55 protein-coding genes and 2 pseudogenes (1 of these 57 running past the window's edge) are annotated in these 55,484 nt (G+C 61.8%); 45 read left to right on the forward strand and 12 right to left on the reverse strand.

Translation table 11 applies throughout. The features are described 5' to 3' along the window. Positions 1-212: 212 nt before the first annotated feature. The 3 genes and pseudogenes from GJV18_RS18980 to brnQ all read left to right on the forward strand — a co-directional run. Positions 213-1,319: pseudogene (locus tag GJV18_RS18980) on the forward strand (HAMP domain-containing protein); the annotation flags it as partial. Between the two features lie 264 nt (positions 1,320-1,583). Next, a pseudogene (locus GJV18_RS18985) lies at positions 1,584-2,174 on the forward strand (methyl-accepting chemotaxis protein); the annotation flags it as partial. A gap of 249 nt (positions 2,175-2,423) precedes the next feature. Next, positions 2,424-3,737, forward strand: a complete 1,314-nt coding sequence (gene brnQ, locus GJV18_RS17045) for a branched-chain amino acid transport system II carrier protein (RefSeq protein ID WP_160347822.1) — start codon at positions 2,424-2,426, stop codon at positions 3,735-3,737. 57 nt (positions 3,738-3,794) lie between these two features. Here the strand turns inward: brnQ and GJV18_RS17050 are convergent, their stop codons facing one another. The 3 genes from GJV18_RS17050 to GJV18_RS17060 are packed head-to-tail and all read right to left on the reverse strand — an operon-like array spanning position 3,795 to position 5,402. Then, a complete protein-coding gene (locus GJV18_RS17050) occupies positions 3,795-4,511 on the reverse strand; it encodes a glycerophosphodiester phosphodiesterase (RefSeq protein ID WP_160347691.1) in 717 nt (238 codons plus the stop codon). Further along, entirely contained in the window at positions 4,508-4,816 is a 309-nt protein-coding gene (locus GJV18_RS17055) for a phosphodiesterase (RefSeq protein ID WP_160347692.1), read from the reverse strand. The genes GJV18_RS17050 and GJV18_RS17055 overlap by 4 nt, the downstream gene beginning before the upstream one ends. A gap of 16 nt (positions 4,817-4,832) precedes the next feature. Next, entirely contained in the window at positions 4,833-5,402 is a 570-nt protein-coding gene (locus tag GJV18_RS17060) for a PilZ domain-containing protein (protein WP_160347693.1), read from the reverse strand. A gap of 95 nt (positions 5,403-5,497) precedes the next feature. Here GJV18_RS17060 and GJV18_RS17065 point away from each other — a divergent pair, with 95 nt between their 5' ends. From GJV18_RS17065 to GJV18_RS17075, 3 genes are read left to right on the forward strand one after another with little or no spacing between them, the layout of a single operon-like run. Next, positions 5,498-6,748 carry a lipoprotein-releasing ABC transporter permease subunit gene (locus GJV18_RS17065; protein ID WP_160347694.1) on the forward strand — a complete coding sequence of 417 codons (1,251 nt, stop codon included), beginning with the start codon at positions 5,498-5,500 and terminating at the stop codon, positions 6,746-6,748. 7 nt (positions 6,749-6,755) lie between these two features. After that, a complete protein-coding gene (gene lolD, locus GJV18_RS17070; protein ID WP_160347695.1) occupies positions 6,756-7,439 on the forward strand; it encodes a lipoprotein-releasing ABC transporter ATP-binding protein LolD in 684 nt (227 codons plus the stop codon). Next, positions 7,439-8,683 carry a lipoprotein-releasing ABC transporter permease subunit gene (locus GJV18_RS17075; protein WP_160347696.1) on the forward strand — a complete coding sequence of 415 codons (1,245 nt, stop codon included), beginning with the start codon at positions 7,439-7,441 and terminating at the stop codon, positions 8,681-8,683. Before lolD ends, GJV18_RS17075 begins: the two co-directional genes overlap by 1 nt. A 64-nt stretch (positions 8,684-8,747) precedes the next feature. Here the strand turns inward: GJV18_RS17075 and GJV18_RS17080 are convergent, their stop codons facing one another. Next, the gene (locus GJV18_RS17080) at positions 8,748-9,281 is read right to left on the reverse strand and encodes a DUF2062 domain-containing protein (RefSeq protein ID WP_160347697.1); all 534 of its coding nucleotides are present in this window, start codon (positions 9,279-9,281) and stop codon (positions 8,748-8,750) included. A 129-nt stretch (positions 9,282-9,410) separates the two neighbouring features. Here GJV18_RS17080 and GJV18_RS17085 point away from each other — a divergent pair, with 129 nt between their 5' ends. The 8 genes from GJV18_RS17085 (at position 9,411) to murB (ending at position 16,254) form a co-directional block, all read left to right on the forward strand. After that, positions 9,411-11,633 (forward strand): DNA internalization-related competence protein ComEC/Rec2, encoded by a 2,223-nt coding sequence (locus tag GJV18_RS17085; protein ID WP_233280215.1) that lies wholly within the window; start codon positions 9,411-9,413, stop codon positions 11,631-11,633. A 72-nt stretch (positions 11,634-11,705) separates the two neighbouring features. Further along, positions 11,706-12,338 carry a MotA/TolQ/ExbB proton channel family protein gene (locus GJV18_RS17090; RefSeq protein ID WP_160347698.1) on the forward strand — a complete coding sequence of 211 codons (633 nt, stop codon included), beginning with the start codon at positions 11,706-11,708 and terminating at the stop codon, positions 12,336-12,338. Continuing rightward, complete coding sequence (locus GJV18_RS17095) at positions 12,335-12,763, forward strand: ExbD/TolR family protein (RefSeq protein ID WP_160347699.1); 429 nt, start codon at positions 12,335-12,337, stop codon at positions 12,761-12,763. The genes GJV18_RS17090 and GJV18_RS17095 overlap by 4 nt, the downstream gene beginning before the upstream one ends. A gap of 13 nt (positions 12,764-12,776) precedes the next feature. Continuing rightward, positions 12,777-13,778: a tetraacyldisaccharide 4'-kinase gene (gene lpxK / locus GJV18_RS17100; RefSeq protein WP_160347700.1), complete on the forward strand. Its 1,002-nt coding sequence runs from the start codon at positions 12,777-12,779 to the stop codon at positions 13,776-13,778. Positions 13,779-13,823: 45 nt separating this feature from the next. Further along, complete coding sequence (locus GJV18_RS17105) at positions 13,824-14,009, forward strand: Trm112 family protein (RefSeq protein WP_160347701.1); 186 nt, start codon at positions 13,824-13,826, stop codon at positions 14,007-14,009. Next, positions 14,010-14,774 carry a 3-deoxy-manno-octulosonate cytidylyltransferase gene (gene kdsB, locus GJV18_RS17110; RefSeq protein ID WP_160347702.1) on the forward strand — a complete coding sequence of 255 codons (765 nt, stop codon included), beginning with the start codon at positions 14,010-14,012 and terminating at the stop codon, positions 14,772-14,774. After that, on the forward strand, positions 14,774-15,238 hold the full coding sequence (locus GJV18_RS17115; protein WP_160347703.1) for a low molecular weight protein-tyrosine-phosphatase: 465 nt from the start codon (positions 14,774-14,776) through the stop codon (positions 15,236-15,238). Before kdsB ends, GJV18_RS17115 begins: the two co-directional genes overlap by 1 nt. Further along, complete coding sequence (gene murB, locus GJV18_RS17120) at positions 15,238-16,254, forward strand: UDP-N-acetylmuramate dehydrogenase (RefSeq protein WP_218572169.1); 1,017 nt, start codon at positions 15,238-15,240, stop codon at positions 16,252-16,254. The genes GJV18_RS17115 and murB overlap by 1 nt, the downstream gene beginning before the upstream one ends. Before the next feature lie 105 nt (positions 16,255-16,359). Here the strand turns inward: murB and rne are convergent, their stop codons facing one another. Next, positions 16,360-19,407, reverse strand: a complete 3,048-nt coding sequence (gene rne, locus GJV18_RS17125) for a ribonuclease E (protein ID WP_160347705.1) — start codon at positions 19,405-19,407, stop codon at positions 16,360-16,362. A gap of 579 nt (positions 19,408-19,986) precedes the next feature. Here rne and rluC point away from each other — a divergent pair. Genes rluC through GJV18_RS17140 form a run of 3 tightly spaced genes read left to right on the forward strand, consistent with a single transcriptional unit; the run spans position 19,987 to position 22,598 of the window. Then, the gene (rluC, locus tag GJV18_RS17130; protein ID WP_160347706.1) at positions 19,987-20,940 is read left to right on the forward strand and encodes a 23S rRNA pseudouridine(955/2504/2580) synthase RluC; all 954 of its coding nucleotides are present in this window, start codon (positions 19,987-19,989) and stop codon (positions 20,938-20,940) included. Further along, positions 20,933-21,628: an HAD-IA family hydrolase gene (locus tag GJV18_RS17135; RefSeq protein WP_178113469.1), complete on the forward strand. Its 696-nt coding sequence runs from the start codon at positions 20,933-20,935 to the stop codon at positions 21,626-21,628. The genes rluC and GJV18_RS17135 overlap by 8 nt, the downstream gene beginning before the upstream one ends. Then, entirely contained in the window at positions 21,618-22,598 is a 981-nt protein-coding gene (locus tag GJV18_RS17140; RefSeq protein WP_160347707.1) for a S49 family peptidase, read from the forward strand. Before GJV18_RS17135 ends, GJV18_RS17140 begins: the two co-directional genes overlap by 11 nt. A 51-nt stretch (positions 22,599-22,649) precedes the next feature. Here GJV18_RS17140 and GJV18_RS17145 read toward each other — a convergent pair whose 3' ends face one another. Further along, positions 22,650-23,228 (reverse strand): Maf family protein, encoded by a 579-nt coding sequence (locus GJV18_RS17145; RefSeq protein WP_160347708.1) that lies wholly within the window; start codon positions 23,226-23,228, stop codon positions 22,650-22,652. A gap of 115 nt (positions 23,229-23,343) precedes the next feature. Between GJV18_RS17145 and GJV18_RS17150 the strand changes: the two genes are divergently transcribed. From GJV18_RS17150 to GJV18_RS17210, 13 genes are all read left to right on the forward strand, one after another. Then, positions 23,344-23,871, forward strand: a complete 528-nt coding sequence (locus tag GJV18_RS17150) for a YceD family protein (RefSeq protein WP_160347709.1) — start codon at positions 23,344-23,346, stop codon at positions 23,869-23,871. A 13-nt stretch (positions 23,872-23,884) separates the two neighbouring features. Then, positions 23,885-24,067 (forward strand): 50S ribosomal protein L32, encoded by a 183-nt coding sequence (gene rpmF / locus GJV18_RS17155; RefSeq protein ID WP_037048542.1) that lies wholly within the window; start codon positions 23,885-23,887, stop codon positions 24,065-24,067. Positions 24,068-24,070: 3 nt separating this feature from the next. Continuing rightward, positions 24,071-25,081 carry a phosphate acyltransferase PlsX gene (gene plsX, locus GJV18_RS17160; RefSeq protein ID WP_160347710.1) on the forward strand — a complete coding sequence of 337 codons (1,011 nt, stop codon included), beginning with the start codon at positions 24,071-24,073 and terminating at the stop codon, positions 25,079-25,081. Positions 25,082-25,186: 105 nt separating this feature from the next. Continuing rightward, a complete protein-coding gene (gene fabD / locus GJV18_RS17165) occupies positions 25,187-26,125 on the forward strand; it encodes an ACP S-malonyltransferase (RefSeq protein ID WP_160347711.1) in 939 nt (312 codons plus the stop codon). Between the two features lie 15 nt (positions 26,126-26,140). Next, positions 26,141-26,884, forward strand: a complete 744-nt coding sequence (gene fabG, locus GJV18_RS17170; RefSeq protein ID WP_160347712.1) for a 3-oxoacyl-ACP reductase FabG — start codon at positions 26,141-26,143, stop codon at positions 26,882-26,884. 192 nt (positions 26,885-27,076) lie between these two features. Further along, the gene (acpP, locus tag GJV18_RS17175) at positions 27,077-27,310 is read left to right on the forward strand and encodes an acyl carrier protein (RefSeq protein ID WP_058066290.1); all 234 of its coding nucleotides are present in this window, start codon (positions 27,077-27,079) and stop codon (positions 27,308-27,310) included. 106 nt (positions 27,311-27,416) lie between these two features. Further along, positions 27,417-28,661 (forward strand): beta-ketoacyl-ACP synthase II, encoded by a 1,245-nt coding sequence (fabF, locus tag GJV18_RS17180; RefSeq protein ID WP_160347713.1) that lies wholly within the window; start codon positions 27,417-27,419, stop codon positions 28,659-28,661. Next, entirely contained in the window at positions 28,661-29,476 is an 816-nt protein-coding gene (gene pabC / locus GJV18_RS17185) for an aminodeoxychorismate lyase (RefSeq protein ID WP_160347714.1), read from the forward strand. Before fabF ends, pabC begins: the two co-directional genes overlap by 1 nt. Positions 29,477-29,479: 3 nt before the next feature. Then, a complete protein-coding gene (gene mltG, locus GJV18_RS17190) occupies positions 29,480-30,526 on the forward strand; it encodes an endolytic transglycosylase MltG (RefSeq protein WP_160347715.1) in 1,047 nt (348 codons plus the stop codon). A gap of 16 nt (positions 30,527-30,542) precedes the next feature. After that, complete coding sequence (tmk, locus tag GJV18_RS17195; RefSeq protein WP_160347716.1) at positions 30,543-31,175, forward strand: dTMP kinase; 633 nt, start codon at positions 30,543-30,545, stop codon at positions 31,173-31,175. Then, positions 31,168-32,154 (forward strand): DNA polymerase III subunit delta', encoded by a 987-nt coding sequence (locus GJV18_RS17200; RefSeq protein ID WP_160347717.1) that lies wholly within the window; start codon positions 31,168-31,170, stop codon positions 32,152-32,154. The genes tmk and GJV18_RS17200 overlap by 8 nt, the downstream gene beginning before the upstream one ends. Before the next feature lie 34 nt (positions 32,155-32,188). Beyond that, on the forward strand, positions 32,189-32,545 hold the full coding sequence (locus GJV18_RS17205) for a PilZ domain-containing protein (protein ID WP_090238100.1): 357 nt from the start codon (positions 32,189-32,191) through the stop codon (positions 32,543-32,545). 86 nt (positions 32,546-32,631) lie between these two features. Next, complete coding sequence (locus GJV18_RS17210; protein WP_160347718.1) at positions 32,632-33,417, forward strand: TatD family hydrolase; 786 nt, start codon at positions 32,632-32,634, stop codon at positions 33,415-33,417. A 291-nt stretch (positions 33,418-33,708) separates the two neighbouring features. Here the strand turns inward: GJV18_RS17210 and GJV18_RS17215 are convergent, their stop codons facing one another. Further along, positions 33,709-34,842: an aminotransferase class V-fold PLP-dependent enzyme gene (locus GJV18_RS17215; RefSeq protein WP_160347719.1), complete on the reverse strand. Its 1,134-nt coding sequence runs from the start codon at positions 34,840-34,842 to the stop codon at positions 33,709-33,711. Between the two features lie 75 nt (positions 34,843-34,917). On the opposite strand from GJV18_RS17215, the gene GJV18_RS17220 reads away from it, so the two are divergent. The 4 genes from GJV18_RS17220 (at position 34,918) to GJV18_RS17235 (ending at position 37,807) form a co-directional block, all read left to right on the forward strand. Further along, positions 34,918-35,556 carry a TetR/AcrR family transcriptional regulator gene (locus GJV18_RS17220; protein ID WP_160347720.1) on the forward strand — a complete coding sequence of 213 codons (639 nt, stop codon included), beginning with the start codon at positions 34,918-34,920 and terminating at the stop codon, positions 35,554-35,556. A gap of 17 nt (positions 35,557-35,573) precedes the next feature. Continuing rightward, positions 35,574-36,470: a radical SAM protein gene (locus GJV18_RS17225; RefSeq protein ID WP_160347721.1), complete on the forward strand. Its 897-nt coding sequence runs from the start codon at positions 35,574-35,576 to the stop codon at positions 36,468-36,470. A 99-nt stretch (positions 36,471-36,569) separates the two neighbouring features. Continuing rightward, on the forward strand, positions 36,570-37,172 hold the full coding sequence (locus GJV18_RS17230) for a DUF4823 domain-containing protein (RefSeq protein WP_160347722.1): 603 nt from the start codon (positions 36,570-36,572) through the stop codon (positions 37,170-37,172). A 68-nt stretch (positions 37,173-37,240) separates the two neighbouring features. Beyond that, the gene (locus GJV18_RS17235; RefSeq protein WP_160347723.1) at positions 37,241-37,807 is read left to right on the forward strand and encodes a DUF1285 domain-containing protein; all 567 of its coding nucleotides are present in this window, start codon (positions 37,241-37,243) and stop codon (positions 37,805-37,807) included. Positions 37,808-38,029: 222 nt separating this feature from the next. Here GJV18_RS17235 and GJV18_RS17240 read toward each other — a convergent pair whose 3' ends face one another. Continuing rightward, positions 38,030-39,694: an electron transfer flavoprotein-ubiquinone oxidoreductase gene (locus GJV18_RS17240; protein WP_160347724.1), complete on the reverse strand. Its 1,665-nt coding sequence runs from the start codon at positions 39,692-39,694 to the stop codon at positions 38,030-38,032. Positions 39,695-40,014: 320 nt separating this feature from the next. Between GJV18_RS17240 and GJV18_RS17245 the strand changes: the two genes are divergently transcribed. Then, on the forward strand, positions 40,015-40,764 hold the full coding sequence (locus tag GJV18_RS17245) for an electron transfer flavoprotein subunit beta/FixA family protein (protein ID WP_160347725.1): 750 nt from the start codon (positions 40,015-40,017) through the stop codon (positions 40,762-40,764). Then, positions 40,765-41,694: an electron transfer flavoprotein subunit alpha/FixB family protein gene (locus tag GJV18_RS17250; RefSeq protein ID WP_160347726.1), complete on the forward strand. Its 930-nt coding sequence runs from the start codon at positions 40,765-40,767 to the stop codon at positions 41,692-41,694. It begins immediately after the preceding gene. Between the two features lie 57 nt (positions 41,695-41,751). Here GJV18_RS17250 and GJV18_RS17255 read toward each other — a convergent pair whose 3' ends face one another. Next, positions 41,752-42,681 (reverse strand): alpha/beta fold hydrolase, encoded by a 930-nt coding sequence (locus tag GJV18_RS17255; protein WP_160347727.1) that lies wholly within the window; start codon positions 42,679-42,681, stop codon positions 41,752-41,754. 111 nt (positions 42,682-42,792) lie between these two features. Between GJV18_RS17255 and GJV18_RS17260 the strand changes: the two genes are divergently transcribed. The 8 genes from GJV18_RS17260 (at position 42,793) to GJV18_RS17295 (ending at position 49,987) form a co-directional block, all read left to right on the forward strand. After that, on the forward strand, positions 42,793-43,620 hold the full coding sequence (locus tag GJV18_RS17260; protein WP_160347728.1) for a substrate-binding periplasmic protein: 828 nt from the start codon (positions 42,793-42,795) through the stop codon (positions 43,618-43,620). A gap of 9 nt (positions 43,621-43,629) precedes the next feature. After that, a complete protein-coding gene (locus GJV18_RS17265) occupies positions 43,630-43,983 on the forward strand; it encodes a DUF4398 domain-containing protein (protein WP_160347729.1) in 354 nt (117 codons plus the stop codon). Beyond that, positions 43,980-44,783 carry an OmpA family protein gene (locus GJV18_RS17270; protein ID WP_160347730.1) on the forward strand — a complete coding sequence of 268 codons (804 nt, stop codon included), beginning with the start codon at positions 43,980-43,982 and terminating at the stop codon, positions 44,781-44,783. Before GJV18_RS17265 ends, GJV18_RS17270 begins: the two co-directional genes overlap by 4 nt. 95 nt (positions 44,784-44,878) lie before the next feature. Then, a complete protein-coding gene (locus tag GJV18_RS17275; protein WP_160347731.1) occupies positions 44,879-46,318 on the forward strand; it encodes an aminotransferase-like domain-containing protein in 1,440 nt (479 codons plus the stop codon). Between the two features lie 78 nt (positions 46,319-46,396). Continuing rightward, a complete protein-coding gene (locus GJV18_RS17280; protein ID WP_160347732.1) occupies positions 46,397-48,130 on the forward strand; it encodes a vWA domain-containing protein in 1,734 nt (577 codons plus the stop codon). Continuing rightward, complete coding sequence (locus tag GJV18_RS17285; protein WP_160347733.1) at positions 48,127-48,708, forward strand: RNA polymerase sigma factor; 582 nt, start codon at positions 48,127-48,129, stop codon at positions 48,706-48,708. The genes GJV18_RS17280 and GJV18_RS17285 overlap by 4 nt, the downstream gene beginning before the upstream one ends. Continuing rightward, positions 48,705-49,370: a hypothetical protein gene (locus GJV18_RS17290; protein ID WP_160347734.1), complete on the forward strand. Its 666-nt coding sequence runs from the start codon at positions 48,705-48,707 to the stop codon at positions 49,368-49,370. The genes GJV18_RS17285 and GJV18_RS17290 overlap by 4 nt, the downstream gene beginning before the upstream one ends. Before the next feature lie 101 nt (positions 49,371-49,471). Continuing rightward, positions 49,472-49,987, forward strand: coding sequence for a hypothetical protein (locus GJV18_RS17295; protein ID WP_160347735.1), 516 nt, complete (start codon positions 49,472-49,474; stop codon positions 49,985-49,987). A gap of 31 nt (positions 49,988-50,018) precedes the next feature. Here the strand turns inward: GJV18_RS17295 and GJV18_RS17300 are convergent, their stop codons facing one another. Next, on the reverse strand, positions 50,019-51,842 hold the full coding sequence (locus tag GJV18_RS17300) for a long-chain-acyl-CoA synthetase (RefSeq protein WP_160347736.1): 1,824 nt from the start codon (positions 51,840-51,842) through the stop codon (positions 50,019-50,021). Between the two features lie 223 nt (positions 51,843-52,065). Here GJV18_RS17300 and GJV18_RS17305 point away from each other — a divergent pair, with 223 nt between their 5' ends. Continuing rightward, on the forward strand, positions 52,066-52,833 hold the full coding sequence (locus GJV18_RS17305) for a substrate-binding periplasmic protein (RefSeq protein ID WP_160347737.1): 768 nt from the start codon (positions 52,066-52,068) through the stop codon (positions 52,831-52,833). On the opposite strand, the gene GJV18_RS17310 is transcribed toward GJV18_RS17305, so the two are convergent. Beyond that, positions 52,830-53,654 (reverse strand): SDR family oxidoreductase, encoded by an 825-nt coding sequence (locus GJV18_RS17310; protein WP_160347738.1) that lies wholly within the window; start codon positions 53,652-53,654, stop codon positions 52,830-52,832. The two genes, GJV18_RS17305 and GJV18_RS17310, sit on opposite strands and share 4 nt — an antisense overlap. A gap of 93 nt (positions 53,655-53,747) precedes the next feature. After that, positions 53,748-55,484, reverse strand: partial view of an acetyl/propionyl/methylcrotonyl-CoA carboxylase subunit alpha gene (locus tag GJV18_RS17315; protein ID WP_160347739.1) — the 3' portion only. It continues 255 nt past the right edge of the window; the window shows 1,737 of its 1,992 coding nt (coding positions 256-1,992); its start codon lies off the right edge, out of view; its stop codon occupies positions 53,748-53,750.

Consider the following 55,484-nt stretch of genomic DNA (forward strand, 5'->3'; position numbering starts at 1 on the left):
CATCGTCAAGCACCTACACCAAAACCCCCGATCGTGAAAACGGTCGGGGGTTTTATTTTGCGTGTGAAAAAACGGCAGGCTTAATTCGATCTACTAGGTCGCTTTCTGTTAAGCAGCTCAGCTGAAAGGGTTATAGGCTCAAGACATGCTCCTGGCAGTCGATATGGCATGGGAGCGTTGTGTCCTTGCGTTCGTTACCGAGGAGTTGCTCTATGGGCTGGTTTGCTAACCTGCGTATTGCATACAAGATAGCCATTGTTCCGTTCGTACTGTGCATGCTGTTGATTGTGCTGGGGGTGGTGTCGTCACTGTCGCTGCGCAATATCGCTGACAGGGTTGAGGTTGTAACGCGGGATCTGGGGCCTAGCATCGACTGGGTGGCCCAGGTAAGCGACAACATGGCGCGCCTGCAACTGTCGGTCAGTCAATACGCGCGTACTGGTGACTCGGCTTCCGAAACCCTTTTTGCCGAGCTGGATGGACGTCTGCGAGAGGCCTTGCAGGAGACTTCGGAGCGCCTGCACGAACCAGAACAACAGGCCTTGCTTGAGTCGATGCAGCAATTGCAGGCTCAGTACAGTGACTTGTTTCGTGAACAATTGGTGCCTCTCAGTCAGCGACGCCAGGCGTTGATCAGTGGTGAGTTGAGCGAGCATGGCCCGGCGATTGAGCAGGTATTGTCCGCGGTACTCACAAATGCGCAGCAGAGCTTCAATCTGGATGCGGTTTTTTACGCCAGTGCCGCGATGCGCCATTTATTGTTAGGCAGCCAGTACCTCTATCAATTCTTGCAGGAAAATCAGGAAGCTCAGGTCAAGGCTTTTTCGCGTGAGTTGGATAGCGCCAGGAGCATGATCAGTGTGTTGCGTGATCGCAGTAGCAGCGAGCGTTTAACTGCCCAGCTGACACAGGCGCTGGATAGTCTGGAGCGTTACAAGACCGCTTCGGCTCGGGTGGTTGAACTGGTTAATCAGCGCAATGCCACTTTAGAGCAGATGAACGACATTGATCCGCAGATCGCTGACCTCGCCCGTCGTTTGCAACAGTACTTGATGACGGGCATGCAAGCGGCTGCTCAGGCGGCCGATGCGACGGTTCTGCAGGTCAATCAGTTGTTGTGGAGTTTGTTGCTGGCCGCGTTGCTGTTTGGCGTTTTACTGGCCTATGGGGTGGGGCGCGCCTTGGTTCAGGGGCTGAGTCAAATCAATCTGATGCTGCAGGATATGGCTGAAGGCGAGGGCGATCTGACCAAGCGGTTACCGGTGCGTGGGCGCGATGACCTAGGGCTGTTGGCCAGTAGTTTCAATACCTTCGTGGAGAAAATCCGGGCAACGGTATCCGAGGTGGCACTGGCTTCGCGTACCCTGGAAAAGGCTGGCGAGGACTTACAGCAATCTGCTCAGCGTGCCCATCAGGATGTGGAGCAGCAGCGTGATGAGAGTGCACAGATTGCTTCGGCGATGATCCAAATGGCTGCCAGTGCTCAGGAAATGGCGCAAGGCGCCGAGCACGGACAGCAGCTTTCTCGTGATACCCGCATAGCCGCGGATGAAGGTTTGCGCTGCGTCGAGGGCAATCGCCAGGCCATGCAGAGCCTGACGGATAAAGTCGCGCGCCTGGCTGAGGTCATCGAGTCCCTTAGTGCCGATAGCGAGCGTATCGGCTCCGTCTTGGCGGTCATTGGTTCGATTGCCGAGCAGACCAATCTGCTGGCACTCAATGCAGCCATCGAGGCGGCGCGTGCTGGTGATCAGGGGCGCGGTTTTGCCGTGGTGGCCGATGAGGTGCGTAGCCTGGCGCAACGTACCCAGGCTTCCACGGAGGAAATCCAGGACATCATTCAAACCTTGCAGCGGCGCAGTCAGTCTTCCATAGAGATGATGAGTGAGAGTCGTGAGGCGGTGACCTTGGCGCATGGTAGTGCCGAGAAGACCAGCCAGTCATTGCAGTGCATCACTCAGGCTGTGGATGCCATCGATCAGAATATCCAGCAATTGGTTGCGGCCGCAGGGGAGCAGGCCAAAGTCGCAGAAGACGTGGGCGCTGGAGTCGTGCGGGCCAACAGTATCAGTGAGGACACCTATGCAACGGTGGAGCGGACCCGGGCTGCGGCGCAGAGCATTCGTGAGCTGGAAAGCCAGTTGAGTCGTCTGATCGAACAGTTTCAAACCTGAGAGCTGCTGTCACCGATGTTTGCGCCAAGTTACAGGAATGCGACATCTACAGGCCTTGAATCGACGCTGCGACCAGCATGGCTCGCCGGGTTGTGCGCCTTGCATTATGGTGCGCGGCTTATTCAGCGCGGGCCCCACAAGGGCGAGTGGCGCTGGCGTGAGTAGCCTGTGACCCCGCAGGCTTCTTGCCCGGTCATGAGCCGGGCAGCACGGCTCCCTCAAGACTTTCTACTTTGGTACTGCTTTTCCATGAATGCGTTGAAACGACCGGATATCCTGGCCCTCGGCTTTATGACTTTTGCCCTGTTTCTCGGGGCCGGCAACATCATCTTTCCCCCTAGTGCAGGTATGGCCGCCGGTGAAAATATTGGCCTGGCCGCGCTGGGCTTTCTGCTGACAGGCGTTGGCCTTCCGCTGTTGACCATTGTCGCGCTGGCCAGGGTCGGGGGAGGCATGGCGCAGCTGACGGCCCCCCTGGGCAAGGGGGCTGGAATTCTCTTTGCGGTAGCGGTGTATCTGGCCATTGGGCCGTTGTTTGCCACACCCCGTACGGCGGTGGTGTCCTTTGAAATGGGGGTGGCGCCTTTTGTTGGTAACAGCGCGACCTCGCTGCTGATCTATAGCCTGGCGTTCTTTGCCGCGGTGCTGTTTCTGGCTCTCAATCCTGGGCAGCTGGTGGATCGCGTCGGCAAGTTCATTACCCCGGTTTTGCTGGCGGCCTTGCTGGTACTGGGTGGTGCGGCGCTGCTGCTGCCAGCGGGCGAGATTGGCCAGGTAGCAGGGGATTATCAGGCGGCGCCCTTTGTGCAGGGCTTTCTGCAGGGCTACTTGACCATGGATACCCTGGGGGCGTTGGTATTTGGCATTGTGATCGCCACAGCCATTCGTGATCGTGGTGTAAGCGACACGGCTTTGGTCACCCGTTATTCGATGATTGCCGGTCTGATTGCAGCTGTGGGGCTGTCGCTGGTTTATCTGGCACTGTTCTATCTCGGTGCCACCAGTCAGGGGATTGCCGGTGAGGCGCAGAACGGCGTACAGATTCTGACCGCCTATGTGCAGCACACCTTCGGCACGGCGGGGAGTCTGCTGCTGGCGGTGGTGATTACTCTGGCCTGCCTGACTACCGCTGTGGGGCTGCTTACAGCCTGTGGCGAGTTCTTCAGCAAGCTATTGCCGTTTTCCTATCGCACCGTAGTAGTGACCTTCGGTCTGTTCAGTCTGCTGGTGGCCAATCAGGGATTGACCCAATTGATCAGCTTTTCCATTCCGGTATTGGTTGGTCTCTACCCCTTGGCGATTGTCTTGGTGGGCCTGAGTCTGCTGGATGGCTTTTGGCTTTCGTCTGCGCGGATATTCCGGCCGGTGCTGGCGGTTACGCTGATCTTTGGCCTGGTTGATGGTATCGCGGCTGCCGGTTGGGGTGACTGGGTACCGGCCGTGTTCAGTCAATTGCCATTGGCTGATCAAAGTCTGGGCTGGCTGTTGCCCGTACTGGTGACATTGCTGCTGGCAGTGATTGCCGATCGTGTTCTGGGGGATGGCAAGACGGCAGTAGCTTGACTCTCTGAGCACCCAAAGCCCGTATCCATTGATACGGGCTTTTTCGTTTCTGCCTCGTCAACTCAGGGTTCTGACTGCCAGGCCAGGAAAGTCGGTGATGATGCTGTCTGCGCCGAAGTCGGCCAGACGGCGCATCAGGGCAGGCTCGTTGACTGTCCAGACGGAGACATGCAAGCCCTGCTTCTGCGCTTTGAGCAGGCGTTCCGGGGTGCAGAGGGTCCAGTTCAGAGCCAGTAACTGGCAGTCGTAATGCTTGGCGACCTTGAGCGGGTCGAGCCAGGCATATTCGGCGACCAGGCCGCGCTGCAAGTGCGGTGCCAGTTGTTGGGCTGCGCGTAGCACTTCACGGGAGCTGGAGGTGATGCACACCTTCTGTTCCAGTCCGTGCCGTTTGACCAGCGCATCGATGGCCTTAACCAGCTGCACCGAGCGGGTTTTCGAGGCGCTTTTGACTTCCAGCTGCCAGTGCTCGAAGGGGCATCGCTCGAACAGCTCACTCAAACGTGGAATGGGGCAGGGCTGACGCCAGCCGGGACCTCCCAGGCGAGCGTCGTGGCGCACCAGATCGGCCGCATCCTGTTCGATGACCTTGCCCCGCAGGCCTGTGGTGCGCTTGAGGGTCGGGTCGTGGATGACCATCAGTTCGCCATCGCGGGACAGGTGCAGATCCAGCTCACAGCGGTTCACGCCGTGCTCCAGGCAGCGCTGAAAACTGATCAGGGTGTTTTCCGGGGCTTCGCCCTTGGCGCCGCGATGGCCATAGATAAGCGTCACGGTTGCTCCTTGAGGGATTCCAGGTAGCGCGGCTGGTGATGGCGCACGCTGTTGATCACATGATCATGCTCGAAATAGACACTGAACTCGCGGTAATCCCAGCGGCTGATCGGTGGCCTGCCTACCGGGGGATGTTCCTCGTCAGCGAGGCCGAAACGCTCCAGAACGGCACGCTTGGACTCACCCAATTGCGGCAGAGGAGGCAGTGCGGCTGCATTGCCTTGCTCGCCTATGGGAATGATCAGGGTATCGGCTTGTAACGACAGGGGTAGCAGCACAAGTAGCAGTAGCAGCAGTGCAGGCATGGTTGAGTTCTCGGCATCAAGGTTGTTCGCGGGCCTGGCGACGTTCCAGGGCCTGACGCTGGAGAATATGCCGGGCCAGCAGTTGGCGCTGGGCGTCGGTCAAGGATTCGAACTCGGTGCCGATCTCGAACTGCTCACCGCGTGGTCGGCAATGCACAACCTTGGCCCGCAGCAGCAGGCCCAGGGCCTGGGGCATCAGCACCATTTTCAGCGCCAGATGACTACCGCTGGGGACAGGGTGGGCATTGTTGAAGCTGACACCGCCCTCGGACAGACTGACCCGGCGGGGGGCGCCGATATCGCGGAGCAGGCTCTGAGCCAGTGCCTGGCCAAGCAGGTCGATGCGTTTGTTGATGACTTTGAGGTAATTGGCCAGGGTGCGATCCCGCTCGCTGATATGCCGCAGCAGGTGCTGCGACTCGAAGTCCATCAGGTGCAGGTCGCTGAGCAGGTTGAACAGCGGCGAGCTGTCGTGAAGCTCGTCACTGGCCAGTGCCTCTGCCCCGGACAGCAGGCTGAATTCCAGTGCGATCGTATCCTCGATACGATAGTATTCGCGGCGGTCATCTTCATCTTGAGTCGGCATGGCGAACCCATGGCAGCAGTGATTGTCAGAGTGTAAGGCTGCACGCCACGACCCGCCACAAGGACGTTTCTTTTTCCCTCGAACCAGCCCCCGACATGTTCAGACCCCTGTTTGCGTTTATCGGCATGCGCTACACCCGTGCCAAACGTCGTAACCACTTCGTTTCCTTTATTTCCCTGACGTCGATGATCGGGCTGGCACTGGGTGTGCTGGTGATGATCCTGGTGTTGTCGGTGATGAATGGCTTCGACCATGAAATGCGCACCCGGGTGCTGGGCATGGTGCCCCACGCCACCCTGGAAAGTGTTACGCCGATCCATGACTGGCGAGCTCTTGCCGCAGAGGTTCAGAACGACCCTCAGGTACTGGCGGTGGCGCCTTTCAGCCAGATGCAGGGCCTGCTGACCCATGCAGGCAAGGTGCAGAAGGTGTTGATCAATGCCGTGGCACCCGAGGAGGAGGTCAAGGTCTCGATCATTGCCGATTTCTTTCGTCAGGGCCGACTGAGCGAACTGCGGCCCGGCGAGTTCGGCATTGTGCTGGGTGATCGCGCAGCCGAAAAACTGGGAGTTGGGCTGGGTGAAAAAATCACCTTTGTCGCCCCGGAAGTGACGGTGACGCCTGCGGGTGTGTTCCCCCGACTCAAGCGCTTTACCGTGGTGGGCATCTTCCATGTCGGCGCCGGTGAGGTGGATGGACATCTGGCCCTGACCCATGTCCAGGATCTGGCCCGTCTGCAGCGCTGGCAGGCCGATCAGGTACAGGGCCTGCGCCTGAAGTTCGCCGATCTGTTCCAGGCTCCGCGCATTTCCTGGGAACTGGCCCAGCGCCTGGATCAGGGCGATTACTATGCCCGCGACTGGACCCGCAGCCATGGCAACCTGTATCAGGCGATCCGCATGGAAAAGGCCATGATCGGCCTGCTCTTGCTGCTGATCGTGGCGGTGGCTGCATTCAATATCATCTCCACCCTGGTCATGGTGGTCACCGACAAGAAGGCCGATATCGCCATTCTGCGCACCCTGGGCGCGACGCCGCGGCAGATCATGGCCATCTTTATGGTGCAGGGTACGGTGATCGGTGTATTCGGCACTGCCATAGGCGCGGCCCTGGGCATCTGGGCTGCGCTGAATGTCAGCAGCGCGATTGCCGCTCTGGAACGGCTGCTGGGCATCCAGTTCCTGAATGCCGATGTGTATTTCATCGACTACATCCCCTCGCAGCTGATGCTGCAGGACGTGCTGCTGGTCTGCGGCGCGGCCCTGCTCCTGAGTTTTCTCGCCACCCTTTATCCAGCCTGGCGCGCGGCCCGTACCCAGCCCGCGGAGGCTCTGCGTTATGAGTGATTCGCTTATGTCAAACCAAGCTGTGTTGAGTTGTCGCAACCTCGGCAAAAGCTATGAGGAAGGTCCGCAGTCGGTGGTGGTGCTGGACGATCTGCAGCTCGAACTGCAGCCCGGGGAACGGGTTGCCATCGTCGGCAGTTCCGGTTCGGGCAAGAGTACTCTGCTCAATATGCTCGGCGGTCTGGATACCCCCAGCAGCGGTAGCGTCTGGCTGGCCGGGGAAGAGTTGTCTGCGCTCAATGAGCGCGAGCGTGGCCTGCTGCGCAACCGCGCCCTGGGTTTCGTCTACCAGTTCCATCATCTGCTGCCGGAGTTCACCGCGCTGGAGAACGTATGCATGCCGCTGCTGATTGGCAAAACCGCCATCAGTGAGGCTCGCCAGCGCGCTACGGCTTTGCTGGAGCGGGTTGGTCTGGGGCATCGCCTGGCGCACAAGCCGGCCGAGTTGTCCGGCGGCGAGCGCCAGCGGGTGGCGATTGCCCGCGCCCTGGTCAATCGTCCGGGTCTGGTGCTGCTCGATGAGCCCACCGGTAACCTGGATCATCACACCGCCCAGGGTATTCAGGAATTGATGAAGGAGCTCAGCAGCTCCTCGCAAACGGCCTTTCTGGTGGTCACCCACGACATGGCCCTGGCCCGGCAGATGGATCGCGTGCTGCATCTGCAGGACGGCAAGCTGGTGAGCATCTGATGTTTCGTCCGCTCAGCCTGTTTATCGGTATTCGCTATACCGGCGCCAAGCGGCGCAATCACTTTATTTCCTTTATCTCCATGACTTCCATGATCGGTCTGGCCCTGGGCGTGTTGGCCATGATTGTGGTGCTGTCGGTGATGAATGGCTTCCAGAAGGAAATGAGTACGCGCATCCTCGGCATGGTGCCGCACGCCAGTATTGCCGGCGCGCAGGCGCTGGATAACTGGCAAGCAGTGGCCGATACCGCGCGCAAACATCCGCAGGTGGTCGCTGCAGTACCATTTGCCGAGCTGGAGGGCATGCTGTCCTACCGCGGGGCGATGCAGCCGGTGCAGCTGCAGGGCGTCGAACCTGCCCTGGAGGGTCAGGTATCGATCATTGGCGAGCATCTGCAACAGGGACGCCTGAGCGATTTGCGTGAGGGCGAGTTCGGTGTACTGATCGGTGAGATTACCGCGCGGCGTTTCCAGCTGCGGGTCGGCGACAAGCTGGCCTTGATCGTGCCGGAGCTGAGCAGTGTGCCGGGTGGTATCAGCCCGCGTATGCAGCGTCTGAATGTGGTGGGCATCTTCAAGGTCGGCGCCGAACTGGACAGTTCCCTGGCCCTGATCCATGTGGCCGATGCGGCCCATATCCAGCGACTGCAGCCGGGGCAGGTGCAGAGTGTACGGCTCAAGCTGCGTGACCTGTATCAGGCCCCACAGGTAGCAGCCAGCATCGCCAGTGGGCTGGGGGAAGGCTACAAGTCCAGCGACTGGACCCTGACTCAGGGCAGCCTGTTCAGCGCGATGAAGATGGAAAAGACCATGATCGGTTTATTGTTGCTGCTGATCGTGGCGGTAGCGGCCTTCAATATCATCGCCACCCTGATCATGGTGGTGGCCGACAAGGGCGGGGATATCGCCATCCTGCGTACCCTGGGGGCGACACCGCGGCAGATCATGGGCATCTTTATGGTGCAGGGCACCATCATTGGCGTGATCGGAACGCTGATAGGCGCACTGCTGGGCATCCTTGCGGCGCTCAACGTCAGTGAACTGGTGGGCTGGATCGAGCAGGTCAGTGGCCAGCAGGTGATGAGCTCGGATGTCTATTTCATCAGCAATCTGCCATCGCAGTTGCTGGCCTCGGATGTCCTGTTGATCTGCTCGGCTGCCTTTGGCCTGAGTTTTCTGGCTACCCTCTATCCGGCTTGGCGTGCTGCTCAGGTGCAGCCGGCCGAGGCTTTGCGCTACGAATAAGCTGCTAGGCTGGTGACATGGTCTGTAAGCGTAAAAAAGCCATCATTCGATGGCTTTTTTCGTTCTAGCGCTGCTGATCGCGCTTGCGCCGTTTTTCCTGACGCTTGCGCCAGTTGTGCCTGACCCACCAGTGCCAGTAAGCGTTGGTGGCGAAGTAGCCGATGATCGCCAGCACGATCGCCAGCACCAGCGAACCCAGATACAGGGGTTGCCAATGGGTCTGCAGCATCTGGCCGATCCAGCTGAGATTGATGCTTTCCGGCATATGCATGGCCGGAGTGCTCATCAGCCAGGCGCCAAGTTTGTAGTTGCAGTAGAACACCGCTGGCATGGTCACCGGGTTGGTCAACCACACCAGGCCTACGGAAATCGGCAGGTTGGCCCGGGCTGGGATGGCGATGATGGCGGCCACAAGCATCTGCATGGGCATGGGGATCATGGCCCAGAACAGGCCAATGGCCATGGCGCGGGAGACGGAGTGGCGGTTCAGGTGCCAGAGGTTGGGATCGTGGATCAAGGCCCCGAGAAAGCGCAGGGACTGGTTGTCCTTGATGCGCTGCGGGTTGGGCATGTAGCGCTTGAATAAACGACGCGGCATGAAGAGTCTCGGGCGGATAAAAGCGCCAATATTATGCACAGTTTATAGCCGGCCTGCTTTTACACTTTGTGTCAGCAAATAAGTCGGTGGCGGGGCAAGGGATTTGCACAAGACGCAGGGAGCGTGTCGATGCCCATAGCGATGGCGGCTTTACTGGCTGGGTTACTGGTTCTGCGTTGGCTGCCACAGTTGCCGCCGATCTGGGCGTTGTGTGCCATGGCATTGCTTGGGCTGCTGCTGTTGCCCTGGCGTCTGTACTGGTTGGGGCTCTTTCTGCTGGGGTTGTGCTGGGCCAGTGTGTCGGCCCAGTGGGCTCTGGATGAGCGACTGAACCCGGCATTGGATGGTCGTACCCTGTGGCTGCAGGGGCAGGTGGTGGGGTTGCCCGAAGCAGGTCAGGGCGTGGTGCGTTTTCAGTTGCAGGATGCCCAGTCCCGCCGTGCCGAACTGCCTGGGCGCCTGCGCCTGTCTTGGTACAACGGCCCGCCTGTGCGCGCAGGGGAAACCTGGCGTCTGGCGGTTCGTCTTAAACGCCCCCATGGCCTGGTTAATCCTCAAGCCTTCGATTACGAAGCCTGGCTGCTGGCCCAACGCATTGGTGCTACCGGCACGGTCAAGGCGGGTGAGCGACTCAGTCAGCCCGCTGGTTTGGGCGCATGGCGTGACAGACTGCGTCAGCGTCTGCTGGCCACGCCGGCGCATGGGCGCGAAGGCGCGATTGCTGCGCTGGTGGTGGGCGATGGTTCGGGGCTGTCCAATGCTGACTGGCAGGTCTTGCAGAACACCGGCACGGTGCACCTGATGGTGATTTCCGGCCAGCATATCGGTCTGCTGGCCGGCTTGCTCTATGGCGTGGTGGCGGGGCTGGCGCGTCTGGGCTACTGGCCACGGCGTTGGCCCTGGTTGCCCTGGGCCTGCACGCTGGCTCTCGGAGGGGCGCTTGGCTACGGCTGGCTGGCGGGTTTTCAGGTGCCGGTGCAGCGGGCCTGTGTGATGGTCGCACTGGTGCTGGTGTGGCGCCTGCGCTTTCGTCATCTTGGCGTCTGGCTGCCGTTGTCAGTGGCCATGTTGCTGGTGCTGCTGTTGGAGCCTTTGGCCAGCCTGCAGCCAGGCTTCTGGCTGTCCTTTGCTGCAGTAGCCTGGCTGATTCTGATTTTTGCCGGTCGTCTGGGCCGCTGGTCCTGGTGGCGCAGTCTGGGACGGGCGCAATGGGCCATGGCGGTTGGGTTGCTGCCCGTGCTGCTGGTGCTCGGTCTGCCCCTCAGCGCCAGCGGGCCTGTGGCCAATCTAGTGGCTGTACCGCTGGTGGGGCTGCTGGTGGTGCCGTTGGCGTTGCTGGGGACGTTACTGCTGCCGGTTCCCGGGCTGGGCAGCGGGCTGTTGTGGTTGGCCGGTGCCTTGCTAGAGCTGCTGTTTGCCGGGTTGGGGCTACTGTCCGCCTGGCTGCCGGCCTGGCTACCGAGCAATCTGCCGCTGTGGTGGTGGGGGCTGGTGGTGCTCGGCGCTTTCCTGCTTCTGCTGCCGCCGGGCATTCCGCTGCGCAGCCTGGGGCTGATTCTGTTGTTGCCCTTGTTCTTCTCTGCGCAGACACGGCCCCCCCAGGGGCAGGCGGAACTGTGGATGCTGGATGTGGGGCAGGGGGCGGCGTTGCTGCTGCGCACCCAGGGCCATGACCTGCTGTATGACGCAGGCCCGCGCTTCGGTGATTTCGACACCGGTGAGCGTATCGTGCTGCCTTCCTTGCGCGCGCTGGGCGTCAGCAAGCTGGATCTGATGCTGATCAGTCATGCCGATAACGATCATGCCGGTGGTGCGCCGGCACTTCACCAACATTTGCCGGTGGCACGGGTGATGAGCGGTGAGCCTGCGCGGTTGCCTACGAGCTTGCAGGCCGAGCCCTGCCAGCCGCGGCAGTGGCAGTGGGATGGCGTCAAGTTCGCCACCTGGCAGTGGGATCAGGCCCGGGATGGCAATCAGGCCTCCTGCGTGTTGCGGGTGGACGCGGGTGGAGAAGTCTTGCTGCTCACGGGCGATATCGATACGGCAGCCGAGCGCGCGCTGCTGGCCAGTGGTCTGCCGTTGCAGACCCGCTGGTTGTTGGCGCCGCACCATGGCAGCGGCACGTCCTCGTCCACTGCTCTGCTACAGCGGGTGGCGCCTGAGGCGGTATTGATCAGTCGTGGGCGGCACAATGCCTTTGGCCATCCTGCCGCCGAGGTCGTGGCGCGTTATCGGGCCCAGGGTGTGCGCATCCATGACAGTGCCGTGCAGGGGGCGGTGCGCATCCGCCTGGGGGCTTTCGAGCAAGCGCAGGCTTTGCGTGATCACGCACGTTTTTGGCGGGAAAAATGAGCCGCCGGGCGGTCGGCGTGGCGGCGACCCTATGCTAGAGTGACGCCACTTTTGTGAGGGGGATTTGCCACCGTGTGGGAACTGGTCAAAGCTGGCGGCTGGATGATGCTGCCGATAATTCTCTGTTCAATCGCCGCTGCCGGCATCGTCGCCGAGCGTTTGTGGACCCTGCGCCCCAGCCGCATTACCCCGCCCAATTTGCTGGGCCAGGTGTGGCGCTGGATCAAGGACAAGAAGCTGAACAACCAGAAGCTCAAGGAGCTGCGCGGCAACTCGCCCCTGGGCGAGATCCTCGCCGCAGGCCTGGCCAACTCCAAGCACGGCCGCGAGATCATGAAAGAGTGCATCGAGGAGGCGGCGGCCCGGGTTATCCATGATCTGGAGCGCTACCTCAACGCCCTCGGCACCATCGCCGGCATCGCGCCGCTGCTGGGCCTGCTCGGCACCGTGCTGGGCATGATCGAGATCTTCAGCTCCTTTATGGGCTCGGGCATGGCCAATGCGCCGATGCTCGCCGGCGGCATTTCCAAGGCGCTGATCACCACTGCCGCTGGCCTGATCGTGGCGATTCCGGCCCTGTTCTTCCATCGCTACCTGCAGCGCCGCATCGATGAGCTGGTGGTGGGCATGGAGCAGGAGGCGATCAAGCTGGTGGAAGTGGTGCAGGGCGACCGCGAGGTGGATCTGGGCGAGGGCAAGGCGTGAAGTTCCGGCGCAAACCGCGGGAGAACGTTGAGATCAACCTGGCTTCGTTGATCGACGTGGTATTCATCCTGCTGCTGTTCTTCGTGGTGACCACCACCTTTACCCGCGAGACCCAGCTCAAGGTCGATCTGCCGGAGGCCGCCAGCGGTACGCCGCCCGAACAGACCGAACTCAAGCAGCTGGAGGTGCTGATCGGCGCCGACGGTGGCTATGCTCTCAATGGTCAGCAACTGCTGAAGAGCGATCTGAACAGCCTGATGGCGGCCCTGCAGAAAGAGTCCGACGGCGACAACAGTCTGCCCTTGATCATCAGTGCCGATGCCAAGACCCCGCATCAAGCGGTGATCACCGCAATGGATGCGGCTGGCAAGCTGGGCTTTGCCCATCTGCGCATCACCACGGTCGAGGCGCAGGCCGCGCCTTGATCCGGAAGCCTGTATGAGCCTGGCCGATGGTCTGACCCGCGCCTGGTATCAGGGCCACCCGGCCCTGCTTCTGCTGCGTCCGCTGGAGTGGCTGTACCGTGCGGTGGTGCAGCGTCGCCGCCGGCGTTTTCTCGCCGGGGAAGGCGCCATCTACCGCGCGCCAGTACCGGTGCTGGTGGTGGGCAATATCACCGTCGGTGGCACCGGCAAGACCCCGCTGATTCTCTGGCTGATCGAGCACTGTCGCGCCCGCGGGCTGCGCGTCGGTGTGGTCAGCCGTGGCTATGGCGCCGAGCCGCCGCAACTGCCCTGGCGGGTGCGGGCGGATCAGAGCGCCCGTGTTGCCGGCGATGAGCCGCTGCTGATCGTACAGCGCAGCGGTGTGCCGCTGATGATCGACCCGGATCGCGGCCGCGCCGTGGCGGCCCTGCTGGCGACCGAGCCGTTGGACCTGATTCTCAGTGACGATGGCCTGCAGCACTACCGCCTGGCCCGGGATCTGGAGCTGGTGCTGATCGATGCCGCCCGTGGCCTGGGCAATTGTCGCTGTCTGCCGGCCGGCCCGCTACGTGAGCCGGTCGAGCGCCTGCAGAGCGTGGATGCGCTGCTGTATAACGGTGCGCTCAGCGATCCCCAGGATGGCTATGGCTTCACCCTGCAGCCACGGACATTGGTCAATCTGCGCAGTGGCGAGCGCCGCGAACTGGATCATTTTGCCCCGGGGCAGGCCGTGCATGCGGTGGCCGGTATCGGCAACCCCCAGCGTTTCTTCAAGACCCTCGAAGGGCTACACTGGCGGCCTGTTGCCCATGCCTTTGCCGACCATGCCGCCTACAGCGCCGAACTGCTGGATTTCAGCCCGGCCCTGCCGGTGCTGATGACGGAAAAGGATGCGGTCAAATGCGGAGCCTTCGCCGCGGATGACTGGTGGTACCTGGCGGTGGATGCCGTGCCGTCGGCAGCCTTTGTGGCTTGGCTCGACCAGCGCCTGCAGGCTCTGTTGCCCGGCACCTGAGAGCCTGGTGGGCAAGCGCTGTTGTATTTAATTCAAGGACTACCCATGGACCCGAAACTGCTCGATATCCTCGCCTGTCCCCTGTGCAAGGGCCCCTTGCACCTGAATGCGGACAAGAGCGAGCTGATCTGCAAGGCTGACGCCTTGGCCTTCCCGGTGCGCGATGGCATCCCGGTGATGCTGGAAAGCGAAGCCCGAACCCTGACCGTTGACGAACGTCTGGACAAGTAAATGAGCACTGCCTTTACCGTTGTGATTCCGGCGCGTTATGCCTCCAGCCGTCTGCCGGGTAAGCCGCTGCAGGATATTGCCGGCAAACCCATGATTCAGCATGTCTGGGAGCAGGCGTGCAAAAGCAGCGCCCAGCAGGTGGTGGTGGCCACCGACGATGCACGCATCGTTGAGGTGTGCCAGGGCTTTGGCGCCCAGGTGGTGATGACCCGTGCCGAGCATAACTCCGGTACCGATCGTCTGGCTGAGGTGGCCACGGCCCTCGGCCTGGCGCCTGATGCCATCGTGGTCAATGTGCAGGGTGATGAGCCGCTGATTCCGCCGGCGATCATTGATCAGGTGGCGGATAACCTGGCGGCCAACCCGCAGGCGGCCATCGCCACCCTGGCCGAGCCGATTGAGGATGTGCAGGCGCTGTTCAATCCCAATGTGGTCAAGGTGGTCAGCGACAAGACCGGCCTGGCCCTGACCTTTAGTCGGGCGCCGCTGCCCTGGGCGCGGGATGCCTTCGCCCAGAATCGTGATCAGCTGCCAGCAGGCGTGCCGTACCGTCGTCATATCGGTATCTATGCCTACCGCGCCCAGTTCCTTCAAGACTTCGTTGCTTGGGGCCCTTGCTGGCTGGAAGACACCGAGTGCCTGGAGCAGTTGCGCGCCCTTTGGCATGGTGTGCGTATTCATGTGGCCGATGCCCTACAAGCGCCGCCCGCCGGCGTTGATACCCAGGAAGATCTGGGCCGCGTACGCCGCCTGTTGGGGGCCTGATGCGCGTTCTGTTCGTCTGTTTGGGCAATATCTGCCGCTCGCCCACGGCCGAAGGTGTATTGCGCCACAAGCTGCGTGAAGCCGGGCTGGCTGGATATGTCGAGGTGGACTCGGCCGGCACGGGCGACTGGCATGTGGGCAAGGCGCCGGATGAGCGTACTTGTCAGGCGGCCCAGCGCCGCGGCTATGACCTCAGCGCCCTGCGTGCACGCCAGGTGGTGGCGGCGGACTTCCAGCGCTTTGATCTGGTGCTGGCCATGGACCAGAACAATCTGCGCGATTTGCAGCAATTGCAGCCGGGCAGTGCCGTCGCAGAACTGGATCTGTTTCTGCGTCGCTACCAGTTGTCGCTGGATGAGGTGCCGGATCCTTACTATGGCGGTGAAGAAGGCTTCGAGCAGGTGCTCGATCTATTGGAGCAGGCCTGCGATGCCCTGCTGATTGAGCTCAGGGGGCGTCTGTGATGCTGCAGGTACGCCAGAACGTCTCGCTCAAGCCCTATAACAGCTTTGCTGTTGAGGCCCGAGCCAGTCATTGGGTCGAAGTCGAAAACGACCAGCAGGTCGTCGAGGCGCTTGACTATGCTCGCCTTCACCAGCTGCCGGTGCTGCTGCTCGGTGGTGGCAGCAATCTGCTGCTGACTGCCGATGTACAGGCGCTGGTGCTGCGCATGGCCAGTCGCGGTATTCGTATTTTGGCCGATGATGGCGAGCAGGTGCTGCTCGAGGCGCAGGCGGGTGAGTCCTGGCATCCCTTTGTGCTGTGGACCCTGGCGCAGGGCTTTGCCGGGCTGGAGAACCTTAGCCTGATCCCAGGCACCGTGGGTGCGGCGCCGGTGCAGAACATCGGTGCCTATGGTGTCGAGCTTAAGGATTGCTTCGCCGGTCTAAGCGCGCTGGATCGACAGAGTGGCGAGTTGCGCGAATTCAACCTGCAGGACTGTGCCTTTGCCTATCGCGACAGTTTGTTCAAGCGCGAAAGTGGGCGTTGGATCATTCTGCGTGTGCGTTTCCAGTTGAGCCGTACCGCCGCGCTGCATCTGGACTATGGCCCGGTGCGCCAGCGCCTGGCGGAGCAGGGGATCGCGGCGCCCACGGCGGCGGATGTGAGCCGCGCCATCTGTGCCATTCGCAGCGAGAAACTGCCGGACCCGGCGCAGCTGGGCAATGCCGGAAGCTTCTTCAAGAATCCACTGGTCGGTGCAGCGCAGGCACAACTCCTGCGCCTGCAACATGCCGATCTGGTGGCCTATCCCCAGGCTGATGGCCAGGTCAAGCTGGCTGCTGGCTGGTTGATCGAGCGGGCTGGCTGGAAGGGCTACCGCGAGGGTGATGCCGGCGTGCACCGCCTGCAGGCCCTGGTGCTGGTCAACTACGGTCAGGCGACAGGTCGAGAGCTTCTGGCGCTGGCGCGGCGTATTCAGGAGGATATTGCCGAACGCTTCGGGGTGGCGCTGGAGATCGAGCCTAACGTGCTGTAACCAGCATCTTCATTACTGTTCTGCGGCGCCAATGCAGTGAGTTAAAGTGACACACCAACGAAAAGGGGATGCCTAAGCATCCCCTTTTCGTTTACCTGCGAGCCGTCAGACTTGCGGTTTCACCGCTTCCTGATCCTGCTCGGCAGCTGCTTCGGCTTGCGCCTCGGCAGGCTCGCTGGCCTCGGCTGCTGCCTCTGGTTCTGCAGTAGCCTGACTCTTGGTCTGAGCGGCATCGGCAGTAGGGGCAGCCTGGGTTTCGCTGGCTGCTGCTGAACTGGTCGGTGCCTCAACCGCTGCGCTGTCGGCAGCAGCGGCTGCCTCACGGGCCAGGCGCTCGGCTTCGCGCTGACGGCGACGCACTTCGCGTGGATCGTTTGGTGCGCGGCCAGGGGTTACCGGAATCACTGCGGCGGGCTCAGCGGCTGTCACTGCAGCCTGCACCGACTCGGCCTCTACGACAGGTGCGCTGTCGACGACCTCGGCGGTAGGCTCTACGCTGGCGATGCTTGGGCTTACCACCTCAACGGCTGGTTCGGCGGCGGCAGGGGCTTCGCTCTGGGCAACAGCTTCAGGTGCTGCTGTGATTTCCACAGCAGCTTGCGCTACCGCAACTTCCGCTGTCTCGCTGCTGGCTTCAGCTGGAGCGGCCGGAGTTTCAGTGGCCTCGGCCGGTGCAACCTGTTCGGCGGCGCTGGCAGTGACTGTGGCTGCGACGGCAGCAGTCACGGCTGGGACGGCATCCTGACTTTCTTCGCTGGCGGCCTGAGGCTGCTCACTGCCTTCCTCGCTGCCTTCGATCAGATTGCCGTTGGCATCACGTTGACGCTCGCGACGGTTGCTGCGGCGACGCTGGCCACGGGAACGACGACGCGGACGCTCGCTATTTTCGTTGCTGTCCTGCTCGTCATCCTGCACCTGCTCATCGCTGTTCAGTGCTTCCTCATCGGCAGCGCTGGCTTCGTTGCGTGGCTGACGCTCTTCGCGAGGCGGGCGGGGTTGGCGAGCTTCGCGCTGCGGGCGCTCGGCGCGTACTTCGCTGCCCGCTTCTTCGCTCTGTGCTACCTCAGTCGGAGCATCCAGCGGGGCGCGCAGTTCGCGTGGCTGGCGCTCTTCACGAGGCTTGCGCTCGCGCGGCTGGCGTTCCTCACGCGGTGGGCGCGACTGGCGGACTTCCTGCGGTTCGCGTACTTCCACACCGTCGCGCAGGGTGCGTTCTTCGCGCGGTGCACGCTCTTCGCGTGGTGCGCGTTCCTCGCGGGCGGCGCGGGGCTGGCGTTCTTCACGAGGTGCGCGCTCTTCGCGCGGTGCGCGATCCTCACGGGGCTTGCGCTCTTCGTCACGACGACCACCGCGATTGCGGTTCTGCTGGCGACCATTGCGGCGTTCGTCATTGCGTGGCTTGCGCTCGCCACTGGGTTTCTCGATAACAACCGGCTTGGCTTCTTCCTTGCTGGCAAACAGGCTGACCAGGGATTTGACCAGCCCTTTGAACAGGCTCGGTTCGGCAGCAGCAGGGGCCACTGGCTCGGCAGCAGCGGCTGCAGGGTTCGGGGCAGGGCGCTGTGGTGCGGCCTTGATCGCCGCTTCCTGGCGTACCAGGGTGCGGGTAGCGGCGGACTGCTTTTCTTCTTCCACTTCGACGGCGGCCATTTCATAGCTGGACTGGCCACTCTGGGCTTCCGGGCTGTCGTCACGGATGCGCTGCACTTCGAAGTGCGGGGTTTCCAGGTGGTCGTTGGGGATGATGACGATGCGCGCACGGGTACGCAGTTCGATCTTGGTGATCGAGTTGCGCTTCTCGTTGAGCAGGAAGGCGGCGACCGGGATCGGCACCTGGGCGCGGACTTCGGCGGTGCGGTCCTTCAGGGCCTCTTCTTCGATCAGGCGCAGGATGGCCAGGGACAGCGATTCGACGTCGCGGATAATGCCTTGACCGTTGCAGCGCGGGCAGACGATGCCGCTGGTTTCACCCAGGGACGGGCGCAGGCGCTGACGGGACATTTCCAGCAGGCCGAAGCGCGAGATGCGGCCCACTTGTACGCGGGCACGGTCGGCTTCCAGGGCTTCGCGCACACGCTCTTCCACGGCGCGCTGGTTCTTGGCCGGAGTCATGTCGATAAAGTCGATGACGATCAGGCCGCCGATATCACGCAGGCGCAGCTGGCGGGCGATTTCTTCGGCCGCTTCCAGGTTGGTCTGCAGGGCGGTTTCTTCGATGTCGCTGCCTTTGGTGGCGCGCGCCGAGTTGATGTCGATGGACACCAGGGCTTCGGTCGGGTCGATGACGATGGAGCCGCCGGAGGGCAGCTTCACTTCGCGCTGGAAGGCGGTTTCGATCTGGCTTTCGATCTGGAAACGGTTGAACAGCGGCACGCTGTCTTCATACAGCTTGATCTTGCTGGCGTACTGCGGCATCACCTGGTTGATAAAGCTCAGGGCTTCCTGCTGCGCTTCGACACTGTCGACCAGCACTTCGCCGATGTCCTGGCGCAGGTAGTCGCGGATGGCGCGGATGATCACATTGCTTTCCTGGTAGATCAGGAAAGGGGCGGCGCGATCCTGGGAGGCTTCCTTGATGGCGGTCCAGAGTTGCAGCAGGTAATCGAGGTCCCACTGCATTTCTTCACTGGAGCGGCCCAGGCCTGCGGTGCGCACGATCAGGCCCATGTCGCTCGGGGCGACCAGGCCATTGAGCGCTTCACGCAGTTCGTTGCGTTCTTCGCCTTCGATACGGCGCGAGATACCACCAGCGCGCGGGTTGTTCGGCATCAGCACCAGGTAGCGGCCGGCCAGGCTGATAAAGGTGGTCAGGGCTGCGCCCTTGTTGCCGCGCTCTTCTTTCTCGACCTGGACGATGACTTCCTGGCCTTCCTTGAGCACGTCCTTGATATTCACGCGGCCGCCTTCGGGGGCCTTGCTGAAATATTCGCGGGAGATTTCTTTGAGGGGGAGGAAACCGTGGCGTTCCGAGCCGAAATCGACGAAGGCGGCTTCCAGGCTAGGCTCTACGCGGGTGATTTTACCCTTGTAGATATTGGATTTTTTCTGCTCGCGGGCGCCGGACTCGATGTCCAGATCGTAGAGTTTTTGCCCATCTACCAGGGCGACACGCAACTCTTCGGGTTGAGTTGCGTTAATCAGCATTCTTTTCATGTAGTACCGTCGGTTTCCGGTGCTGGCGGAAGCGGCGTTCGGCACACACGACAATCAGGGTCGGTGTCAGGCGCGTCAGAAACGGTCGTAAATCGTTCCAGTGTCTAGCGGCGGCAGCCAGTAATGCTGGGCCGCGACGGACGTCTCCTGCTCGCTGTTGTGACAGAAAGCACTAAGTCAGGAGGAGGAATCAGCTGTCGGTAGCGGACGAGATGAGGCGTCTTGTGTAAAGCAAATTGCTACGCAGACCGACAGTTGTGCATCTCCACCCTACACGTATCGCTGAAAATCGGGTGCCGCTCGCGTAAATCCGCAGCGGGTTATCTATTACCGCGGCCGTCCAGTGGGGATGGTCGCGCATCATGGCTAAGGCTTTATTTCCGAACTGCTTCACGGCCTTGGCGGCCTGTCTATCTCTGAAGAGCCCGTCGGACGGCCTCACGTCCAGAAAGGGTTGCGTTGGTTGGGGATGGCAGTTTTGGAGATCATCCGCAGACCAGGCCGCTTTTGGCGGCGTTCCCGACTATAGCAGCAATGATTAAGTGCTTCAAATCCATGAAAAATTGCTATGATCGCGCAATGACTACTCCTGCCTCTCCAACCTCCGGCGTTCAGCTGATCGAGGTTGCACCGGAACTTGCCGGCCAGCGCATCGACAATTTTCTCCGCACTCAGCTCAAGGGCGTGCCCAAGACATTGATTTACCGCATTTTGCGCAAGGGCGAGGTGCGGGTGAATAAAGGTCGGATCAAGCCTGAATACAAGCTGCAGGCGGGCGATGTGGTGCGCGTGCCGCCTCTGCGCCTGGCCGAGCGCGATGAGCCTGAGCCGCTGGCTCAGGGCCTGTTGCAGCGCCTGGAGGCGGCAATTGTCTATGAAGACAAGGCCCTGATCGTGCTCAATAAGCCCGCCGGCATTGCCGTGCACGGCGGCAGTGGCCTGAATTACGGGGTGATCGAGGCCTTTCGTCAGTTGCGTCCCGATGCCAGGGATCTGGAGCTGGTGCACCGCCTGGATCGTGACACCTCGGGTCTGCTGATGATTGCCAAAAAGCGCAGCATGTTGCGCCATCTGCACGAGGCGCTGCGCGGCGATGGCGTCGACAAACGCTATATGGCGCTGGTGCGTGGCCACTGGGCGACGGCCAAGAAGCAGATCAACGCGCCACTGCTGAAAAGCAATCTGCGCTCGGGTGAGCGCATGGTCGAGGTCAATCCCGAAGGCAAGGAGGCGCTCACGGTATTTCGCGTGCTGCGCCGCTTTGGTGAGTTCGCCACCCTGGTCGAGGCCAAGCCGGTGACCGGGCGCACCCATCAGATTCGCGTGCATGCCCAGTATGCCGGGCATTCGATTGCCGGTGACAGCAAGTACGGCGACGATGACTTCACCAAGGAAATTCGCGCTCTGGGTGGCAAGCGCCTGTTTTTGCATGCCTATGAGCTGGTGGTGCCGATGCCCGATGGCAGTCGTCTGGAATTGGCGGCACCGGTGGATGAAATGTGGAGCGCGACCCTGGAGCGACTCGGTGCCTGATTATCAGCTGCTGATTTTTGATTGGGATGGCACTCTGGTCGACTCAATCGGTCGAATTGTCACGGCCATGCATGGGGCAGCCGATAGCTGTGGTGTAGCGCGCTGCACGGATGAGCAGGTCAAGGCGATTATCGGCCTTGGTTTGCCCGAGGCCATTGCGACCCTCTATCCGCAGCTGGATGATCTGCAGCTGATAGAGCGTTTTCGTCAGTGCTACAGCGATTGCTATCTGCAGTTGGAGGCGCAGCCGTCGCCTCTGTTTGCCGGGGTGGCCGAGGCGCTGGATGGCTTTCGCGCCGATGGCTACCGCCTGGCTGTGGCAACCGGCAAGACCCGGCATGGGTTGCAGCGGGTGTTGGCTGGGCGTGGCTGGCTGGATTATTTCGATGTCACGCGCTGTGCCGATGAAACAGCGAGCAAGCCTGATCCGCTGATGCTGCATGAGATTCTGGCTCATTGTCGGGTGCCGGTGCATCAGGCTCTGATGGTGGGGGATTCGTCCTTCGATCTGCTGATGGCTCGGCATGCGGGTATGGATTCGGTGGCGGTGGGTTATGGGGCTCAGCCTCTGGTGGCTCTGCGTGAGCATGGACCGCGCTTGGCGATCAATGAATTTTCCCAGTTGCGTGCCTGGCTTGCAGGGCGCGTGGAAGAGCAGCGTGTAGAGGTGGGTGCATATGGCGGATGAATGGAAGGCATCGGCTGCGGCTGATTCGGATGAGAAAAGCTGGAAGCTGTTGGAGAAAACCCTGCTTGCTGGTGTGCAGGAGCAGCGTCGGGCGCGGCGCTGGGGGATTTTCTTCAAGCTGCTGACCTTTATATACCTGTTTGGCGCTCTGGCATTGTTTGCGCCGATGCTGGATTTGCAGGAGACGGCTGGCAAGGGTGGTGGGCATACCGCGCTGATCGAGGTGCGCGGCATGATTGCCGACAAGGAGTCGGCCAGCGCCGACAATGTCGTGGGCAGTCTGCGTGCGGCTTTTGCCGACAGCAATACCAAGGGTGTGATCCTGCGCATCAACAGTCCGGGCGGCAGTCCGGTGCAGTCTGGCTATATATATGACGAGATCCGCCGTCTGCGTGCGGAGTATCCCGCGATCAAGCTGTATGCGGTGATCAGCGATCTGGGGGCGTCAGGGGCCTATTACATAGCCAGTGCGGCGGATGAGATCTATGCAGACAAGGCCAGCCTGGTCGGCTCCATTGGTGTTACGGCGGCAGGCTTTGGCTTTGTCGGGGTGATGGAGAAGCTGGGGGTTGATCGCCGCGTTTATACCGCAGGTGAGCACAAGGCCTTTCTCGATCCGTTCCAGCCGCCCAAGGAGGAGGAGACTCTTTTCTGGAAGCAGGTGCTGGAAACCACCCACAAACAGTTTATCGCGAGCGTCAAGCAGGGGCGCGGTGAGCGGCTCAAGTCCGATCAGTACCCCGAGCTGTTCTCTGGTCTGGTCTGGTCGGGTGAACAAGCGCTGAAGCTGGGGTTGATCGATGCCCTCGGCAACAGCAGCTATGTGGCGCGCGAGGTGATCGGGGTTAAGGAGGTGGTGGACTTCACTGTTCAGGAGACTCCGCTGGATCGTTTTGCCAAGGCCTTCGGCTCCAGCGTGGCGGAGCGTCTGGCTCTGTGGATGGGATTTCAGGGGCCGGTCTTGCGTTGATCTGTTCTGTTTTAGAGCAAAAGGCTCGGTCAGTGACCGGGCCTTTTGCTTTCAGGGGATCTCGACTCCGGCGGCCTGCAGCATATCCACCAGGCGGATCAGAGGTAGGCCGATCAGGCTATTGGCGTCGCTGCCTTCAGTGCTGCGAAACAGGCTTACGCCCAAGCCTTCGGATTTGAAGCTGCCTGCGCAGTCATAGGGTTGTTCGGCGTGCAGATAGCGCTCGATCTGCGCCTCGCTGAGGGGGCGGAAGTGTACGGTAAAGGGGATGCAATCGGTCTGTAGCTGGCCGCTCTGGCTGTTGAGCAGGCTCAGGCCGGTGAGAAAGGTCAGGCTCTTACCGCTGGCGGCCAGTAACTGTTCGCGGGCGCGCTCAAAGTTGTGGGGTTTGCCGATGATCTGATTGTCGAGCACGGCCACCTGATCGGAGCCGATAATCAGGTGGTTGTCAAAGCTGTGGCTCAGGGTCAGGGCTTTCTGTGCGGACAGGCGTCGTACCAGGGTGTCGGCCTGCTCTGCGGGCAGGGGAGATTCGTCAATATCCGGTGCGCTGCAGCTGAAGGGTAGGCGCAGGCGGCTGAGCAGCTCGCGCCGATAAGGGGAACTGGAGGCGAGTACCAACGGCAGCATGGCTTTTCCTTTACCGGGTTTTCAATCGGGCGTCGATTTTAGCGGGGCGGCCAGCCGGCGGACAGGCCGAATTTCCTTTGACAGCGGCGGGTTGCATCCCTAGAATGCGCCGCCTATGTCAAATGGACCGATTCCACCTCACGTAGATCCGCGCAAGTTGGCTGATCGTGGCGCCACCCTTGAAGGTGAGCTGCAGCTGATCGATTTGCAGCGTCTCTGCGGTGCACTTGCTGATGATGGCGGTGCAGTACGCACGAAGTTTGTCTTCGAGCGTGATGAGCGCAATGCTGTGGTTTTCCATAGCGAGCTTGAGGCGGAAGTCAAAATGGTTTGCCAGCGTTGTCTGGAGCTGGTCACTTTGCCGATCCACAGTGCCTGTGATTACGCTGTGGTGAAGGAAGGTGCGAATACCCAGTCAGTGCCGAAAGGCTATGACGTGCTTGAATTGGGTGAAGACCCATTGGATCTGCTGGCGTTGGTTGAGGAGGAGCTTCTGCTCGCCTTGCCGATTGTCCCGGCTCATGACCCTAAAGATTGCCAGCAACCGGCCGGCCTCGAAGAGCCCGAGTCGAGTGAGGACGAGGTAACGCGGTCCAACCCGTTCAGTGTATTGGCACAGTTAAAGCGTGACCCAAACGTTTAGGAGTTAATCAGTTATGGCTGTTCAGCAGAACAAAAAATCCCGTTCCGCCCGTGACATGCGTCGTTCCCATGACGCCCTCGAGGCTAGCGCTCTGTCCGTTGAGAAGAGCACCGGTGAAGTTCACCTGCGCCACCACGTTTCGCCGGAAGGTGTTTACCGTGGTCGCAAAGTGATCGACAAGGGCGCTGACGAGTAATCCTTGTCCGCCTCGATCATCGCGATTGATGCAATGGGTGGGGACTTCGGTCCCCACTGCATTGTTCCAGCCAGTATTGCCTGCCTGGCTGAATACCCCTCGCTGCACCTGGTCCTTGTCGGCCAACCCTCCCTTATCGAACCCTTGATTGCCCGTTATCCGCACGTAGATCGCGCACGCCTGCGTGTTGAGCCGGCTGCGGAAATCATCGCCATGGACGAGCGCCCGGCCCAGGCTCTGCGTGGCAAGCCCGATTCGTCGATGCGAGTGGCCTTGGGGCTGGTGCGCGATGGGCGGGCTCAGGCCTGCGTCAGTGCCGGCAATACCGGGGCGCTGATGGCCTTATCGCGCTATGTGCTGAAAACCTTGCCGGGCATCGACCGGCCGGCCATGGTCAGTGCCATTCCGACCGAGGCAGGCAGCTGTCAGTTGCTCGATCTGGGCGCCAATGTCGACTGCAGTGCCGAGCACCTGTACCAGTTTGCCGTGATGGGGGCGGTGGCGGCCGAGGTGCTGGGGGTGGCCAGGCCGCGGGTGGCCTTGCTGAATGTGGGTACGGAAGAGATCAAGGGCAATCAGCAGGTCAAGCTGGCGGCCAATCTGTTGCAGCAGGCTCAAGGACTCAACTACATAGGCTTTGTCGAGGGCGATGGGCTCTATCGTGGCGAGGCGGATGTGGTGGTGTGCGACGGTTTTGTCGGCAATATCCTGCTCAAGTCCAGTGAGGGGTTGGCCGGCATGATTGGGCAGCGCATCGAAGCGCAGTTCCGCTCCGGTCTAGGGGCGCGCCTGATTGGTCTGTTGGCGCGGCCGCTGTTGCGGCGTCTACGCCAGGAATTGGCGCCGGCTCAGCATAATGGCGCCAGTTTTCTGGGGCTGCAGGGTATCGTGATCAAGAGCCATGGTGCGGCCGGCCCTGAAGGTTTCAAAAGCGCCATTCGCCGAGCATTGGCGGAGATTGAAGAAAATCTGCCGCAACGTTTGCACGGTAGACTGGGCGAGCATCTGCTATAGGATGTGACCGCGGCCAGTGCTCCGTCATCCAACTGTCAGTTTTTTGCGCTTGGCAAAGCCGAGTGACACCTTCTTCCGACGACAAGACTTTTAGGGACTCCCTCCATGTCTGCATCCCTCGCATTTGTCTTTCCCGGTCAGGGCTCCCAGTCCCTGGCCATGCTGGCCGAGCACGGCGCTCAGCAGTCGCTGATCCTCGATACCTTTGCCGAAGCCTCCGAAGCCCTGGGCTACGATCTGTGGGCCTTGACCCAGCAAGGTCCGGAAGAACAGCTCAATCAGACCGACAAGACCCAGCCGGCCATCCTCACCGCTTCCATTGCCCTGTGGCGTCTGTGGCTGGCAGAGGGCGGCGCTCAGCCGGCTTTTGTGGCAGGCCATAGTCTCGGTGAGTACTCCGCCCTGGTGGCGGCTGGCAGCCTGTCCCTGGCTGCCGCGGTAAAACTGGTTGAGCACCGTGGACAGCTGATGCAGCAGGCCGTTCCGGCCGGGCAGGGCGGTATGGCGGCGATTCTCGGCCTGGAAGACGCCGATGTGCTGGCCGCCTGCGCCGAAGCTGCCCAGGGTGAGGTGGTCAGTGCGGTGAATTTCAATGCCCCGGGCCAGGTGGTGATCGCCGGTGGCGCCGCCGCCGTGGCGCGCGCCGTCGAGGCGTGCAAGGCGCGCGGTGCCAAGCGTGCCATGCCGCTGCCGGTCAGTGTGCCGTCTCACTGCGCACTGATGAAGCCTGCCGCCGAGCGCTTTGCCGAAGCGGTTCAGGCGATTGCCTGGCAGGCGCCGCAGATCGCTCTGGTACAGAACGTCAGTGCGGCGGTGGTGAGTGATCTGGCCGTGCTGCAGCGCGACCTGCTGGCGCAGTTGTACAGCCCGGTGCGCTGGGTCGAGTCCATGGTCTGCCTGGCCGAGCAGGGTGTCACCGATCTGGTCGAGTGTGGCCCGGGCAAGGTGCTCTCTGGTTTGAACAAGCGCTGCGTCAAAGGCATCAATACCCATAACCTGGATACCCCGGACGCTTTCGCCGCTGTGCGTGCGGCCCTGGTCTGATTAAGGAGAAACGCTATGAGTCTGCAAGGTAAGGTGGCCCTGGTAACTGGTGCCAGCCGTGGCATTGGCCAGGCAATTGCGCTGGAACTGGGGCGTCAGGGCGCAATCGTGATCGGTACGGCGACTTCCGCTTCCGGTGCCGAGCGTATTGCCGAGACCCTCAAGGAGCACGGTATCGAAGGTGCAGGTCTGGTATTGGATGTGGGCAATGACGAATCGGTGGCCAGCACCCTGGAACATATCCAGCAACACCTTGGTCAGCCGTTGATTCTGGTCAACAACGCCGGCATCACGCGCGATAACCTGATGCTGCGGATGAAGGATGACGAGTGGTTCGATGTCATCAATACCAACCTGAGCAGCCTCTATCGCTTGACCAAGGCGGTGTTGCGCGGCATGACCAAGGCCCGTTTCGGCCGCATCATCAACATCGGTTCGGTGGTGGGCGCCATGGGCAACGCCGGTCAGGTCAACTATGCTGCGGCCAAGGCCGGGCTGGAAGGCTTTGGTCGCGCCCTGGCGCGCGAAGTCGGCTCCCGCGGTATTACCGTAAATGCCGTGGCACCGGGCTTTATCGACACCGATATGACCCGCGAACTGCCGGATGCGCAGCGTGATGCGCTGCTGACCCAGATTCCGCTGGGCCGTTTGGGGCAGGCCGAGGAGATCGCAAAAGTGGTCGCTTTCCTCGCTTCCGATGGCGCGGCTTACGTCACAGGGGCTACTATCCCTGTGAATGGCGGGATGTATATGAGCTAAATGTGACGAGGGCTCGGGAAAAACTGTCATAGAGGCTGTCTAAAATCCGTTATAAAGCTGCAACAGGCTTATAGGCAGATCGTGTGAGGTTCCGGGGCTCCCGGCATTGCGCTTGAAATGCTAAAAACCCTTTCTATACACTTGGCCGCAGACCAGCAGCCTGGTTTTGTCCAATAGGAGTGAAAACAAGTTATGAGCACCATCGAAGAACGCGTCAAGAAAATCGTTGCCGAGCAACTTGGCGTCAAAGAAGAGGAAGTTACCAACAGCGCTTCCTTCGTCGAAGACCTGGGTGCCGACTCTCTTGACACCGTTGAACTGGTGATGGCTCTGGAAGAGGAATTCGAGACCGAGATCCCGGACGAGCAAGCTGAGAAGATCACCACTGTTCAGGAAGCCATCGACTACGTTACCGCTCACGCCTAAGACGTATTCGTCGGTTCCCGACTCGGAAAAGCCGCACTCCCTTATCAGGTGTGCGGCTTTTCTTTAAGCGCAGTATGAGCGTTGATAATTAGAAAAGGAGATTGCTGTGTCGCGTAGACGCGTCGTGGTTACCGGTATGGGCATGCTGTCGCCGCTGGGTAACGATGTGCCGAGCAGCTGGCAGGGTATTTTGGCCGGCCGCAGTGGCATCGGCCTGCTTGAGCATATGGACCTTTCCGCGTTCTCCACCCGATTCGGTGGTGCGGTCAAAGGCTTCAATGTCGAGGAGTACCTGTCCGCCAAAGAGGCACGCAAGCTCGATCTGTTTATTCAATATGGCCTGGCGGCCAGCTTTCAGGCCATGCGTGATGCCGGGCTGGAAGTCACCGATGCCAATCGTGAGCGTATTGGCGTGGCCATGGGCTCGGGTATCGGCGGGCTGACCAATATCGAGAACAACTGCAAATCCTTGCATGAGCAGGGGCCGCGGCGCATGTCGCCGTTCTTCGTGCCCGGCTCGATCATCAATATGATTTCCGGCTTCCTGTCGATCCATCTTGGGCTGCAGGGGCCCAACTACGCCATCGCCACGGCGTGCACCACGGGCACCCACTGCATTGGCATGGCGGCACGCAATATCGTCTACGGTGAAGCCGATGTGATGGTCGCCGGTGGCGCCGAGATGGCTGCCTGTGGCCTGGGCATGGGCGGCTTCGGTGCGGCCCGGGCATTGTCCACCCGCAATGATGAGCCGACCAAGGCCAGTCGCCCATGGGACAAGGGGCGCGATGGTTTCGTCCTGTCCGATGGCGCCGGCGCTCTGGTACTGGAAGAGCTTGAGCATGCCAAGGCCCGTGGCGCCCATATCTACGCCGAGTTGATCGGTTTTGGCATGAGTGGTGACGCCTACCATATGACGTCGCCGCCCGAGGATGGCGCCGGTGCGGCGCGCTGCATGAGCAACGCCCTGCGTGATGCCGGTATCAGTGCCGATCAGGTGCAGTACATCAATGCCCACGGGACCTCTACCTCGGCCGGTGACAAGGCCGAGGTGGCCGCGATCAAGTCGGTATTCGGCGAACATGCCTACAAGCTGTCGGTGAGTTCGACCAAATCCATGACCGGCCACTTGCTGGGCGCGGCCGGGGCGGTGGAGGCAATCTTCAGTGTGCTGGCCATCCGTGATCAGGTGGCGCCGCCAACCATCAATCTGGATGAGCCGGATGAGGGTTGCGATCTGGACTTCGTCGCCCATCAGGCCAAGGCCATGCCGATCAAAGTGGCGCTGTCCAACTCCTTCGGTTTCGGTGGCACCAATGGCTCGCTGGTATTTCGTCGGTTCGCCGGCTGATGCTGAGCTGGGTTGACGGCGCGCCGGCCACGCAGCTGTCCGTGCAGGACCGCGGCCTGGCCTATGGCGATGGGCTGTTCGAAACCATCGCCGTGCGCGCCGCGCAGCCGGTGTTGTCGGAGCGTCATCTGGCCCGGCTGGCCGAGGGCTGCGCGCGCCTGGCCATACCCCTGGACCTGGCGTTGCTGACGGCCGAGTTGCGGGCCTTCTGTGGCCAGCTGAACGAAGGGGTGGCCAAGCTGATTCTGAGTCGGGGTGATGGCTTGCGCGGCTATGGCCCGCCGCCAGCGCCTCAGCCGCGGCGTATTCTCCTGGGCAGCCCGCCGCCCAGCTATCCGGCCGCCTATGCCGAGCAGGGCGTGCGTCTGTTCCCCTGCGCCACGCGCCTGGGCGAACAGCCGTTGCTGGCCGGTCTCAAGCATCTTAATCGTCTGGAGCAGGTGCTGGCGCGGGCCGAGTGGCAGGACGCCGAGCATGCCGAGGGCCTGATGCGTGACAGCAGCGGGCGGGTGATCGAGGGCGTCTACAGCAACCTGTTTCTGGTCAAGGATAGCGTGCTGATCACCGCCGATCTGTCGCGCTGTGGCGTGGCCGGGGTGATGCGTGCCGAGTTGCTGGAGCAGGCCCGAGCCCTGGGGGTCGAGTGTCAGGTGCGGGATATCGACTATGCCGAGCTGCTGGATGCTGATGAGGTCCTGCTCTGTAACAGCGTTTATGGCGTGTGGCCGGTGCGCGCCCTGGGCTTGCACGACTGGCCGGTCGGCTCGCTGACCCGTAAACTGCAGGCCATTGCCCGCACGTTACTGGATAGCTGATTTGTGATTCGGAAAATTCTGTTGTTGCTCGAAGGGGCTGTGCTCATCGCCGGCCTGCTGGTGGCTCTGGTCGCCTGGCAACAGCATGCGGCCCTGCATCAGGCGCTTAATCTGGATGCGGAGTACTTTATTGAAGTGCCTGCAGGGGCGACACCTGGCGGGGTGCTCAACCGCTTGCAGGCCGATGGTGTTCTCAGTAATGCATTCTGGTTGCGTCTGTACTGGCGCTTCAATCTGCGTGAACAGGCGCTGCACAGTGGCGAGTATCGGGTTATGCCCGGCAACACGGCTTTGGATCTGTTGAGCCTGTGGCGCCGTGGGGAAGTGGTGCAGTACAGCCTGACCCTGGTCGAAGGCTGGAACTTCCGCCAGTTGCGCAGCGCGCTGCAGCGCGAAACCCGTCTGGATCAGCGGCTGGCTGAGCTCAGTGATGCACAGTTGATGGAGCGACTGGGCTTGCCGGGGCTGAATCCTGAGGGACGCTTTTTCCCCGATACCTATCGATTTGTCCGCGGTATGAGCGATCTGGATCTGCTCAAGCAGGCCCATGCCCGGCTGGAGCAGGTGCTGGCCGAGGAGTGGGCGACGCGGGCCGAGGGCTTGCCCTACAAGGAACCCTACGAGGCCCTGATCATGGCGTCCATGATCGAGAAGGAAACCGGGGTGCCGGAGGAGCGTGGCGAGATCGCCGGTGTGTTTATCCGTCGCCTGCGTATCGGCATGCGCCTGCAGACCGACCCCACGGTGATCTATGGCATGGGCGAGCGCTACAACGGGCGCATTACCCGCGCCGATCTGCGCGAGCCAACCCCCTACAACACCTACACCATCGACGGCATGCCGCCCACGCCTATTGCCCTGGTTGGCCGCGAGGCGATTCATGCAGCGCTCAATCCGGCCGAGGGCTCTAGCCTGTATTTCGTGGCCAGGGGTGATGGTAGTCATGTATTTTCCAATACCCTGGAGCAGCACAATCGGGCCGTGCGCGAGTATCAGCTCAAGCGCCGTGCGGACTATCGCTCCAGTCCGGCCCCCCGTAGTGCCCAATAACGAGTAAGGACAGCCTGTGAGCGGTTTGTTTATCACCCTGGAAGGGCCGGAAGGTGCGGGCAAGAGTACCAATCGCGAGTACCTGGCCGAGTGCCTGCGCAGGCAGGGACTGGATGTGCTGATGACTCGCGAGCCAGGCGGCACGCCGCTGGCCGAGCGTATTCGTGAGTTGCTGCTGGCGCCCAGTGCTGAACCCATGGCCAGTGACACCGAGCTGCTGCTGGTATTTGCCGCACGGGCCCAGCATCTGGCTCAGGTGATTCGTCCGGCTCTGGAGCGCGGCTGTGTTGTCCTCTGTGACCGATTTACCGACGCCACCTATGCCTATCAGGGCGGTGGTCGAGGCTTGTCTACGTCACGTATCGCTGTGCTGGAAGCTTTCGTTCAGGGAGATCTGCGTCCGGATCTGACCCTGATATTCGATCTGCCGGTGGAGGTGGGGCTGGCCCGGGCGGCAGCGCGCGGGCGTCTGGATCGCTTCGAGCAGGAGGGCCAGGCCTTCTTCCAGGCGGTGCGTCAGGCCTATCTGCAGCGCGCCGCAGCAGAGCCGCAGCGCTATCGCATTATCGACGCCGGGCAATCTCTGGCGCAGGTGCAGCTCAGTTTGGATGTACTGCTGCCGCAGTTGCTGGAGCTGGCCCGTGGCTGAGGCTTATCCCTGGCAGCAAGCGCTGTGGCAGCAGCTGGCAGGGCGCAGCCAACACGCCCATGCCTACCTGCTGCACGGGCCGGCCGGTATCGGCAAGCGCGCCCTGGCCGAGCGTCTGATGGCGCGGTTGTTGTGTCAGCGCCCGAATGGCCTGGATGCCTGCGGCCAGTGCAAGTCCTGTCATCTGCTGGCGGCCGGTAGCCACCCTGATAATTTCATCCTTGAACCTGAAGAAGCCGACAAGGCGATCAAGGTCGATCAGGTGCGTGAGCTGGTCGGTTTCGTGGTGCAGACCGCGCAGCTGGCCGGGCGCAAGGTGGTGCTGGTGGAGCCGGTGGAGGCGATGAACCTGAATGCCGCCAACGCCCTGCTCAAAAGTCTAGAAGAGCCTTCCGGCAATACCGTGTTGTTGCTGGTCAGCCATCAACCCAGTCGCCTGCTGCCAACGGTCAAGAGCCGCTGTGTGCAGCAGGCCTGCCCGCTGCCCAGTGAGGCAGTAAGCCTTGAGTGGCTGGCCAAGGCCTTGCCGGATTGCAGCGCCGATGAGCACCGCGAGTTGCTGTTCCTGGCCGCAGGCTCGCCCCTGGCGGCTGTGCGCATGCATGAGCAGGGGGTTATCGCCCAGCGTGCCCTGGTGGTGGAGGGGGTGAAGAAACTGCTTAAACAGCAGATTGCCCCCAGTCAGCTGGCCGAGGGCTGGAATGCGGTCTCGTTGCAGTTGCTGTTTGACTGGTTCTGCCAGTGGTCGCAACTGATCCTGCGTTATCAGCTGAGTCGGGACGAGGCGGGCCTGGGGCAGGCCGATATGCGCAAGGTGGTGCAGTACCTGGCGGATAAAACCCCCCAGGCCAAGGTGCTGCATATCCAGGATTGGTTGCTGGCCCAGCGACAGAAGGTGCTGGGCAAGGCCAACCTCAATCGTGTGTTGCTTCTCGAAGCCTTGCTCGTGCAGTGGGCAAGCCTGCCCGGACCGGGCTAGAATCGGCTATTGAGTCATAAATCAGGAATGCCGCATGAGTCTGCCTCCTAATCTGGGTCCGCGTAACGGGATTTTGTCGCTGACGATCAAGGACAAGTCCGTGCTCTACGCCGCGTATATGCCCTTTATCAAGAATGGCGGCCTGTTTATTCCCACCAACAAGAGCTACAAGCTCGGTGACGAAGTCTTTATGCTGCTCAACCTGATGGATGAGCCGGAGAAGATTCCGGTGGCCGGCAAGGTGGTCTGGATCACCCCCAAGGGTGCCCAGGGCAATCGCGCCGCCGGTGTCGGCGTGCAGTTCAACGATGGTGACAATACCGCGCGCAACAAGATCGAGACCTACCTGGCCGGGGCGCTGACCTCGGACCGTCCGACCCATACCATGTAACGACAGCTGCAGGCCGCAAGTCGCAAGCGACAGGAAAGCGCCGGCGTTTACGCTTTTGCATGTGGCTTGCAGTTTGGGGCTTTTCTATGTTGATCGACTCTCACTGCCATCTTGACCGTCTCGATCTGGCGGCCCACGGTGGCTCCCTGGATGCCGCGCTGGATGCTGCACGCGCCCGCGGTGTGGGGCACTTCCTCTGTATCGGTGTCAGTGCCGACAACGCCGCAACCGTCAAAGCACTGGCCGAGCGCTATGCCGATGTCGACTGTTCGGTGGGCGTGCATCCGCTGGATCTCGAACCGGGTGCCGAGCCGGCACTGGACTGGCTGCTGGCTGAACTGGCTCACCCCAAGGTGGTGGCCATCGGTGAAACGGGCCTGGACTATCACTACGAACCGGAATCCGCTGCCTTGCAGCAGACCTCCTTTCGTCTGCACCTGGAAGCGGCGCGCGTCACCGGCAAGCCGGTGATCGTGCATACCCGTGAGGCCCGTGCCGATACCCTGGCCCTGCTGCGCGAAGCAGCGTTGCCCCAGGCCGGTGTGCTGCATTGCTTTACCGAGGATTGGGAGATGGCCAAGGCCGCTCTGGATCTGGGCTTCTATATTTCCCTGTCCGGCATCGTGACCTTTCGCAATGCCGAAGCGCTGCGCGAAGTCGCGCGCCAGGTGCCTGCTGATCGCTTGCTGGTGGAAACCGATTCGCCCTATCTGGCGCCGATCCCACATCGTGGTAAGCCGAATCTGCCGGAGTACGTGCGCGACGTGGCCGACTACCTGGCTGTACTGCGTGGCGTGAGCTGCGAGCAATTGGCCGAGCAGACCACAAGCAACTTCAAGCGCCTGTTCCCGCTGGCCAGAGTCGCCTCGTAAAAGCTGTGCAAAAAGTCTCTGGAGCAATTTTGACGTCGCTCCGGGCTGGCTTGCAGGGTGCCTGCCACGGATGGCGAGGTCAAAAAAAACCCGGGCTATGGGGGATGAGTCCGGGTTAAGACCATTAGGAGTAAATCAAGGTACGCGGTCCACGGTACCTTGCCTGGCGGGGCACTTGGGGGGAGATGCCGCACACCAGTACCCTTCAGTATTGGCGAAGTTTCCTGATCGTCCAGGCCATTTCGGCCAGTTCTTAAACGGATTTGGAATACCCGAAGCGCTGTTGAGTCCTCAACCAGTAACCAGCTGGTGCACAAGGGCCAGGGTTTCCTCGATCACGCCCTCTGGCGTATAGAAATGCGGTGAAAAACGTATACCGGCACCGCGCTGGGCGCAGATCACCTGCTGATCCAGCAGGCGCTTGTGCAGCAACTGATTATCCCAACCCTCCAGGCTGAACGTGAGGATGCCGGCGCGGCGTGCAGGCTCTAGCGGGCTGTGCAGCTGGCAGCCGGGCAGGCGCTGTAGACCATCCTGCAGCGCCTGGATGCGTTCGTTCAGACCCTGGGCCACCTGCGCCATGCCGACTTCTTCGAGCAGCGACAGGCTGGCCTCCAGGGCCATGGCGCCGAGCATATTGGGGCTGCCGCATTCAAAGCGTTTGCCGCTGTGGGCGGGTTGCCAGTCCTGGCGCTGGTAGTCGCCGGCATGTTCGAGCATATGCCAACCGTATTCGTGCAGTTTGAGTTGCTCGCGCAGTTCGTCGCGGCAGTAGAACACCCCCAGCCCTTCCGGCCCCAGCAGCCACTTGTGACCGTCGGCCATGGCGAAGTCGCAGGCATAGGCCTGCACGTCGAAGGGCAGGGCGCCCAGCTGTTGGATGGCGTCGATACAGAACAGCACGCCACGCTGCCGGCAGCCTTGGCCCAGGCGGGCAAGATCCAGGCGTAGGCCGCTGGCGTATTGCACGGCGCTGACCGACAACAGCCGGGTGCGCGGGCCGCAGGCGGCAAGCAGCGCGCCTTCCGGGTCGCTAGCTGTCAGGCTGATCTGCCGCACCTCGACACCAAAGCGGCTCAGGGCCTCCCATACGATACGGTTGGAGGGAAATTCCTCATCGCTGATCAGTACCTGGTCACCGGCCCGCCAGTCGAGGCCGAAGGCGACAAAGGACAGCGCCTCAGAGGTGTTCTTGGCCAGGGCGATATCGGCGCTGCTGGGCGCATTGAGCAGGCGTTGCAGGCGTTCGCGCAGGCGGCGTTCGACCCCCAGCCAGTCCGGGTAGTCGCGGGCGCCGCTGAGCAGGTTTTCCTGGGCGAATGCCGTGACCGCCTCTGCGGCGCGTCTGGGCCAGGGGGCGACGGCTGCATGGTTCAGATAGCGCAGCCCGGGCGCTTGGGGGAACTCGTCATGAAGTCCGTACATGGTCGGATGATCCGTGCAATTTGCCGTCAATTAGGCATAATACGCCCCTTCGTTTTTCGACCTCTTAGTCCTTTTATGCATAAAGAACCCCGCAAGGTCCGTGAGTTTCGCCGCCGCGAACAGGAAATTCTCGATACAGCGCTGAAGCTCTTCCTCGAACAGGGCGAAGACAGCGTGACAGTGGAGATGATTGCCGATGCCGTGGGTATCGGCAAAGGCACCATCTACAAGCATTTCAAGTCCAAGGCCGAGATCTACCTGCGCCTGATGCTCGACTACGAACGCGACCTCAATGCCTTGCTGCACTCGGCCGACATCGACCGCGACAAGGAAGCCCTGTCCCGGGCCTACTTCGAGTTCCGCATGCGTGACCCGCAGCGCTATCGCCTGTTCGACCGCCTGGAAGAGAAGGTGGTCAAGGGCAACCAGGTGCCGGAGATGGTCGAGCAACTGCACAAGATTCGCGCCTCCAACTTCGAGCGTCTGACCCAGCTGATCAAGGGCCGCATCGCCGAAGGCAAACTGGAAGACGTGCCGCCGTACTTCCACTACTGCGCCGCCTGGGCCCTGGTGCATGGCGCCGTGGCGCTGTACCACTCGCCGTTCTGGAGCAATGTGCTGGAAGATCAGGAAGGCTTTTTCCAGTTCCTGATGGACATCGGCGTGCGCATGGGCAACAAGCGCAAGCGCGACGGCGAACCTTCCCAGGGCTGATAGCCGGGCGAGCAGGTATGAGCATGCAGGATTTCCCCATCGCCTATATCGAGCCGGTGTTTCGCCCGCCCAGCGAAGCCCATTCGCTGATTCTGCCGGTGACCAACGGCTGTTCCTGGAACCATTGCACCTTCTGCGAAATGTATACCCAGGAGCAGAAGAAATTCCGCGCCCGCGACGAAGCCCAGGTGCTGGAGGAGATCCGCCGTGCCGGCCAGCAGCTGATCGTTCAGCGGGTGTTTCTGGCTGACGGTGACGCCCTAGTGCTGCCGACCCGCCGCCTGCTGAGCATTCTGCAGGCGATCCGCGAGCATATGCCCGAGGTCAGGCGCGTCTCCAGTTATTGCCTGCCGCGCAATCTGCGCAAGAAATCGGTGGATGAACTCAAGGAACTGGCCGATGCCGGGCTGAAGATGGCCTATGTTGGCTGCGAGTCCGGCGATGATGAAGTGCTGGCGCGGGTCAACAAGGGCGAGACCTATGAGTCGAGCCTGAGCGCCCTGGACAAGCTGGGGCAGGCTGGTATCACCCGCTCGGTGATGATCCTCAACGGCCTGGGCGGCGCCTCCCTGAGCCAGCAGCACGCCGACAATTCGGCGCGCCTGATGAACGAGGCGCAGCCCGAGTACCTGTCGACCCTGGTAGTGAGCTTTCCCATGGGAGAGGCGCGTTTTCGGGCGAATTTTGCCGACTACCAGTCGCTGACCCAGGAGCAGCTGTTTCTTGAAGTGGAGCGTCTGCTGCAGGGCCTGGAGCTGCGCGACACGGTATTTCGCAGCGACCATGCCTCCAACTATCTGGTGCTCAAGGGCAACCTGGGCGCCGACAAGGCGCGCATGCTGGCTCAGGTGCGCCAGGCCATCGAGCAGCCGCAGCAGGCCAGGTTGCGTCAGGAATGGCAGCGCGGCCTCTAAGAGCTCGGACAGAGTCTGCTGCATCCTGGCTCTGCTGGCGTGAAATCTGCATCTAGGCTCTATCCGCCGGTTTTCCGTCACCGGCCGCAGGAGAAAAGCATGCGCATTCTGATACTGATACTGCTGCTTTCTGGCTTGCAGGGCTGCATGAAGCCCAGCGATCTGGCCGATGGCGCTCTTCACCAGCTACGCGATGTCGGTGTGTTGGACCATAGTCAGGTGCAGCGGGCCAGTCCCTGGCGGCTGCAGGCCGACTCTTCGATCTATATCGCTCAGGGCCATTTCACCCCGCCGGGCCAGGCCCATCCGCGGGCCAATGTGGTGGCCGAGGAGGCCTTCAAGGGCTTTGTCGAGTATTTCCCCATGGTCCGCCGGGCCCGGGCGCCGCTTGGTCTGGAACAGGCCCTGAGCGAGGCGCGCGAGGCCGGCGCCCATTATTTGCTCTACAGCCGCTTCGCCTATGCCGATGATCGCATCGGCTCGGTGGAGGAGTGGGAGGATCAGGAGGCCCTGGATCGTCTGGGCACTGATCGCAGTGTGATCCAGTTGATGCTGCTCGATACCGGCAGCCGCTATCTGGTCGATACGGCCCGTATCCGCACCCGTGGCGGTGTGCTGACGCTGTACGATAAAACGCCCGAGGATTTGATCGGTCCGCCGTTGCGTGACTATGCGCGGCGTTTGCTGGGGCTGGGTTATTAGAAACCAGGAGCTTGTGGATGCAGATGCCTGGCGCCTACGATAACCGTACCTAGGGTAAAGGAGTGGGTATGAGCGATACAGGCAAGGTCGGCGATCTGTTGGCACAGATTCCCAAGGGCGAGAAGAAGGGGCTGCCGCCCGTGCATCTGTGGAATCCAGCGTTCTGTGGCGATATCGATATGCGCATCGCCCGCGACGGCACCTGGTTCTATATGGGCACGCCGATTGGTCGTCAGGCCATGGTCAAGCTGTTCTCCACCATCATTCGTCGCGACGGCGACAAGTACGTGCTGGTAACGCCGGTGGAAATGGTCGGTATCCAGGTCGACGATGCGCCCTTTGTCGCGGTCAGCCTGCAGGTGGAGGGCGGGGGTGAGAGCCAGCTGCTGCGTTTTACCAGCAATGTCGAGGATGAGATTGTGGCGGGCGCCGACCACCCGATTCGTGTCGAACTGGATGCGCAGACCGGCGAGCCTGCCCCCTATTTGCATGTGCGCAGCAATCTGGAGGCGCTGATCCACCGCAATGTGTTCTACCAGCTGGTGGAGCTGGCAGTGCCCCGTGATATCGATGGGCAGCGCTGGCTTGGGGTGTGGAGTGGAGGGCAGTTCTTTCCTATTGGTTTGGAGCCATAGGGCGTATCAGGCATCAAAAACAACAAAGGCTCCCGAGGGAGCCTTTGTTGTTTTTGATGCCTGTTTACGATCTTGCGAGCTAGAGCCTTGTAAGGCGCTACGTTAGTAACAGCCTCCGGCTGGTCAAGCAGGTGAGGAAGCGGAGTGTACTGTTGTACATGAGCATTCCGAACCTGTTTTCAACGCAGCAGGGCCGACGCGCAGCAGATCGTAAGCAGGTTCTTACATATTGGGGTAGTTAGGCCCGCCTGTGCCTTCCGGCGCCACCCAGGTGATGTTCTGGGCTGGGTCCTTGATGTCACAGGTCTTGCAGTGCACGCAGTTCTGCGCGTTGATCTGGAATTTCTTCTCGCCGTCTTCCTGAGTCACCACCTCATACACGCCGGCGGGGCAGTAGCGCTGTGCCGGTTCGTCGTACAGCGGCAGGTTCTTGGCCAGCGGAATGCTCGGGTCGGTGAGCTTCAGGTGGCAGGGTTGTTCCTCTTCATGGTTGGTATTGGAGAGGAATACCGAGCTCAGCTTGTCGAAGCTGAGTTTGCCGTCCGGCTTCGGGTAGGCGATCTTCGCGCACTCGGCGGCCGGCTTCAGGCAGGCATAGTCCGGCTTGGTGTCGTGCAGGGTGAAGGGGATCTTGCCACCGAAGAGGTTCTGATCCAGCCAGTTGATACCGCCGCCAACAATGGCGCCAAACTTGTGAATGGCCGGGCCGAAGTTGCGGCTGCGGAACAGCTCGTCATACAACCAGCTGGCCTTGAAGCCTTCTACATAACCGGTCAGTTCATCGCCATCTTCGCGGCCGGCGAACAGTGCATCGGCCACGGCTTCGGCAGCAAGCATGCCGGACTTCATGGCGGTATGGCTGCCCTTGATCTTGGCGAAGTTCAGGGTGCCGAGGTCGCAGCCGATCAGTGCGCCGCCGTTGAATACCATCTTCGGCAGCGAGTTGAGGCCGCCCTTGCAGATGGCGCGAGCGCCGTAGGCAACACGCTTGCCGCCTTCCAGGTACTGAGCCACCACCGGGTGGTGCTTGTAGCGCTGGAACTCGTCAAACGGCGACAGGTGCGGGTTGCCGTAGGACAGGTCGATGATCAGGCCGACCACAACCTGGTTGTTTTCCAGGTGATAGAGAAAGGAACCACCGGTATTCTCGGTGCCCATGATGTCCATCGGCCAGCCGGCGGTGTGCACCACCAGGCCCTGCTCGTGCTTGGCCGGGTCGATGTCCCAGATTTCCTTGATGCCGATGCCGTAGTGCTGAGCGTCGGCTTCGGAGTCGAGGTTGAACTTCTTGATCAGCTGCTTGCCGATGTGGCCGCGGCAGCCTTCGGCGAACAGGGTGTACTTGGCGCGCAGCTCCATGCCCGGGGTGTAGTAACCCTCTTTCGGATTGCCCTCGCGGTCGACACCCAGGTCGCCGGTGAGGATGCCGTAGACCGCGCCTTTTTCGTCAATCAGGGCTTCCTGAGCGGCGAAGCCCGGGTAGATTTCCACGCCCAGGTTCTCGGCCTGCTGGGCCAGCCAGCGGCACAGGTTGCCCAGGGAAATGATGTAGTTGCCTTCGTTGTGCATGGTCTTGGGCACAAAGAAGTCAGGAATGCGGGTGGCCTTCTCGGCATCGCGCAGCAGGTAGATATCGTCGCGCTTGACCGGGGTGTTGAGCGGGGCGCCCAGTTCTTTCCAGTCGGGGAACAGCTCGTTCAGTGCGCGGGGCTCGAATACTGCGCCGGAGAGGATATGGGCACCCACTTCGGAGCCTTTCTCGACCACGCAGACGCTGATTTCTTTACCCGCTTCGGCGGCTTTCTGCTTCAGTCGGCAGGCGGCGGACAGGCCGGAAGGGCCGGCGCCGACGATGACGACGTCGAACTCCATAAATTCGCGTTCCACAGGCTATCTCCTACTCAAGGCACTCTAATTTTATTTGACGATCAGGCTCGTTCCCTGGGCGATGCTGGCGCATTATATCCACACGCTTCAAATGGGCCAATACAAACGTTTGTTTGAATTTTCTGTAGCGGTGCTAGAATCCTACTACATCGCGGACAATTGGCAGGCTCGTTGTATTGACCGAGCCAGGTCGTGCGGTCAAGATACGGGCGGTTTTGGGTCCACCGTTACAGGTAGGCCGCCGGTTCCGGCCGGCATGCTGGTCCCGCCATGTTCGCTTTTGGCGACATTCTTATTCACCGGAGAGTAACGAGGAATCCATGAAGGTTCTTGTAGCTGTCAAACGAGTGGTCGACTACAACGTCAAGGTTCGCGTCAAGGCGGACAACAGCGGCGTTGATCTTGCCAACGTCAAGATGTCGATGAATCCCTTCTGCGAAATCGCCGTGGAAGAAGCGGTGCGCCTGAAAGAAAAAGGCGTGGCCAGTGAAATCGTCGTGGTAACCATCGGCCCGGCCACTGCTCAAGAGCAGCTGCGTACCGCCCTGGCCCTGGGTGCCGACCGTGCCATCCTGGTTGAGTCGGCCGACGAGCTGAACTCCCTGGCTGTGGCCAAACTGCTCAAGGCCGTGGTTGATAAAGAACAGCCGCAACTGGTCATCATGGGCAAGCAGGCCATCGACAGCGACAACAACCAGACCGGCCAGATGCTCGGCGCGCTGACTGGCTTCGGCCAGGGCACCTTCGCCTCCAAGGTTGAAGTGGCTGGCGACAAGGTCAACGTCACCCGCGAAATCGACGGCGGTCTGCAGACCGTTGCGCTGAACCTGCCGGCTATCGTCACCACCGACCTGCGCCTCAATGAGCCGCGCTATGCGTCGCTGCCGAACATCATGAAGGCCAAGAAGAAGCCGCTGGAAACCGTTACCCCGGACGCCCTGGGTGTTTCCACCGCTTCCACCGTCAAGACCCTGAAAGTCGAAGCGCCTGCTACCCGCAGCGCCGGTATCAAGGTCAAGTCCGTGGCTGAACTGATCGAGAAACTGAAGAACGAGGCGAAGGTAATCTAAATGACTATCCTGGTTATCGCTGAACACACCAACGCTGCCCTGGCTGCAGCCACTCTGAACACCGTTGGCGCTGCCGCGAAAATCGGTGGTGACATTCATGTGCTGGTTGCCGGTTCCGCCTGTGGCGCTGCTGCCGAAGCCGCTGCCAAAGTGGCTGGCGTGGCCAAGGTGCTGGTTGCCGACAACGCCGCTTACGAGCACCAGCTGCCGGAAAACGTTGCGCCGCTGGTAGCCGAACTGGGCCAGGGCTACAGCCACATCCTGGCTGCCGCCACCAGCAACGGTAAGAACATCCTGCCGCGCGTTGCCGCTGCCCTGGATGTTGATCAGATCTCGGAAATCATCGCCGTTGAAAGCGCCGATACCTTCAAGCGCCCAATCTACGCCGGTAACGCCATTGCCACCGTGCAGTCCAGTGCTTCCGTAAAAGTGATCACCGTACGTGCCACCGGTTTCGATCCGGTTGCGGCCGAAGGCGGCAGCGCTGCCGTTGAAGCCGTTAGCGGTGCGGCTGATGCGGGCAAGTCGGCGTTCGTCGGCGAAGAGCTGGCCAAGTCCGATCGTCCGGAACTGACCGCTGCCAAGATCGTCGTTTCCGGCGGCCGCGGCATGCAGAACGGTGACAACTTCAAGCACCTGTACGCCCTGGCCGACAAGCTGGGCGCTGCCGTTGGCGCTTCCCGCGCGGCGGTCGACGCAGGCTTCGTACCCAACGACATGCAGGTCGGTCAGACCGGCAAGATCGTTGCACCGCAGCTGTATATCGCCGTTGGTATCTCCGGCGCGATCCAGCACCTGGCTGGTATGAAAGACTCCAAGGTGATCGTAGCGATCAACAAGGACGAAGAAGCACCGATCTTCCAGGTGGCCGACTACGGCCTGGTGGCGGATCTGTTCGAAGCTGTACCTGAGCTGGAGAAGCTGGTTTAAGCCAGTTTCCCCAGTCCAGAAAAAACCCGCTCATCGAGCGGGTTTTTTTATGCGTGCTCAATCATGATGAGCCTTGAGAAAGCCGCGGTAGTGCTCGGCGCTCTGCTGCGGGCGTTCGATCATTGGCGCATGGCCGGTGTTGGCCATTACCACCACGCTGGGCTGGCGCAGCAGCGGCTGCATCACTTCAATGCTGGAAACATGCAGCACGCGGTCCTGCTCGCCCCAGAGCAGCAGAGTAGGGGCCTGGATCTTGCCCAGTTCCGGCTCCAGGGGGATATAGCGTTCGATCAGGTGGTTGAAGACCCGGTCGTAATGGACGCTGTTGGCTGTAGCCTGCGCAGCGAAATAGTCCTTGAGCGAGTCCGGCAGCGTTGGCGCTTCGACAAAGACGAACTGCAGCAGGCGCTCGAAGTCCTCCCGACTTCTGACCACCAGGGGATTGGCTTCACCGCGCTGGATGATCTGGCGCAGCTCGCTGGGCTCCGGTGAGTCGATGCCGGCATTGTTGAACAGCGCCACCGAGAGAACTTGCTCCGGATAGCGAGCAGCATAGAGCGCGCTGATATGACCGCCCATGGAATTGCCGATCAGGTGGGCCTTTCCGATACCCAGGGCTTTGAGGATGCCAGCCAGGCGCTCGGCCTGGGTGCCGACATCGTAGCTGCCTGCGGGCTTGTCGCTGGCGCCAAAGCCAGGGAGGTCAAGGGCCAGCACATGGTAGTCGGAGGTCAGGTGGCGGGCGAAGCGCAGCCAGTTGTCCTTGTTGGCGGCAAAACCATGCAGCATGACAATGCTTTGTGCGGCCCTAGGACCGCCTTCATAGTAATGAATGCTAAGATCGCCCACGGTGATCTGTTTGGCGCTCAGATCGGCCCGTTGCCGTTCGAACCATTGCACGCTGGTAAAGAGGGCGGCTGGCGACAGGTAGAGCAGGGCCGCTGCGGCAAGCAGCAGGCCGAGCAGGTACGCAATTGGTTTTTTCATTTTTCGTCTTTATCGCGAATTGGTATTTGAACATTTAAGCTAGCATGAAGCAGAAATCTTTCGGTGGGTCGCAGTGCAGTCCCCATCCATGGTTGAGTCGAGAAGTTGTCAATGCTTGAGCGTAGTGTCCTGAAATCTCTGTTGTGGGTCCTGAGTCTGTCGCTGCTGCCATGGGCGGCTTTTGCCGCGGGCAAGTGCGAGCGTCTGGTGGCCACCGGCAACCCGGAGTATCCGCCCTATCTCTGGCGTGACCCGCAGAATCCCCGTCAGCTGATCGGTGCCAATGCCGACTTGCTCAAGCATATTGCCGATGAGTTGGGCCTGGTGGTGGATGTGATCTATACCGGCCCCTGGTCCAGGGCCCAGGATGAAGTGCGTACCGGTCGGGTCGATCTGATTGCCGGGGCCTTTCTCACGCTGCCGCGCCTGGAAAGCATGGATTACGTTCATCCGCCGTTCTACTACGCCTCCAGTGTGGTGTGGGTGAGCAAGGAGCGGGCCTTCGATTACAGTGGCTGGGACGACTTGCGCGGACGTACCGGCGATACCCTGGTCAATAACAGTTTCGGTCAGCAATTTGATGCCTACGCCAAGGAGCATCTGACCCTGGAGGGCGTGGCCAGCCTGACCCAGGCTTTCCAGAAGCTGCTGCTGGGCCGCACCGATTATGTGTTGTACGAGCAATACCCGGGACTGGCCGTGGCCGGAACCCAGGGGCTTGAAGAGCACCTGCAGATTCTTCAGCCGCCCATTTCCAGTGAAGGGCTCTATCTGACCCTGTCCCACAACTCCGCCTGCAACGATGCCTGGCTGCGCGGTCAGTTGGCTGTAAAGATGAATCAGGCGTTGCTTGCCGGGCTGCCCGAGCAGTTGCTGCAGCGCAATCTGCTGCTCTGGCAGAGCCAGCAGATGCAGGTCGAGCCCGAATCTACCCCGTAGGAAGCCCACGTGATCAAACCTTCCCTTTGCGCCGCGCTGGCGTTGATCCTCGCTGGCTGTGCGTCGGACCCAGCGCCCAGCGAGCAGTTGCGACTCACTGAACAGACCCTGACCCAGGTGCGCGCCCTGAATATCAGTGCCGAGCAGTCCAGCGGGTTGAAGCTGGCCGAAGAAAAGTTTGCTGCGGCGCAAACGGCCATGACCCAAGGCAAGCACCGTGAGGCTCGCATGCTTGCCGAGCAGGCCGAGCTGGATGCCCGATTGGCGGAGGCTGAGCAAATGCATCATGCCAGTCAGGAGCAGTTGCATGTCCTGCAGGGCAATATCCAGCAATTGCGCAAACAGTTGGGGGCGTTGCAATGAACAAGTGGTTTTTCGCGCCCATGCTGCTGCTTGGCCTGAGCGGCTGTAGCAACCTGTCGTCCAACGATCAGCAACTGCTGGGCGAGGCGCAGGCCAGCTTCAACCGGATCAAGAACGATGCCGATATCCTGCGTGCCGCACCCAAGGATGTGGTCCGCGCCAGCGAGTCCCTGGCCCGGGCCGAGCGCCTGACCAGTTACTGGGGCAGTGCCGAGGATGTGCAGCATTACGCCTACCTCAGCCTGCGTTATGGCGAGATTGCCCAGCAGCAGAGCCTGACCCTGCTCAATCAGGAACGTCAGGCCCAGCTTGAGCTGGAGCGCCAACGCCTGCAGCTGACCCTGCGCGAAGCCAAGCTGCTCAGCGTGCAGCAGCAGACCGCCTGGCTGGCCGAGCAGATGGCCATGCTGCAAGGGGTAGAGGGTGAGCGTGGGCTGGTCATGACCCTGGGCGATGTGCTGTTCGAAGTAGGGGAGGCGGATCTGCTGCCAGCGGCCAATCGCACCCTGTTGCAGGTGGCGCATTTCCTTCAACTCAATCCGCGGCGCAAGGTGCGCATCGAAGGCTATACCGACAATACCGGCAGCGCCGACTTCAATCTTGAGTTGTCTCGCGCCCGCGCCCAGTCGGTGGCTGATTTTCTGCAGGATCTCGGTATTGCTGCCGAGCGCGTCGAGGTCGTGGGGCACGGTATCGACTTCCCCGTGGCCGAGAATGCCTCGGCGCGTGGTCGGGCACAGAATCGTCGGGTGGAGATCGTCTTCTCCGATGAGCAGGGACGGTTAAGCGCCGAACGCTAGCGGCGCACTGTATTGTCGACAAACGGTCGAACTGTACCGATGCAATTCAAGATGGCTGCGCTACTGTTACGGTTCAGTGATGCAGGAGCGCGGCCATGACCAATCTGTTGCTATACCAGCGTATTGCCCAGCAACTGGCGGAAGATATTCGCCGCGGCGTTTATCAGCCCGGTGAGCGGGTGCCTTCGGTACGCAAGATGAGCGCCCAGCTCAATGTCAGCCACGCCACCGTGTTGCAGGCCTATGCCAATCTGGAAGACCAGGGCCTGATCCGTGCCCGCCCGCAATCGGGCTTCTATGTGCACCAGACCCCGGCCCTGACCGCACCAACCCCGGATATCGCGCGGGTTGAGCGTCCCAGCCTGGTCACCCGCAGCAGCATCATCAATCAGATACTCACCGAGTCACGTCGCGAAGGGGTGTTCCCCTTCGGCGCTGCGGTGCCCCATGTCGATTACCTGCCGGTGCGCGCTCTGCATCAGCAACTGGCCAAGGTCACCCGTTTTCACAGTGCCCGGGCCTTCAGCTATATGTTCAGCCCGGGTTTCGAGCCACTGCGTCGCCAGGTGGCGATCCGCATGCGTGATGCCGGAGTGGTGGTTGACCCCTCCGAGGTGGTGATCACCCACGGCTGCGTGGATGCCCTGCAGATGAGCCTGCGGGTGCTGACCAAACCGGGTGATCTGATCGCCGCCGAGTCGCCGACCTATTACGGCCTGCTGCAACTGGCCGACCTGCTGGGCCTGAAGGTCATCGAGATCCCCAGCGACCCGACCACCGGCATCAGCCTGGAGGCCCTGCAGCTGGCCGCCAACCAGTGGCCGATCAAGGCCCTGGTGCTGACCGCACGCTTGTCCAATCCGCTGGGCGGCAGCATCCCCGAGGAACGCCAGCGCCAGCTGCTGCGCCTGGCCGGCGACTACGATATTCAAGTGGTCGAGGACGATATCTACGGCGAGCTGATGTTCGAGCAGGGCCCGACCAAGGCGCTCAAGTCCCATGACCGCGAAGGGCGGGTGATCTACTGCTCCAGCTTTTCCAAGACCCTGTCGCCGGGGGTGCGTATCGGCTGGATCATCGCCGGCAAGTACCAGGAGGAAATCCAGCGCCTGCAGACCTTCAGCACCCATTCGGCGTGCAGCGTGACGCAGATGGCGGTGGCGGCTTATCTGGAGAATGGCGGCTACGACCGTCACCTGCGCTTTATCCGCCAGGAGTACCGCAAGAACCTCAGCGCCTTCCAGCTGGCGGTGCAGCAATACTTTCCCGAAGGCACGCAGATGAGCCGGCCCAAGGGCGGCTTTATCCTCTGGGTCAGCCTGCCGGCCCGGGTCAACAACAAGGACCTGCATGTGCGCGCGCTGCAGCAGGGCATTTCCATCGCCCCGGGGCTGATCTTCAGCAACACCGAGCAGTTCAACCACTGCATCCGCCTGAACTGCGCCATCCCCTGGAACCGCGAAGCCGAGCGGGCGCTGATGACCCTGGGCATGCTGGCCGGGCAGCTATGCCAGGAGGGGGCTGCAAGTTTTTAACAGTGGCTTAACCCTATATAGAGAAGCGCTGCGTCTACCTGAGCGAATGCATTGTTTGATCGCTCAGGAGATGCCGTCATGTCTGCTTACCCCTTCTTATATCCCCGCCCACTGCTTGCCGGCTTTGCCGCTGGCGTCGTGATCAGCCTTGGTGCCTGCAGCGCCGCCAACCCCGAGGCGCCAGCCAAGGCCGCCGAGCAGGCGCTGCTGGATAACAGTGCCGAGTTGCACGAGCAGTTGCCTGCCCCGGCTGAATTGCAACGCAAGCGCGAGGTAGCGGGCAGGGCGCTGATGCCCAGTGTGGCCTATGCGCCGCTGCCGCTGCCGCTGTCGGTGCAGGCCGATGCCGTGGCGCCGGGCTACCATGACGAGAATCGCGAGCAATACCAGAAACTGGCGGACAACCCGGTGCATGCGGTGGCCGAGACGCCGGTATCGACCTTCAGCATCGATGTGGACACCGGCAGCTACGCTAATGTGCGGCGCTTTCTCAATGGCGGGCAGTTGCCGCCGCAGGATGCGGTGCGTCTGGAGGAGCTGGTCAACTACTTCCCCTACGCCTATCCGCTGCCCAAAGGCGATGCACCCTTTGGCGTGCACACCGAGCTGGCGGCCACGCCCTGGAACCCGGAAACCCGTCTGCTGCGTATCGCCATCAAGGCTTCGGATCTGCGGGTAGAGGAACTGCCGCCGGCCAATTTGGTGTTTCTGGTGGATGTCTCGGGCTCGATGGACCGCCGCGAAGGCCTGCCCATGGTGCAGGCCACCCTGAAGCTGTTGGTCGAGCAGTTGCGCGCCCAGGACAGGGTGTCACTGGTGGTCTATGCCGGCTCGTCCAGCGTGGTATTGGAACCGACCTCCGGCAACGAGAAAGCCAAGATCCGCGCAGCCATCGACCAGCTCAGGGCCGGCGGTTCCACTGCGGGTGAATCGGGTATTCAGCTGGCCTACCAGCAGGCGCAGCAGGGCTTTATCGATGGCGGTATCAACCGAATCCTGCTGGCCACCGATGGCGATTTCAATGTCGGCATCAGTGGCTTCGAGACGCTCAAGCAACTAGCCGCCGACAAGCGCAAGAGCGGTGTATCCCTGACCACCCTGGGCTTTGGCACCGATAACTACAACGAGCAGTTGATGGAACAGCTGGCCGATGCCGGCAACGGCAACTACGCCTATATCGACAACCTGCGCGAGGCACGCAAGGTACTGGTGGAGCAGCTCAGTTCGACCCTGGCCACGGTGGCCAGCGATGTAAAGATTCAGGTCGAGTTCAACCCCGCCGAGGTCAGCGAGTACCGCCTGCTGGGCTACGAGAACCGGGCGCTGAAGCGCGAAGATTTCAGCAATGACAAGGTCGATGCCGGCGAAATCGGTGCAGGTCATACGGTCACCGCGCTCTATGAAGTGGTGCCTGTGGGTAGCAAAGGCTGGCTGGAGCCGCTGCGCTATCAGGCCACTGCAAAAGCCGAGCGCAAGTCGGGCGAACTGGCCTGGCTGCGCATTCGCTACAAGGCGCCAGGGCAGGACGTCAGCAAGCTGCTGGAGCAACCGATTCAGGCCGCCGATACGCGTGCTGTCAGCCAGGCCAGCGAAGATCTGCGCTTTGCCGCAGCGGTGGCCGCCTTCGCCCAGCAGCTCAAGGGCGGTCAATACACCGGGCGCTTCAGCCTGGCCGACAGCGCCGAGCTGGCACGTACGGCCCGTGGCGATGACCGCTTCGGTTTGCGTGGCGAGTTCGTACAGCTGGTGGAACTGGCGCAGAGTCTGCAAACTGATGCGAACCGTTCAACTAGCGCACGAGTACAGCAGTGAATCGACCCCTCACGGATGACGACGCCGCCTTGTTGCGGCGTTACCGCCGCGGTGATGCAGCGGCTTTCGCCGAGTTGTATCAGCGCCACCGGCTCGGCCTGTTTCGTTTTCTCCTTGGCCTGTGTGGCGACCACGCCCTGGCCGAGGAGGTGTTTCAGGACACCTGGATGAGCCTGATCCGCAGCCAGAGCGAGCAGCGCGAGGCGGTGCTGTTCAAGACCTGGTTGTACCAGATCGCCCGCAACCGTCTGATCGATCACTGGCGCAAGCAGGGTCGGCATCAGGCAGGCCATGCCGAATACGATGAACAGCAACATGCCGCGCCCGACCCGCAACCCGGCCCCGAGCAGCAGCTCAGCCTGAGCCGCGATCAGCAGCGCTTGCAGGCCGCCCTGGATGATCTGCCCAGCGAGCAGCGCGAGGTCTTTCTGTTGCGCGCCCAGGGTGAGCTGGAATTGAGCGAGATCGCGGTGCTCACCCAGACCCCCGCCGAGACGGTCAAGAGCCGTCTGCGTTATGCCCTGCACAAGTTACGCCGGCTGCTGGCCGATCCGGCCGCCGAGGAGTTGTCCCTATGAAGCATGATCAACAGCGCCCCGATGTCCAGGAGCAGCAACTGCTGGCGCATTTCCGTGAGCATGCGGGGGGGGAGCCATCCGCCGAGCTGGATGCGCTGATTCTGGGCGCGGCCCGCGCCGAACTGACCAAGGCGTCCCGGCCGGGCCCGGCTCAGCGCCTGCACAACTGGCTGTTTGGTGCCGGCCGCCAGCGCTGGTCCCTGGCCCTGGCGGGCCTGGCCTGTGTGGGGATTGGTGTCAGCCTGACCTGGCGCACCCTGGAACGTACGCCGGATGCCTTCGATGCCGTGCCGGGCGAGGTGCTGATGGCCCCGGCCATGCGCAGCGCAGCACCTGCTGCGCCGATGGCTGATGCCATGCCGGCACCGCAGGCGCGCGAGCGTCAGGCCCTGGCCGAGTCAACGGCCAAGCAATCGCTTAAGAGCGAAGTGGCGCCAACTGAGGAACTGGCCGTGGATGCTGCGGCGCTGACAGCGCCATCAGTGGAGCTGTCACGTCAGGCTGGAGAGGCTGAGTTTGCCCGTCAATTGCGGCGCCTGGAAAAGCTGCGTCGCGAGGGCTGGCAGGACGAAGCCGATCAGTTGCTGCTGCAGCTGATGCGCGACTATCCACAGCGCAATATCGAGCGTGAACTCGGGGCGCTGGAGCCGCAGCCGCAATAGCGGAGTCGCATTCTGATACGGCTGCACGCATGGGCGGCCTTGTCAGAAGCGACCTGGCGCGACAGCATGGCGACCTGAATCTGATGGCGTGATGCTTACCGATGCGAATTTCCATTGCCCTGTTAGGGCTGGCACTACTGGGCCTGGCGGCCTGCGACCAGCCGGAAAAGGCTCCGCCGAGCGTGGCTGAACCGCCGCTGCGGGTGCCCCAGCCCGAAGCCGAGGCTGACGCCGCAGCGCACCGCGCGCCAACGGCTGAGCCTGTGGTCGAGCCGACGCCTGAGCCCGCTGACGTTTCTGAGAGCCTATCGGTGCCGGCTGCGGTCAAGCAGACCGTCCCTGAGGCAAAACCGCCGGCTGCAGCGCGCACGCAACCACAGCCTGCACCCACCGAGGAAACGATGCCCCTGGATCTCAGCCTGCCCGATCACCTGTTGCAGGTGCCGCTGCAGGCCGAGGAGGTGCCACTGGCGCCCTTGCTGCCACCGCTGTTTGATCAGCCGACCGAGCCGGAGAGCCCCTTCCAGTTGCATGGCAAGCTGATCAGCAACGAGCGGGTGGAGGACTACTGGGAGTCCCTGGAAGGGGCGGAGTTGCAGTTCGAGTTCAAGCAGTAGGGCGCTCCGTTTGAGCAGCGCGCCTGTCTGCCTAGAAGCGATAGCGCTGCTGGGTAATGGCCTGGTGCAGTTCGTTGTCCAGGGGCTGGAAGGCGGCGCTGCCCGGCAGTCGCACCCAGAGCGGATCATCCAGCAGATTGGGGTCATAGGCGGCTTTTTTCAGGTCGGCCTTCTTGTACTTGAAGGTGCCGGTGGTTTCCACCTCGCCGAGCAGGCGAATAAACAGCGGCGCGGCATAGACCGGTAGCTCGCTGTCCAGATAGCGGGCCAGGGCCGTACCATCCAGGGTTTTACCCTCGCTCAAACGCAATGCGGCCATCCCGCAGCGGCCATTGGTGCCGGGAATCTCCACGCCATAGACCACCGCATCCTCGACGCCGGGGAAGGCCCCGAGCACATTTTCCACTTCGGTGGTGGAGACGTTTTCGCCTTTCCAACGGAAGGTATCGCCCAGACGGTCGACGAACTGGGCGTGCTTGCAGCCGATATCGCGCATCAGGTCGCCGGTGTTGAACCAGGCATCGCCCTTCTTGAACACGTTGCGCAGGATCGCCGCCTCGCTCTTGGCCGGGTCGGTGTAGCCGTCGAACGGCCATTTGGCGCTGATTTCGCTGATCAACAGGCCTGGCTCGCCCTTGCCTGCCTTCTGCAGAAAGCCTTTCTTGTTGCGGATGACCTGATCGTTCTCCAGGTCATAGCGCACGATGGCGTAGGTGGCCGGGGTAAAGCCCACGGTATTGTCGAAGTTGAACACGTTGGTAAAGCCGATATTGCCTTCGCTGGAGGCATAGAACTCGGTGATCTGCTCGACCCCGAAGCGCTGCTTGAACTCGGCCCAGATCGAGGGGCGCAGGCCATTGCCGATCATGCAGCGCAGGCTGTTGTTTTTCTCCGCTGGGGTCTCGGGCTGGTTGAGCAGATAGCGGCATAGCTCGCCGATATAGCCGAAGCAGGTGGCCTGGTAGCGCGCTACATCTGCCCAGAAGGCGCTGGCGGAGAACTTGCGGCGCAGGGCGATGGCCGCGCCACCGGCGATGGCGGCGCTCCAGCACACGGTAACCGCATTGTTGTGATAGCAGGGCAGGGTCAGGTAGAGCACGTCCTGATTGTTCAGGGTCAGGCCGGAGTGGCCGAAACCGCCGTAGGCCTTGATCCACTTGCCGTGGCTCATGATTGAGGCCTTGGGCAGGCCGGTGGTGCCGGAGGTGTAGATCAGAAAGCAGGGGTCTTTCATCCGGACCTTGGCGCAATCCGGCAGGTTGTCGGTGGCCTTGCTGCCGGCCAGCTGCATCAGGTTGCGCCAGCCGTCCGGGGCCTGGCCGGCATCCTTCAGACAATCCTGATCGGCAATCCAGTAACGTGGCGGATCCTGGTGCAGTTGCTCGGCGACTTCGCCGTAGGCTTCCAGCAATTCAGCTCCGATCACCAGGTGACTGGGGCTGACCAGATTCAGGCTATGGGCCAACACCTTGCCGCGCTGGGTGGTGTTGACCAGCGCACCGACCGCGCCGAGCTTGCTCAGTGCCGCGAGAATCGCCAGCAACTCCAGGCGGTTCTCCAGCATCACCGCCACCACGCTGCCATGGCCCACGCCTTCGGCCTTGAAGGCCCGGGCCAGGCGATTGGCCCAGGCGTTGAACTGGGCATAGCTCAGGCGGCGCGACTCATCCAGCAGCGCCGGGCGTTCGGGATGCAGCTGCGCCGCGCGCTCCAGGGCCCAGCCCAGGGACAGGGGTTTGTCGCGGTTGCGGATACCGGCGTAATAAAGCCCGCGCAACATGCGCGGCACGCGTGGCAGATGCCGGGGCAGGCGGGCAAGAAATCGCAGCGGGGAAATCAGATCGGCTTGGCTCATGGCTCTCGCGCTTGGGGTTGTTATGCGGGGGCGAAGGCAACTCTAGTCCTGCTGCGTGGTGGTGGCCATGACCGGGGCGCGAAGGGCGTCAGGCAGATGGGCAAATACCGGGCACCATGGCCAGCCAGCAGCCTGCTAGACTCTGTGGCACTTTCGTTCCACCCTCTCTTGAGCGTTTTCACAGGCCTTGTTCATGCGTTTCTTTGCCCGTCCTCGTTGCTCTGTGTCTGTCCTGCTGGTGGCTGTTGCCTGGCTGCTGAGTAGTGCGGCCGGCGCCGATAGCCTGCGCGTCGGCTATTTTGACTTGCCGCCTCATACGCCCCAGGTGGGGCAGGCCGACAATCAGGGCGCGGCCATTGCCTACTTCGAGCAAATCGCCGCACGCATGCAGCTGAGCGAGGTGAGTTACCAGCGCTACCCACTCCCGCGCCTGTTGCTGATGCTCGAACGCGGCCATCTGGATATGGCACTGATTTTGGCCAAGACCCCGGAGCGTGCAGAGCGCTTGGTCTATCCGCAACAGCCCTTTGTGCGGGTGCAATCGGTGTTGCTGGTGCCGCACCAGCATCCTCTGCAGAAGGTGGATACCGTAGAACAGCTGCTGCCGCTGCGCCTGGGGGCCTGGCAGGATGGCTACCGTTCACCGATGCTGCGCGATCCACGTCTGCAGCTAAGCACCCTGAACAGCAGCAATGTGGTGCGGCAAAGCCTGGAAATGCTCGCAGGAGGGCGGCTGGAGGCGTTCTATCATCCCGATGATCTGGCTGTGCGCTATCAGATGCAGGAGATGGGCATGCAGGCGCGTATTCGCCTGTTGCCCTTGCCGGAGCAGGAAATGCCGCTGTATTCGGTTTTCTCACGGCCGGCGGCCAGGGTCTACCTCGACCGCTATGAGCGGGCTCAGGCCGAGGTGGTGGCGCAGCAGGGCTATGGGGCGTTCTTTGCCGCGCGTCTGCTGCCGGTGACTGCGCCCCAAGCGGTTGGTCGCTAATCGACAAACAGGTCAGGAATCAGTGCGCCACCCTGCGGGTCGAAGCGATAGTGCTCGAACTCGCTGACACCCTGTTCGCGCAGAATCTCCTCGTCGATCAGCAGGCGCCCAGTGATGCTGCGGCCATGGCTCGCCAGAATGGCGTGGGCGGCGTCGGCCATAATGGCGGGGGTGCGGGCGCGCTTGAAGGCATCGCGGCTACCCAGTTCGAACTCGATGGCGGCGGTGGCGATCATGGTTTTCGGCCACAGTGAATTGACGCTGATACCGTACTTCTTGAACTCCTCGCTCATGCCCAAGGTAAGCATGCTCATGCCGTATTTGGTCACGGTGTAGGGGCCGTGTTGGGCAAACCACTTGCTGTCCATGTTCAGCGGCGGCGACAGGTTGAGGATATGCCCGCCCGCGCTCTGCTTAAGGAACGGCAGGGCCGCCTGGCTGCAGACCATCACCGCGCGGGTGTTGATCTGGAACATCAGGTCGAAGCGCTTGGGTTCCAGTTTCTCCACCCCCACCAGCTTGATGGCGCCGGCGTTGTTGACCAGCACGTCGATGCCGCCAAAGTGTTCGGCCGCCTGGGCCATGGCGTTTTTCACCGCGGTTTCGTCACGTACATCGACCTGCAGGGCCAGGGCCTTGCCGCCGGCAGCTTCGACTTCGGCAGCCACCGAGTGGATGGTGCCCGGCAGCTTGGCGTGGGGCTCGGCGCTTTTCGCCGCGATCACGATATTGGCGCCGTCACGGGCAGCGCGCAGAGCGATTTCGCGGCCGATGCCACGGCTGGCGCCGGTGATAAACAGGGTTTTGCCTTGCAGTGACATAGGGCTCTCCAATTTTATTTTTATGTAGGGTGGATGACGCTTTTCTCATCCACCTTGGTGACGTGGTGGTGGATGGGTAAAGCGCCATCCACCTTACGGGGCGTCTGCAGCTTCGATTTCCACCAAGAGCTGGCGGTTTTTCACCTGATCGCCACGGCTGACGCCAATCCGACGCACCACGCCGTCGATGCTGGCCTTGAGCGGGTGTTCCATCTTCATCGCTTCCAGCACCACCAGCAGTTGGCCCTTGCTGACGCTGGCACCTTCTGCCACCAGCACCTCGACAATGGCTCCGTCCATCGGTGCCTTGACGCTGCCCGAGCCGGCGCCGGTGGTGCTACTGACCGGCAGGTGAGTGATATCGGTGAGCTGCAGGTTGCCGTTATGGCCGTACAGCCAGAGGTTGTCGCCGGCCAGGTGGTAGGCCAGGCGCTGGCGAATGCCGTCCAGCTCCAGAGTGGCCCAGCGGCCGTCGCTGGCCAGCAGCTTGAGGCTGACCTGTTGCTCGCCAACCTTGGCCAGCAGACTGGGCTGTGAGCCGTCGCCCAGCACTTCCAGCTCCACGGTGAACTGCTGCTCGCCCTGCTTGAGCAGAAAACGCCAGGGCGCGCTGCCAGCATTGCGCCAGCCGGAGAGGCCAGGCTGATGGGCGCGGGCATTGGCCGACTGCTGGAACAGCAGGGCGGCGGCACTGGCCAGCTCGGCAGCCTTGGGTGGTTGCGGACTCAGGCTGGGGTCATTGGCGAAATGCTCATTGATAAAGGCGGTGGTGGCGTTGCCGGCAGCGAACTCGGGGTGGCTGAGCAGGTTGGCGAGAAAACGCTGGTTGCCATTCACACCCAGCAGCACGCAATCCTCCACCGCACGCACCAGCTTGCGCCTGGCTTCCTCGCGGGTGGCGCCATAGGCGATCACCTTGGCCAGCATGGGGTCATAGAACGGCGTGATGGCCTGACCTTCGACCAGGCCGTGGTCGATGCGCACGCCATCGCGCAGTGCCGGCTCCCAACGCAGGGCGGTGCCGGTTTGCGGCAGGAAGTTGTGGGTGGCGTCTTCAGCGTACAGGCGCACTTCCATGGCGTGGCCAGTGAGGCGGATTTCATCCTGCTTAAGCGGCAGCGGCTGGCCCTCGGCCACGCGAATCTGCCAGGCGACCAGGTCCTGCCCGGTGATCAGTTCGGTGACCGGGTGTTCCACCTGCAGGCGGGTGTTCATTTCCAGAAAGAAAAACTCGCCGCTCTGGTCCAGCAGAAACTCCACGGTGCCGGCGCCGACGTAGTTCACCGAGGCCGCCGCTTTCACCGCCGCCTCGCCCATGGCTTTACGCAACGCAGGCGTCATCACCGGGCAGGGCGCTTCCTCGACCACCTTCTGATGGCGACGCTGCACCGAGCAGTCGCGCTCGCCAAGGTAGACGATATTGCCGTGGGCATCGCCAAATACCTGGATTTCCACATGGCGCGGCTGGATCACTGCCCGTTCCAGAATCAGCTCACCGGAGCCGAAGGCATTCTGCGCTTCGGAGCGGGCGGTGCGGATCTGCGCCAGCAGCTCGCTGGATTCGTGTACCAGACGCATGCCACGACCGCCGCCACCGGCGCTGGCCTTGATCATCAGTGGGTAGCCGATACGCTCGGCCTCGCGGCTCAGGGTCTCGTCGTCCTGGGCGGCGCCTTCATAGCCGGGAATGCAGGGCACGCCGGCTTCGAGCATGGCGATCTTCGACAGGCGCTTGCTGCCCATCAGGTGGATGGCTGCAACTGTGGGGCCGATAAACACGATGTTGGACGCTTCGCAGGCGCGGGCAAACTCGGCGTTTTCCGAGAGAAA

The organism is Pseudomonas xionganensis, from assembly GCF_009763245.1.
In the GTDB taxonomy this organism is placed as follows: Bacteria; Pseudomonadota; Gammaproteobacteria; order Pseudomonadales; family Pseudomonadaceae; genus Aquipseudomonas; species Aquipseudomonas xionganensis.

What these genes read in the sequence shown, in the direction of transcription:
- brnQ (WP_160347822.1), top strand. Translation starts at nt 2,424, where the DNA reads ATGAATGCGTTGAAACGACCGGATATCCTGGCCCTCGGCTTTATGACT.
- GJV18_RS17055 (WP_160347692.1), bottom strand. Translation starts at nt 4,816, where the DNA reads ATGCCTGCACTGCTGCTACTGCTACTTGTGCTGCTACCCCTGTCGTTA.
- GJV18_RS17060 (WP_160347693.1), bottom strand. Translation starts at nt 5,402, where the DNA reads ATGCCGACTCAAGATGAAGATGACCGCCGCGAATACTATCGTATCGAG.
- GJV18_RS17065 (WP_160347694.1), top strand. Translation starts at nt 5,498, where the DNA reads ATGTTCAGACCCCTGTTTGCGTTTATCGGCATGCGCTACACCCGTGCC.
- lolD (WP_160347695.1), top strand. Translation starts at nt 6,756, where the DNA reads ATGTCAAACCAAGCTGTGTTGAGTTGTCGCAACCTCGGCAAAAGCTAT.
- GJV18_RS17075 (WP_160347696.1), top strand. Translation starts at nt 7,439, where the DNA reads ATGTTTCGTCCGCTCAGCCTGTTTATCGGTATTCGCTATACCGGCGCC.
- GJV18_RS17080 (WP_160347697.1), bottom strand. Translation starts at nt 9,281, where the DNA reads ATGCCGCGTCGTTTATTCAAGCGCTACATGCCCAACCCGCAGCGCATC.
- GJV18_RS17085 (WP_233280215.1), top strand. Translation starts at nt 9,411, where the DNA reads ATGCCCATAGCGATGGCGGCTTTACTGGCTGGGTTACTGGTTCTGCGT.
- lpxK (WP_160347700.1), top strand. Translation starts at nt 12,777, where the DNA reads ATGAGCCTGGCCGATGGTCTGACCCGCGCCTGGTATCAGGGCCACCCG.
- GJV18_RS17105 (WP_160347701.1), top strand. Translation starts at nt 13,824, where the DNA reads ATGGACCCGAAACTGCTCGATATCCTCGCCTGTCCCCTGTGCAAGGGC.
- kdsB (WP_160347702.1), top strand. Translation starts at nt 14,010, where the DNA reads ATGAGCACTGCCTTTACCGTTGTGATTCCGGCGCGTTATGCCTCCAGC.
- GJV18_RS17115 (WP_160347703.1), top strand. Translation starts at nt 14,774, where the DNA reads ATGCGCGTTCTGTTCGTCTGTTTGGGCAATATCTGCCGCTCGCCCACG.
- murB (WP_218572169.1), top strand. Translation starts at nt 15,238, where the DNA reads ATGCTGCAGGTACGCCAGAACGTCTCGCTCAAGCCCTATAACAGCTTT.
- rne (WP_160347705.1), bottom strand. Translation starts at nt 19,407, where the DNA reads ATGAAAAGAATGCTGATTAACGCAACTCAACCCGAAGAGTTGCGTGTC.
- rluC (WP_160347706.1), top strand. Translation starts at nt 19,987, where the DNA reads ATGACTACTCCTGCCTCTCCAACCTCCGGCGTTCAGCTGATCGAGGTT.
- GJV18_RS17140 (WP_160347707.1), top strand. Translation starts at nt 21,618, where the DNA reads ATGGCGGATGAATGGAAGGCATCGGCTGCGGCTGATTCGGATGAGAAA.
- GJV18_RS17145 (WP_160347708.1), bottom strand. Translation starts at nt 23,228, where the DNA reads ATGCTGCCGTTGGTACTCGCCTCCAGTTCCCCTTATCGGCGCGAGCTG.
- GJV18_RS17150 (WP_160347709.1), top strand. Translation starts at nt 23,344, where the DNA reads ATGTCAAATGGACCGATTCCACCTCACGTAGATCCGCGCAAGTTGGCT.
- rpmF (WP_037048542.1), top strand. Translation starts at nt 23,885, where the DNA reads ATGGCTGTTCAGCAGAACAAAAAATCCCGTTCCGCCCGTGACATGCGT.
- fabD (WP_160347711.1), top strand. Translation starts at nt 25,187, where the DNA reads ATGTCTGCATCCCTCGCATTTGTCTTTCCCGGTCAGGGCTCCCAGTCC.
- fabG (WP_160347712.1), top strand. Translation starts at nt 26,141, where the DNA reads ATGAGTCTGCAAGGTAAGGTGGCCCTGGTAACTGGTGCCAGCCGTGGC.
- acpP (WP_058066290.1), top strand. Translation starts at nt 27,077, where the DNA reads ATGAGCACCATCGAAGAACGCGTCAAGAAAATCGTTGCCGAGCAACTT.
- pabC (WP_160347714.1), top strand. Translation starts at nt 28,661, where the DNA reads ATGCTGAGCTGGGTTGACGGCGCGCCGGCCACGCAGCTGTCCGTGCAG.
- GJV18_RS17205 (WP_090238100.1), top strand. Translation starts at nt 32,189, where the DNA reads ATGAGTCTGCCTCCTAATCTGGGTCCGCGTAACGGGATTTTGTCGCTG.
- GJV18_RS17210 (WP_160347718.1), top strand. Translation starts at nt 32,632, where the DNA reads ATGTTGATCGACTCTCACTGCCATCTTGACCGTCTCGATCTGGCGGCC.
- GJV18_RS17215 (WP_160347719.1), bottom strand. Translation starts at nt 34,842, where the DNA reads ATGTACGGACTTCATGACGAGTTCCCCCAAGCGCCCGGGCTGCGCTAT.
- GJV18_RS17220 (WP_160347720.1), top strand. Translation starts at nt 34,918, where the DNA reads ATGCATAAAGAACCCCGCAAGGTCCGTGAGTTTCGCCGCCGCGAACAG.
- GJV18_RS17225 (WP_160347721.1), top strand. Translation starts at nt 35,574, where the DNA reads ATGAGCATGCAGGATTTCCCCATCGCCTATATCGAGCCGGTGTTTCGC.
- GJV18_RS17230 (WP_160347722.1), top strand. Translation starts at nt 36,570, where the DNA reads ATGCGCATTCTGATACTGATACTGCTGCTTTCTGGCTTGCAGGGCTGC.
- GJV18_RS17235 (WP_160347723.1), top strand. Translation starts at nt 37,241, where the DNA reads ATGAGCGATACAGGCAAGGTCGGCGATCTGTTGGCACAGATTCCCAAG.
- GJV18_RS17245 (WP_160347725.1), top strand. Translation starts at nt 40,015, where the DNA reads ATGAAGGTTCTTGTAGCTGTCAAACGAGTGGTCGACTACAACGTCAAG.
- GJV18_RS17250 (WP_160347726.1), top strand. Translation starts at nt 40,765, where the DNA reads ATGACTATCCTGGTTATCGCTGAACACACCAACGCTGCCCTGGCTGCA.
- GJV18_RS17255 (WP_160347727.1), bottom strand. Translation starts at nt 42,681, where the DNA reads ATGAAAAAACCAATTGCGTACCTGCTCGGCCTGCTGCTTGCCGCAGCG.
- GJV18_RS17260 (WP_160347728.1), top strand. Translation starts at nt 42,793, where the DNA reads ATGCTTGAGCGTAGTGTCCTGAAATCTCTGTTGTGGGTCCTGAGTCTG.
- GJV18_RS17270 (WP_160347730.1), top strand. Translation starts at nt 43,980, where the DNA reads ATGAACAAGTGGTTTTTCGCGCCCATGCTGCTGCTTGGCCTGAGCGGC.
- GJV18_RS17275 (WP_160347731.1), top strand. Translation starts at nt 44,879, where the DNA reads ATGACCAATCTGTTGCTATACCAGCGTATTGCCCAGCAACTGGCGGAA.
- GJV18_RS17280 (WP_160347732.1), top strand. Translation starts at nt 46,397, where the DNA reads ATGTCTGCTTACCCCTTCTTATATCCCCGCCCACTGCTTGCCGGCTTT.
- GJV18_RS17290 (WP_160347734.1), top strand. Translation starts at nt 48,705, where the DNA reads ATGAAGCATGATCAACAGCGCCCCGATGTCCAGGAGCAGCAACTGCTG.
- GJV18_RS17295 (WP_160347735.1), top strand. Translation starts at nt 49,472, where the DNA reads ATGCGAATTTCCATTGCCCTGTTAGGGCTGGCACTACTGGGCCTGGCG.
- GJV18_RS17300 (WP_160347736.1), bottom strand. Translation starts at nt 51,842, where the DNA reads ATGAGCCAAGCCGATCTGATTTCCCCGCTGCGATTTCTTGCCCGCCTG.
- GJV18_RS17310 (WP_160347738.1), bottom strand. Translation starts at nt 53,654, where the DNA reads ATGTCACTGCAAGGCAAAACCCTGTTTATCACCGGCGCCAGCCGTGGC.